At 39.4% G+C, this 57,671-nt stretch carries 52 protein-coding genes (1 of these 52 running past the window's edge); 30 read left to right on the top strand and 22 right to left on the bottom strand.

The features are described from left to right. Positions 1-901: the end of a TonB-dependent receptor gene (locus tag ACWITO_RS08140; protein WP_448529499.1), read on the top strand. 1,529 nt of this gene lie to the left of the window's left edge; only the last 901 of its 2,430 coding nucleotides appear in the window; its start codon lies beyond the left edge, outside the window; it ends in the stop codon at positions 899-901. A gap of 60 nt (positions 902-961) precedes the next feature. Here the strand turns inward: ACWITO_RS08140 and ACWITO_RS08135 are convergent, their stop codons facing one another. Then, complete coding sequence (locus ACWITO_RS08135) at positions 962-2,059, bottom strand: tetratricopeptide repeat protein (RefSeq protein WP_448529498.1); 1,098 nt, start codon at positions 2,057-2,059, stop codon at positions 962-964. Positions 2,060-2,370: 311 nt separating this feature from the next. Between ACWITO_RS08135 and ACWITO_RS08130 the strand changes: the two genes are divergently transcribed. From ACWITO_RS08130 to ACWITO_RS08115, 4 genes are read left to right on the top strand one after another with little or no spacing between them, the layout of a single operon-like run. Continuing rightward, a complete protein-coding gene (locus ACWITO_RS08130) occupies positions 2,371-2,679 on the top strand; it encodes a YtxH domain-containing protein (protein WP_448529497.1) in 309 nt (102 codons plus the stop codon). Beyond that, positions 2,676-3,677, top strand: a complete 1,002-nt coding sequence (locus tag ACWITO_RS08125; RefSeq protein WP_448529496.1) for an isocitrate/isopropylmalate dehydrogenase family protein — start codon at positions 2,676-2,678, stop codon at positions 3,675-3,677. Before ACWITO_RS08130 ends, ACWITO_RS08125 begins: the two co-directional genes overlap by 4 nt. A gap of 12 nt (positions 3,678-3,689) precedes the next feature. Beyond that, a complete protein-coding gene (locus tag ACWITO_RS08120) occupies positions 3,690-4,178 on the top strand; it encodes a peroxiredoxin family protein (protein WP_448529495.1) in 489 nt (162 codons plus the stop codon). Between the two features lie 35 nt (positions 4,179-4,213). Next, a complete protein-coding gene (locus ACWITO_RS08115) occupies positions 4,214-5,356 on the top strand; it encodes a methionine aminotransferase (protein ID WP_448529494.1) in 1,143 nt (380 codons plus the stop codon). Here ACWITO_RS08115 and ACWITO_RS08110 read toward each other — a convergent pair. Both ACWITO_RS08110 and ACWITO_RS08105 read right to left on the bottom strand, forming a co-directional pair. After that, positions 5,346-6,203: an SGNH/GDSL hydrolase family protein gene (locus tag ACWITO_RS08110; RefSeq protein WP_448529493.1), complete on the bottom strand. Its 858-nt coding sequence runs from the start codon at positions 6,201-6,203 to the stop codon at positions 5,346-5,348. The genes ACWITO_RS08115 and ACWITO_RS08110 overlap by 11 nt on opposite strands. Before the next feature lie 45 nt (positions 6,204-6,248). After that, positions 6,249-7,772: an Ig-like domain-containing protein gene (locus tag ACWITO_RS08105; protein ID WP_448529492.1), complete on the bottom strand. Its 1,524-nt coding sequence runs from the start codon at positions 7,770-7,772 to the stop codon at positions 6,249-6,251. Between the two features lie 206 nt (positions 7,773-7,978). Here ACWITO_RS08105 and ACWITO_RS08100 point away from each other — a divergent pair, with 206 nt between their 5' ends. From ACWITO_RS08100 to ACWITO_RS08070, 7 genes are all read left to right on the top strand, one after another. After that, the gene (locus ACWITO_RS08100) at positions 7,979-8,860 is read left to right on the top strand and encodes an Rpn family recombination-promoting nuclease/putative transposase (RefSeq protein ID WP_448529491.1); all 882 of its coding nucleotides are present in this window, start codon (positions 7,979-7,981) and stop codon (positions 8,858-8,860) included. Further along, on the top strand, positions 8,853-9,557 hold the full coding sequence (locus ACWITO_RS08095) for an ABC transporter ATP-binding protein (protein WP_448529490.1): 705 nt from the start codon (positions 8,853-8,855) through the stop codon (positions 9,555-9,557). Before ACWITO_RS08100 ends, ACWITO_RS08095 begins: the two co-directional genes overlap by 8 nt. A 127-nt stretch (positions 9,558-9,684) precedes the next feature. Beyond that, a complete protein-coding gene (locus tag ACWITO_RS08090) occupies positions 9,685-10,515 on the top strand; it encodes a glycogen/starch synthase (protein ID WP_448529489.1) in 831 nt (276 codons plus the stop codon). Further along, positions 10,415-11,920 carry a DUF4270 family protein gene (locus ACWITO_RS08085; RefSeq protein WP_448529488.1) on the top strand — a complete coding sequence of 502 codons (1,506 nt, stop codon included), beginning with the start codon at positions 10,415-10,417 and terminating at the stop codon, positions 11,918-11,920. The genes ACWITO_RS08090 and ACWITO_RS08085 overlap by 101 nt, the downstream gene beginning before the upstream one ends. A gap of 18 nt (positions 11,921-11,938) precedes the next feature. Next, positions 11,939-13,783: a glutamine--fructose-6-phosphate transaminase (isomerizing) gene (gene glmS, locus ACWITO_RS08080; protein WP_448529487.1), complete on the top strand. Its 1,845-nt coding sequence runs from the start codon at positions 11,939-11,941 to the stop codon at positions 13,781-13,783. An 82-nt stretch (positions 13,784-13,865) separates the two neighbouring features. After that, positions 13,866-14,483 carry a hypothetical protein gene (locus tag ACWITO_RS08075; RefSeq protein ID WP_448529486.1) on the top strand — a complete coding sequence of 206 codons (618 nt, stop codon included), beginning with the start codon at positions 13,866-13,868 and terminating at the stop codon, positions 14,481-14,483. 236 nt (positions 14,484-14,719) lie between these two features. Further along, a complete protein-coding gene (locus ACWITO_RS08070) occupies positions 14,720-15,997 on the top strand; it encodes a DEAD/DEAH box helicase (RefSeq protein WP_448529485.1) in 1,278 nt (425 codons plus the stop codon). Between the two features lie 2 nt (positions 15,998-15,999). Here ACWITO_RS08070 and ACWITO_RS08065 read toward each other — a convergent pair whose 3' ends face one another. Continuing rightward, positions 16,000-17,145: an ABC transporter substrate-binding protein gene (locus tag ACWITO_RS08065; RefSeq protein ID WP_448529484.1), complete on the bottom strand. Its 1,146-nt coding sequence runs from the start codon at positions 17,143-17,145 to the stop codon at positions 16,000-16,002. A gap of 106 nt (positions 17,146-17,251) precedes the next feature. Here ACWITO_RS08065 and ACWITO_RS08060 point away from each other — a divergent pair, with 106 nt between their 5' ends. Beyond that, positions 17,252-17,749 carry a hypothetical protein gene (locus ACWITO_RS08060; protein WP_448529483.1) on the top strand — a complete coding sequence of 166 codons (498 nt, stop codon included), beginning with the start codon at positions 17,252-17,254 and terminating at the stop codon, positions 17,747-17,749. Here ACWITO_RS08060 and ACWITO_RS08055 read toward each other — a convergent pair whose 3' ends face one another. Beyond that, a complete protein-coding gene (locus tag ACWITO_RS08055) occupies positions 17,750-18,403 on the bottom strand; it encodes a DUF6048 family protein (protein WP_448529482.1) in 654 nt (217 codons plus the stop codon). It lies immediately after the preceding gene. A gap of 22 nt (positions 18,404-18,425) precedes the next feature. Continuing rightward, positions 18,426-18,971, bottom strand: a complete 546-nt coding sequence (locus tag ACWITO_RS08050) for a DUF6452 family protein (protein WP_448529481.1) — start codon at positions 18,969-18,971, stop codon at positions 18,426-18,428. A gap of 143 nt (positions 18,972-19,114) precedes the next feature. On the opposite strand from ACWITO_RS08050, the gene tyrS reads away from it, so the two are divergent. Genes tyrS through ACWITO_RS08035 form a run of 3 tightly spaced genes read left to right on the top strand, consistent with a single transcriptional unit; the run spans position 19,115 to position 22,267 of the window. Further along, positions 19,115-20,389, top strand: coding sequence for a tyrosine--tRNA ligase (gene tyrS, locus ACWITO_RS08045; RefSeq protein ID WP_448529500.1), 1,275 nt, complete (start codon positions 19,115-19,117; stop codon positions 20,387-20,389). A 29-nt stretch (positions 20,390-20,418) separates the two neighbouring features. Beyond that, the gene (gene fabD, locus ACWITO_RS08040; protein WP_448529480.1) at positions 20,419-21,303 is read left to right on the top strand and encodes an ACP S-malonyltransferase; all 885 of its coding nucleotides are present in this window, start codon (positions 20,419-20,421) and stop codon (positions 21,301-21,303) included. Between the two features lie 28 nt (positions 21,304-21,331). After that, positions 21,332-22,267, top strand: a complete 936-nt coding sequence (locus tag ACWITO_RS08035) for a DUF2027 domain-containing protein (protein ID WP_448529479.1) — start codon at positions 21,332-21,334, stop codon at positions 22,265-22,267. A 48-nt stretch (positions 22,268-22,315) separates the two neighbouring features. Here ACWITO_RS08035 and dnaN read toward each other — a convergent pair whose 3' ends face one another. From dnaN to lnt, 6 genes are all read right to left on the bottom strand, one after another. After that, a complete protein-coding gene (gene dnaN, locus ACWITO_RS08030; protein ID WP_448529478.1) occupies positions 22,316-23,440 on the bottom strand; it encodes a DNA polymerase III subunit beta in 1,125 nt (374 codons plus the stop codon). Between the two features lie 81 nt (positions 23,441-23,521). Continuing rightward, entirely contained in the window at positions 23,522-24,250 is a 729-nt protein-coding gene (locus ACWITO_RS08025; RefSeq protein WP_448529477.1) for a lysophospholipid acyltransferase family protein, read from the bottom strand. A 65-nt stretch (positions 24,251-24,315) separates the two neighbouring features. Beyond that, on the bottom strand, positions 24,316-25,344 hold the full coding sequence (pdhA, locus tag ACWITO_RS08020; RefSeq protein ID WP_448529476.1) for a pyruvate dehydrogenase (acetyl-transferring) E1 component subunit alpha: 1,029 nt from the start codon (positions 25,342-25,344) through the stop codon (positions 24,316-24,318). An 83-nt stretch (positions 25,345-25,427) separates the two neighbouring features. After that, on the bottom strand, positions 25,428-25,922 hold the full coding sequence (locus ACWITO_RS08015; RefSeq protein WP_448529475.1) for a DUF6702 family protein: 495 nt from the start codon (positions 25,920-25,922) through the stop codon (positions 25,428-25,430). A 12-nt stretch (positions 25,923-25,934) separates the two neighbouring features. After that, complete coding sequence (purH, locus tag ACWITO_RS08010) at positions 25,935-27,458, bottom strand: bifunctional phosphoribosylaminoimidazolecarboxamide formyltransferase/IMP cyclohydrolase (protein WP_448529474.1); 1,524 nt, start codon at positions 27,456-27,458, stop codon at positions 25,935-25,937. Between the two features lies 1 nt (position 27,459). Then, positions 27,460-29,073, bottom strand: coding sequence for an apolipoprotein N-acyltransferase (lnt, locus tag ACWITO_RS08005; protein ID WP_448529473.1), 1,614 nt, complete (start codon positions 29,071-29,073; stop codon positions 27,460-27,462). Between the two features lie 126 nt (positions 29,074-29,199). Between lnt and ACWITO_RS08000 the strand changes: the two genes are divergently transcribed. The 5 genes from ACWITO_RS08000 to ACWITO_RS07980 all read left to right on the top strand — a co-directional run bounded on the left by ACWITO_RS08000 (position 29,200) and on the right by ACWITO_RS07980 (position 33,138). Continuing rightward, positions 29,200-30,024 (top strand): hypothetical protein, encoded by an 825-nt coding sequence (locus ACWITO_RS08000; RefSeq protein WP_448529472.1) that lies wholly within the window; start codon positions 29,200-29,202, stop codon positions 30,022-30,024. Between the two features lie 55 nt (positions 30,025-30,079). Further along, positions 30,080-30,292, top strand: coding sequence for a DUF3098 domain-containing protein (locus ACWITO_RS07995; RefSeq protein ID WP_448529471.1), 213 nt, complete (start codon positions 30,080-30,082; stop codon positions 30,290-30,292). Next, positions 30,289-31,086, top strand: a complete 798-nt coding sequence (locus tag ACWITO_RS07990) for an undecaprenyl-diphosphate phosphatase (protein WP_448529470.1) — start codon at positions 30,289-30,291, stop codon at positions 31,084-31,086. Before ACWITO_RS07995 ends, ACWITO_RS07990 begins: the two co-directional genes overlap by 4 nt. Before the next feature lie 68 nt (positions 31,087-31,154). Next, on the top strand, positions 31,155-31,622 hold the full coding sequence (locus tag ACWITO_RS07985) for a DUF1036 domain-containing protein (RefSeq protein ID WP_448529469.1): 468 nt from the start codon (positions 31,155-31,157) through the stop codon (positions 31,620-31,622). A 1-nt stretch (position 31,623) separates the two neighbouring features. Next, positions 31,624-33,138 (top strand): NAD(P)H-hydrate dehydratase, encoded by a 1,515-nt coding sequence (locus ACWITO_RS07980; protein WP_448529468.1) that lies wholly within the window; start codon positions 31,624-31,626, stop codon positions 33,136-33,138. A 26-nt stretch (positions 33,139-33,164) separates the two neighbouring features. On the opposite strand, the gene carB is transcribed toward ACWITO_RS07980, so the two are convergent. Beyond that, positions 33,165-36,026 (bottom strand): carbamoyl-phosphate synthase large subunit, encoded by a 2,862-nt coding sequence (gene carB / locus ACWITO_RS07975; RefSeq protein ID WP_448529467.1) that lies wholly within the window; start codon positions 36,024-36,026, stop codon positions 33,165-33,167. 246 nt (positions 36,027-36,272) lie between these two features. Between carB and ACWITO_RS07970 the strand changes: the two genes are divergently transcribed. Genes ACWITO_RS07970 through ACWITO_RS07960 form a run of 3 tightly spaced genes read left to right on the top strand, consistent with a single transcriptional unit; the run spans position 36,273 to position 41,285 of the window. Next, complete coding sequence (locus ACWITO_RS07970) at positions 36,273-38,288, top strand: urocanate hydratase (RefSeq protein ID WP_448529466.1); 2,016 nt, start codon at positions 36,273-36,275, stop codon at positions 38,286-38,288. A 10-nt stretch (positions 38,289-38,298) separates the two neighbouring features. Further along, entirely contained in the window at positions 38,299-40,116 is a 1,818-nt protein-coding gene (locus tag ACWITO_RS07965; RefSeq protein ID WP_448529465.1) for a PAS domain-containing protein, read from the top strand. A gap of 5 nt (positions 40,117-40,121) precedes the next feature. Beyond that, positions 40,122-41,285 (top strand): glycosyltransferase family 4 protein, encoded by a 1,164-nt coding sequence (locus ACWITO_RS07960; RefSeq protein WP_448529464.1) that lies wholly within the window; start codon positions 40,122-40,124, stop codon positions 41,283-41,285. On the opposite strand, the gene cobT is transcribed toward ACWITO_RS07960, so the two are convergent. Beyond that, positions 41,282-42,289 carry a nicotinate-nucleotide--dimethylbenzimidazole phosphoribosyltransferase gene (gene cobT, locus ACWITO_RS07955; RefSeq protein ID WP_448529463.1) on the bottom strand — a complete coding sequence of 336 codons (1,008 nt, stop codon included), beginning with the start codon at positions 42,287-42,289 and terminating at the stop codon, positions 41,282-41,284. The two genes, ACWITO_RS07960 and cobT, sit on opposite strands and share 4 nt — an antisense overlap. 257 nt (positions 42,290-42,546) lie before the next feature. Here cobT and ACWITO_RS07950 point away from each other — a divergent pair, with 257 nt between their 5' ends. The 3 genes from ACWITO_RS07950 to ACWITO_RS07940 all read left to right on the top strand — a co-directional run bounded on the left by ACWITO_RS07950 (position 42,547) and on the right by ACWITO_RS07940 (position 45,969). Then, positions 42,547-43,299, top strand: coding sequence for a cell division protein FtsQ/DivIB (locus ACWITO_RS07950; RefSeq protein ID WP_448529462.1), 753 nt, complete (start codon positions 42,547-42,549; stop codon positions 43,297-43,299). Beyond that, positions 43,286-44,623: a cell division protein FtsA gene (ftsA, locus tag ACWITO_RS07945; RefSeq protein ID WP_448529461.1), complete on the top strand. Its 1,338-nt coding sequence runs from the start codon at positions 43,286-43,288 to the stop codon at positions 44,621-44,623. The genes ACWITO_RS07950 and ftsA overlap by 14 nt, the downstream gene beginning before the upstream one ends. A gap of 74 nt (positions 44,624-44,697) precedes the next feature. Beyond that, complete coding sequence (locus ACWITO_RS07940) at positions 44,698-45,969, top strand: hypothetical protein (protein ID WP_448529460.1); 1,272 nt, start codon at positions 44,698-44,700, stop codon at positions 45,967-45,969. A gap of 1 nt (position 45,970) precedes the next feature. On the opposite strand, the gene pfkA is transcribed toward ACWITO_RS07940, so the two are convergent. The 6 genes from pfkA to ACWITO_RS07910 form a co-directional block, all read right to left on the bottom strand. After that, positions 45,971-46,945, bottom strand: coding sequence for a 6-phosphofructokinase (gene pfkA, locus ACWITO_RS07935; protein WP_448529459.1), 975 nt, complete (start codon positions 46,943-46,945; stop codon positions 45,971-45,973). A 160-nt stretch (positions 46,946-47,105) separates the two neighbouring features. Next, positions 47,106-49,232 carry an ion channel gene (locus ACWITO_RS07930; protein WP_448529458.1) on the bottom strand — a complete coding sequence of 709 codons (2,127 nt, stop codon included), beginning with the start codon at positions 49,230-49,232 and terminating at the stop codon, positions 47,106-47,108. Positions 49,233-49,339: 107 nt separating this feature from the next. Beyond that, entirely contained in the window at positions 49,340-51,484 is a 2,145-nt protein-coding gene (locus tag ACWITO_RS07925; protein WP_448529457.1) for a GAF domain-containing protein, read from the bottom strand. 178 nt (positions 51,485-51,662) lie between these two features. After that, entirely contained in the window at positions 51,663-52,202 is a 540-nt protein-coding gene (locus ACWITO_RS07920) for a hypothetical protein (RefSeq protein WP_448529456.1), read from the bottom strand. Between the two features lie 103 nt (positions 52,203-52,305). Continuing rightward, on the bottom strand, positions 52,306-53,460 hold the full coding sequence (locus tag ACWITO_RS07915; RefSeq protein WP_448529455.1) for a DUF4476 domain-containing protein: 1,155 nt from the start codon (positions 53,458-53,460) through the stop codon (positions 52,306-52,308). Between the two features lie 81 nt (positions 53,461-53,541). Continuing rightward, complete coding sequence (locus ACWITO_RS07910) at positions 53,542-54,234, bottom strand: RNA-binding domain-containing protein (RefSeq protein WP_448529454.1); 693 nt, start codon at positions 54,232-54,234, stop codon at positions 53,542-53,544. Between the two features lie 138 nt (positions 54,235-54,372). Here ACWITO_RS07910 and ACWITO_RS07905 point away from each other — a divergent pair, with 138 nt between their 5' ends. Genes ACWITO_RS07905 through ACWITO_RS07895 form a run of 3 tightly spaced genes read left to right on the top strand, consistent with a single transcriptional unit; the run spans position 54,373 to position 55,793 of the window. After that, positions 54,373-54,669, top strand: coding sequence for a nucleotidyltransferase family protein (locus ACWITO_RS07905; RefSeq protein ID WP_448529453.1), 297 nt, complete (start codon positions 54,373-54,375; stop codon positions 54,667-54,669). Positions 54,670-54,688: 19 nt separating this feature from the next. Continuing rightward, positions 54,689-55,165: a 6,7-dimethyl-8-ribityllumazine synthase gene (gene ribH / locus ACWITO_RS07900; protein WP_448529452.1), complete on the top strand. Its 477-nt coding sequence runs from the start codon at positions 54,689-54,691 to the stop codon at positions 55,163-55,165. A 13-nt stretch (positions 55,166-55,178) separates the two neighbouring features. Then, positions 55,179-55,793 carry a histidine phosphatase family protein gene (locus tag ACWITO_RS07895; RefSeq protein ID WP_448529451.1) on the top strand — a complete coding sequence of 205 codons (615 nt, stop codon included), beginning with the start codon at positions 55,179-55,181 and terminating at the stop codon, positions 55,791-55,793. 20 nt (positions 55,794-55,813) lie between these two features. On the opposite strand, the gene surE is transcribed toward ACWITO_RS07895, so the two are convergent. Both surE and trpA read right to left on the bottom strand, forming a co-directional pair. Beyond that, positions 55,814-56,590, bottom strand: a complete 777-nt coding sequence (gene surE / locus ACWITO_RS07890) for a 5'/3'-nucleotidase SurE (protein ID WP_448529450.1) — start codon at positions 56,588-56,590, stop codon at positions 55,814-55,816. Positions 56,591-56,682: 92 nt separating this feature from the next. Next, positions 56,683-57,591, bottom strand: a complete 909-nt coding sequence (gene trpA, locus ACWITO_RS07885) for a tryptophan synthase subunit alpha (RefSeq protein WP_448529449.1) — start codon at positions 57,589-57,591, stop codon at positions 56,683-56,685. Between the last annotated feature and the right edge of the window lie 80 nt (positions 57,592-57,671).

The raw sequence follows: 57,671 nt of genomic DNA, 5'->3' as shown, positions 1-57,671 counted from the left end.
TCTCTCGTATCAAATCAATGAACAATGGTTTGCCTCGGCTTCAGTGGGGCGTTATTACAAAATACCCATTTACACGGTATTGGGTTTTAGAGATGAGCAGGGCAACTTTGCCAATAGAAATTCGCCTTATATTGCTAACAATCATTTTACGGCAGGTGTTGAATTTATGCCCAAGCCGAGCTTGCGTTTTACATTGGAAGGTTTTTACAAAACTTACGAAAACTATCCTATTTCTTTGCGTGAAGGCGTTTCTTTGGCAAATCAGGGAGGTAATTTTGGAGCAATCGGCAATGAGCCTGTAAGCCCTACGGGCAAAGGCAGAACCTACGGAATAGAGCTTTTTGCACAGCAAAAACTAGTAAAAAATTTGTTTTTTACGGCTTCTTACACGCTTTTTTGGTCTGAATACACCGACCTCAATGGTAAGTACATTGTTTCGGCTTGGGATACAAGACATTTATTTTCAGGGATTTTGGGTAAAAAATTTGGAAAAGGTTGGGAAATGGGCTTAAAATATCGCTATCAGGGTGGGGCACCCTTTACGCCTTTCGATTTGGAAGCCTCACGCCGAAATTATTTAAGTATAGGCGAAGGTATTTTAGATCTTTCGCAATATAACACACAACGCTTAGGAGCGTTTCAGTCTTTTGATTTCCGTTTGGATAAGAAAATCAATTTCCGCCGTTGGACTTTGGATTTGTACCTTGATGTAGTCAATGCTTTTGTACTTCCCAGCCCCGCTTTCCCACAATATACCTTTCAGAGAACCGCTGATAACTCGGGCTTTGCTACTACCGATGGGCAACCCATACGCATAGACGGCTCTAATGCAATTCCTGTGATTTTAGAAAACAACGACCCTACGGTACTTCCTACAATTGGGTTTATTGTGGAGTTTTAGATACGGCGAAGCCTTCGCTTGAAGCGAAGGCTTCGCCGTAAAAAGTAAAAATCAAATTGCTTACTCTCTGCCTATGGCTTTGATTTTCTTATCCATTTCTGCTTTTTTATCTTTCATTCCGAGTGTTTCGTAGCAGGCACGAAGCAAATCCATTATATCAAAGTCGTTGGGTTTAAGCTGGTCTGCTTTTTCAAGCGGTGGAATAGCCTTTTTGATTTCATTATCCACAATGGTATTGTATTCACGAGCTTTTTGCTGTTTTTTGGGGTCTTTCAGTTCTCCTGTAAGTCCTTCGGCTTCTTTTTTCTTACGAATTTCCTTTTCAACCTCAACAGCTTTGTTCCAATAAGCATAGCCTAAAAGTTTCCAGAAATCAACGTCATTGGGAAATTGCTTGACTGCTCTTTCGTAAAACTCAATCAAATTGTTTTGTCCTCCATTTTTGATTTGCTGTTCGTACAATTCTGCCGCAAGCCCCCAGATTTGCTTATCGTTAGGATATTGCTTGATAGCTCCCTCCAAAATTTCAATCGCTTTGGCAGTATTTTTTCTTTCAGCGTGCAGGTATGCCATTTGCAATTTGGTAACTTTCTTGGTAGAAGGGTGAAAGTTCATTTTTTCAATTTTTTCGGCATAGGCTAAAAATTTGTCGTAGTTTTTGGTTTCCCAAGCCAGAGCCGAAACATACGTAACAGCCACAGTATCCATAGGGTTCGCCTCGTGAGCTACTTCAAAAGCTATCAGGGCATTTGCCAAGTCTTTTTCTTTGGAATTGTACAAATTTGCTCCCTGATTGATAGCACAAGCGTACAACTTGGTTTTGATAGCATTTTCAGCATCTTTGTAATATCCTTTTTGGTTGGGTTCAAGTTCCATTGCTTTCCGATAGGCTTGCAGAGCAGTACGAGCCGCATTTTTATCTAAATTAGCAAAATTGGGAATAGGGCTTTGGGCAATGGCACTATACACCTCTCCTTTCACAAACCAAGTTTTAGATTTTTGAGCGTCTTTTTCGTTCTGCAAGGCTTTATCTATGGCTTCTTTGGCTTTATCCAATTTTCCCTGCTCCAAATTGACCATCGCAGAACCTACCTGTGCCTGAATTTGATACACAATCACCAAACTCAAAAAGCTGACTATCCAAAACATTTTTCTCATAAAACAACAAATTTTGAAGTAATACACAACGCTTGCAAAGCTAACAAAACATTCCTCAAAAAACAAACGAAAAAATTTTACAAATATTTTTGCAATTTTGTTGCAAATTAAAATTTTATTATGCAACTTTGTTGCACAATAATTCCTTCCCTGCACATCACAAAGCAAGGAAGCGATGATGTTGTTTTATTAAGACGCAAAGAAGTTTCCTGTTTGGGAAACTTTTTTGTTTTAAGGCGAAAAAATTTTTTTTCTTTCCAAAAATCTTTCCTAAAATATGTAAATTGCAAGCCAAACTAAAAATTTGTTGTATGGAAGACAATTCAAAAAAAGACCATTTTTGGGTAGGCTTACTCGTAGGTGCGAGTGTAGGGGCTATTTTGGGTGTTCTTTTTGCCCCCAACGAAGGCAAAGTAACACGCAAAAAACTCACGTATCAGCTCAAAAAAATGCGTGAGCAACTTTTAGAGTTTCTCAAAAAGCTCAAAGAAGGCAAAGAAGAGCATATCAGTATGGCAAAAACCAAAGGCGAACAAGTAGTAAATGAAGCTAAAAATAAAGCAGAAACCCTTTTGAAAGACGTAGAAAACTTAATGGAACAAATCAAGCATAAAGAATGAAAACCGTAACCCTCATACCCGGTGATGGGATAGGAACAGAAATTGTAGAAGCCGTTCAGGAAGTATTTCAGGCGGCAAATGCCCCTATCCAATGGGAAGTACAAATCGCAGGCAAAACTGCCTACGAAAAATATGGCGAACTAATGCCAAGTAGCCTTTTAGAATCTATTGAACGCAACAAAGTAGCCCTCAAAGGTCCCGTAGAAACCCCTGTAGGTGGTGGATTTAAGAGCATCAATGTTTCTTTGCGTCAGAAATATGATTTATACCAAAATGTGCGTCCTTGCAAAAATACAGTAGGCATCAATACGCGTTTTACAGATGTAGATTTAGTGCTTTTTCGTGAAAATACCGAAGGTTTGTATTCAGGCTTAATTTTGTATGATGAACGCCTGCAAATTGTAGATTCTATCAGCCGTATTTCAATGAAAGGCTGTTTGCGTATCGTGAAAGCGGCTTTTGAGTATGCCAAAAAGTACAAACGCAAAAAGGTAACCGTAGTTCATAAAGCCAACATTCTCAAAAAATCGGGTGGAATGATGCTGGAAGCGGCACAAATCGTTTCCAAAGACTACCCTGATGTAGAATGGAACGATAAAATTATTGATAATATGTGTATGCAGTTGGTTACCAAACCCGAACAATTTGATGTAATTGTTACTTCTAACCTTTTCGGCGATATACTATCCGATTTGTGTGCGGGTTTGGTAGGCGGCTTGGGGGTTGTACCCGGTGCAAATATTGGTGATGAAGTCGCTATTTTTGAAGCCGTGCACGGCACTGCTCCTGATATTGCTGGCAAAGGTATTGCCAATCCTACGGCTATTTTGCGTTCTGCTATTATGATGTTGGAATATTTGGGCGAAAATGAAGTGGCTAAACGCATTGATACGGCTTTGGATAAAACACTTGCCGTAAAAGATCTATGCACAGGTGATTTGGGCGGAAAAGCCAATACCAAAACTTTTACCCAAAATGTAATTGCAAATCTTGCATAATGAACGTTTTTTATGAAAAAAGCAACTTTATTTTTTCTTTTCTTTTGGGCAATTACCACAAGCGGGATTGCCCAAAAAATTACCGATTTTGAAGCTACCACCATCACAGGCGAAAAAATTAAGTTCAGCGAACTGAAAGGTAAAATCGTTGTCTTAAATTTTTGGTTCAAGGCGTGCAAACCTTGTTTGATGGAAATTCCTTATCTGCAAAAACTTACAGAAAAGTACAAGGATAAAAATGTAGTTTTTCTTGCACTCTGCACCGATAGCGAAGAAACACTGAAAAATTTTCTGACTACCGAAAAATTTGAGTACAAACACATTGCCAATGCCCGCTCCATTGCCCAACAATGGGGCGTACAAGGCTATCCGACCAATATCGTAATAGACGAAAAAGGCAATATCGTACTCAATGAAAAAGGACTGATGATTGTTAATGGTGCCCCTAAAACTCCACAAGTGATTGATGCCAAAATTGAGGAGTTACTGCAAAACAAGTAAATCTTTTTTGAGAAGTATCCTGCAACTTGAAAACTATGCAACTATTTTCCAAATTGCCCGAAGTAAAAACAACCATTTTTACGCAAATGAGTGCTTTGGCAAAAGAGTATGGGGCTATCAATCTTTCGCAAGGCTTTCCCGACTTCTCGCCGCACCCCAAACTCATTGAAGCCAAAAGCAAAGCAATGAAAAAAGGATTTAATCAGTATGCTCCTATGCAAGGCTATGAGCCTCTACGAGAAAAAATCGCTGAAAAAATCCAAGAAACCTACCATTTCACTTGTAACCCTGCTACAGAAATAACCATTACTGCGGGTGCTACCCAAGCTATTTTTACAGCTATTATGGCTCTGCTCAATCCTGATGAGGAAGCTATTCTCATAGAGCCTGTCTATGATAGCTATTTGCCCGCCATACGTCTTTGCAAAGGTGTTCCTAAATTTGTGGAGCTTAACCCACAAGATTTTTCCATTCCTTGGGGACAGGTCAAAAAACTGATTTCCAAAAAAACCAAACTCATTCTCATCAACTCCCCACACAACCCCACAGGTAGCACGCTCAAAAAGAAAGATTTGCAAGAATTAGAAAAACTCACCAAAGACACAGATATTCTCATCATCAGCGACGAGGTGTATGAACATATCATTTTTGACAACCAACCTCACGAGAGCGTTTTACGCTATCCCGAACTTGCCAAACGTAGCTTGGTAGTATCTTCTTTTGGCAAAACCTATCACGTTACAGGCTGGAAAGTAGGCTACGTAGTTGCCCCCGAAAATTTAATGAACGAATTTCGCAAAGTTCATCAGTACAATGTTTTTTGTGTAAATCTGCCTGCACAAGTAGCTTTTTACGAAATTCTGAAAGAAAAGAGCCTTTACCAAGAACTTGGTGCCTTTTACCAAGAAAAACGCGATTTTTTTCAAAATCTTTTGCAGAATACACGCTTTGAACTAAAAAAAGTGGAAGGCACATACTTTCAGCTTGTTTCTTATGCCAAAATTTCGGAAGAAAAAGATACAGATTTTGCTATCCGTATGACCAAAGAGTTTGGAGTAGCCCCTATTCCGCTGTCAGTTTTTTACAACAAACAAAACGACCATAAACTTCTGCGTTTTTGCTTTGCCAAAGAAAATGAAACGCTGGAAAAAGCGGTAGAAAAATTGGCTAAAATTTAGTTGTAGTCTCAATCCACTCACAAACTAATTCAGCAAGTATTTTTGCCCCTACACTATTGAGGTGAATGAAGTCTGTAACTGTATGAAAGCCGTGTGTTTGAGCAATTTCGTCCCAGGTTCTACCTAAAATGTATCGCTGAAACATTGCAAGTTCAATAAGTTTGTGGTTTGGGTGATATTGCTTGCGAGTAGCAGGCTTTTGCTCCAAAAATGCTACGTGTTTTTCATAAAAAGGCAAATAAGCTACCTGATACTTTTGGGCAGTTTTTTTCACTACTTCTACATATTCTCTGATGTGTGTGTGGGCTTTATGATGCAGGTTTTCGCCTAAAACAGGCATTGAAATAAGTGCTATTTGGGCAGAAGTTTCATTTTGCAGACGTTCTACGATTTTGCAAAGATTTTCTTCATACCAAAAAATTGTAGCAGGTTGTGGAAGTTTTTTCAGTTTCTGATAAACCGCCTGATTTTCTTTGAAAAGCGTAGCATTGGCATCATTTGTACCAATAAGTATGCTCACAAATTGTGGCTTGCAAGCAATAATTTCATCAAGTCTTTGCAATAGATTGTAAGCCAAATCCGCATTTACTCCTGCATTGATATACTCATAATGCTCGCCAAGTTGTTTAGCTACCATTTCGGTATAATTGGCACTCATATTGCCACAAGTGAGGCTATCTCCTGCAAAAAGAATACGCTTTTTTTCTGTAAATTCTTTCTTTTGTAAAAAGTTTTGAGGACTATTAGGGGCTGTTTTGAACAAAAAACGATACAAATAAGCATAGACCACAGCACCCGCTACAAGCAAAACGAGCAAAATTACAGCAAGCAAAAGTAAAGCATTCATTAGATTTTTATTTTGCAAAACGCTTTTAGAACAGAAAAAGTTGTGCTAACGCAAAAGAAGTACATTGCCCGCTTTTTGAGGAAGTGGTGAGCCATCTGAAAATTTCCCCTGAATAGTCCAGATGTACATTTCTTGGGGCTGAGGAACACCCTGAAAAGTGCCGTCCCAACCTGTATTCATAGCTTCTGATACATTGCGAGTCCGATACAGCAGTTTTCCGTTTCTATCATAGATGCTCCACTCTATTTCAGCAATATTTTTTCCCATAACCCTCAAATAGTCGTGTATGCCGTCATTATTAGGGCTAAAAAGTGTGGGTAAGAAGAAATCCTTTTCGCTATCATCAACAACCACCCGCACGGTTCTCACTACGCTACACCCTTCGGCATTGGTGATAGTTACCTGAAAAGCCGTATTTTCTGTTACGATAGCTTGCGTAATAGCTGAATTGGGCGAGGAAAGCCCTTCCGAAGGTTGCCACTGATACAATACGCCACCATTGGCTTCTAATGTAAATGGAACATTTCTGCCTATACGAATTTCAGCAGGAGGCAAGGTGGGGTTAGGTAATGGATTTGCAATAATTTCAATAGCCGTTTTTTCGCTTTCGCAACCCGCTTGCCAAGCACTCACATACAAAATAGTACTCTGCGTAATCTGGATACGAACCGTGTCTGTACTGATGACCTGCCCTATGGCATTGGTAATAGGATTAGGATTGCTACCTCTGTACCAACGAAATTGCGTAGCAGTAGGGTGAGTAACCCTCAACAAAACAGAACTACTTGCACAGACCGATAAATTTGCTTGGGTGCTTTGCGGCTTTGCCAGAGTGGTACGAAATTGCCATACAGAACTATCGTAGATACCTTCATACACTGCCCCTGCCGAGGTTTTGAAACTTCCAGGGTCAATGGTTATGTAATATTCCCGAAAAGGCTGTAAGGGCTGATTTATCAAAAAAGAAACTGCCTGCCCACTAATAAGTACCCGAGAACTTTGCACAGGAATTAGCTCGTGTAGCGTATTTGTCGCTTTTTCATAAATTCTGATTTTTCCCGAAGGACTTGCCATTACAGGAGCAGAAAGCGTAATTTGAAAGGTGTTTTGTTGTAAAGAAAGGCACTGCGTATTGGGAGCAGGGTTAAAACTTTGATGCGTAACAAGCCCATTGGCAATAGAAAAACGCCAATCGAAGGCATCATCAAAGCCTGCAAAATCCTGATTGAGCATATTTTTGAAAGCACCTGAGGAAATCAGAACATAAACCACCTGATTGAAAGAAAGCGAAGCAGGCATTACTATTTCTGCCGAATTTCCCGAAACCGTAATACAACTGCAAGTAATTGGAATGAAAAAAATTTGATTGTTACTCGTAGCATCAAAAATTCTCACACTACCCGCAGTGCCTTTTTGGATATTTTCGTTGAAATAAATTTTCAGGCGAACATTACTGGGAACTGATGTAGCATTCCGAGCAGGAAATAACAGCGTATCCGTAGGTAAAGCATTTGCCACAAACCCTTCAAATAAAAACAGACACAAATATAGTAGCCAAAATTTTTTCATTTTGTAGTGGGATTTTTAAGCCTTTTCCATTGATACTTCCAAAGTCCAAAAGGTAAATGAATTATGATGAACTCAAAGCAATTTCCCAAAAGCAAACACTTTAAGTTGTTGAAAGCCAATTTTTTTTTCAGATTCAATAAACCTTGCAAAGATGGATAAGTTTTTTAGAAAGCGAAATTTTAGTATTTTTGTGGAAAAAAACAAGTATGCCCGGGCGTTATATCAATCCTTTTACTGATTTTGGTTTCAAAAAAATTTTTGGAACAGAAGAAAACAAAGACTTACTCATTGATTTTCTGGAAAGTCTATTACCTGAAAAGGGTAAAATCAAAACGCTAAATTTTCTTAAAACCGAAAACTTGGGCAATACCACCGAAGACCGCAAAGCCATTTTTGACCTTTATTGCGAAAATGATAAGGGTGAAAAGTATATCGTAGAACTACAAAAAGCAAGACAACTTTATTTCAAAGACAGAAGTCTTTATTATGCCACTTTTCCTCTGCAAGAGCAAGCCACCACTGGCGACTGGAACTTCAAACTCAATGCAGTTTATACCATTGCTCTAATGGATTTCACCTTTGACGATACCCACCCCACACAATACATTCACGATGTGCAACTGATAGAAAAGCATACAGGAAAAGTTTTTAATGAGAAATTGCGATTTATTTATATTGAAATGCCCAAATTTGAAAAGCAGGAAAAAGAGCTGAAAAATCATTTGGATAAATGGCTTTACGTGTTAAAAAATCTCACCAAATTAGACCAGATGCCTCCCAAAGTGAAAGAAAGGGTGTTTTCAAAGTTATTCCGTACCGCTGAAATTGCCAATTACTCGCCCAAAGAAAGAGCCGCATATATACAAAGCGAAAAATATGCTCGCGATTGGAAAAATGTTTTGGAAACAACGCTTTTAGAAGGTATGGAAAAAGGATTTCAGGAAGGGATTGAAAAAGGCATTGAAAAAGCCAAAGAAGAGGTTGTTCAAAAAGCTATCCAAAAGGGTTTTGATGATGAAACTATTGCAGAGCTAACTGGAATTTCCAAAAAAGAAATTGCTACAATCAGAAAAAAACTCAATGGTTGAGATTCAAAATGTATCGCTTTCGTTTGGGCAGAAAAAAATTCTTGAAAATATCAACTTTCAATGCCTGCAAGGCGAGCTAGTTTGTATTTTAGGTAGAAACGGAACAGGGAAATCTTCTTTGCTTCAATGTATAAGCGGTTTTCTGAAATTTGAAGGCACAATCAAGATTTTTCAAAAAAATATTCAGGAACTTTCTGCAAAAGAAATCTCCCGAACCATCAGTATTGTACTCCCCAATACGCCTGTTTCTGCTTATGCTCTCAATGTCTATGAAACTATACTGCTGGGCAGAACCCCCCACCTGAACTGGCTCGCCCAAATGCAAGAAAAAGATACCCAAGCCATACAAGAAGCTATCCAAAAAACGGAAGTACAAGCCTTGTTAAACAAAAATCTGCAAAATCTCAGTGATGGCGAAAGACAAAGGGTAATGATTGCCCGAGCCATTGCCCAAGATACCCCTGTAGTAGTGGCTGATGAACCTACTGCTTTTCTCGACGTATATTTTAGGAAGCAAATTTTACAACTATTCCAAAGAATTGCCCAAGAAGAGCGTAAATGTGTACTGCTTTCCACACACGAAATTGACCTTGCTCTTGAATACGCAGATAAACTTTTGCTTCTTAACAACGAAAAAAAGTATCTTTTTTTAAGCTATTGGCAAGCAGAGCAAGTTTGGGAGTTTCTTGAAAGGTAAAAAGCCTTTTAGTTTGTAAAAATCTGCAAGTATGAAAAGATTTTTTTGAAAAAAGAATAATTTTTGAAAAAATTTTCGTAACTTGCACCCGAATTTGTGCTTCGTATCTATTCTAATCTTTTCGTCTATGTCAAAACTTCGTATTTTGTACGTTGCCAGTGAAATAGCCCCTTTTCTCCAAACCAGCAAAGTAGCCGATTTCGTCAGACACATTCCACAAGCTATGCAAGAAAGGGGAATGGAAATCAGAATTTTGGTGCCTCGCTTTGGTACAATCAATGAACGTAAAAATCGCCTCCACGAAGTTGTCAGACTATCGGGTATCAATATCTCGGTAGGTGATGAAGAAAAACCGCTCACTATCAAGGTTGCCTCTGTACCCAATGCTAAAATGCAAGTCTATTTTATTGATAACGAAGACTATTTCCACCGAAAATCTGTTTTTGTTGATAAAGACAATCGCTTTTTTGAAGATAATGACGAAAGAGCAATATTTTTCTGCAAAGGTGTTTTAGAAACTATCAAAAAATTAGGCTGGGCTCCCGATATTATCCACTGCAACGACTGGATGACTAGCTTTATCCCAATGTATCTGAAAACTACCTATCGCAAAGACCCCATTTTCCAAAATACCAAATCTATTTTCAGCATTTTTGATAACCATTTCAACCACCAGTTTGGTAAAGATTTGGCAGAAAAAGTAAAAATGTTGGATATTGATGATGCCGCCGTAGAGCATCTTTCTCAAGCTACTTTTGAAAGCATCATCAAAACTGGCATAAAATATGCTGATATGGTGATAAGTGCCGAAGAAGAATACAGCGAAAAACTACAAAACTTACTCAATGAAATTAAAAATGAGTGTATCATCAACCACTTGCCTTTTGGAAGCTCAGAACAAAGCCAAGCACTATCAGACTCATACTTCAACCTTTACAATGAACTTAGTAGCCGTTAGAAAATTATTATTTTTGTGTTGCTTTGCTCTACTATGGAGTGCCTGCAACAAATCCACCACTATCGGAAGTGAATTACAACCCCAAAATCTTGGGGTTATTTTTACGGATACCGTAAGCATTGAAACTTCTACCATATTTTTAGACAGCATCGCCACTACCAATAGAGAAATTATTTTGGCAGGCGAATACACCGACCCTGTACTGGGGCACATCAAGGCGGCAAGTTTTTTTAATGTTCAGCCTTTTAATAAAACTTTTACCTTCGGAGCAAATCCACAATTTGTTTCAGCAGTTTTTTCGCTTCCTATCAATTTTGTTTATGGCGATAGCTCACAAGTGCAAACTCTTTCGGTGCATCGTCTTACAGAAAGAATTAACCCAGGCCGCGTCTATTACAATTATGATATGCTCAACTACGAAGCTACTCCTGTGGGTTCATATACTTTTTCAGGAACACAGGCTTCGGTTTTCGGAAAAATTGAAATACCTCTTTCCGATACTTTTCGTGATGAAATTGTAAATTTAGTAAATCTGAACGCCAACGACGAACTTACCCAAGCCGAGCTTGATGCTTTTGTCAAAGGTTTTGCTTTGGTGTCGCAAGGCGGAAATGCCATTTGGGGTTTTCGTGTAACAGACGAAATTCCTGCCGCCATTGAAATCAAGTTTATCGGCGATAGCGGTAGCGAACAAATTTACCGAATAGTAATTCGTAATGCAGTTTCAGCGGAAGATGTGAGTAATGAACGCTATAATTCACAGCGTTTCAACCACGTTTCTGCCAACCGCACCAGCACGCCACTGCAAACACTCACAACTGCTTACCAAACATTACCTTCATCTGCAACCAACGAACAAACTTTTATCCAAGAATCTTTGGGTATTCGTACAAAAGTTACTTTTCCCTACCTCAAAGAACTTGTAAAAGATAGAACCATCGCAATCAATAAGGCAGATTTAGTGGTATATCCCGTAGAAAATTCACATAATCAGCTTTACAAGCTACCCCGCCGTTTGGATATGCTTCGTCTTGATGAAAATGGCAAACTTATCAAATATTTCTTGCGTTTTGCTGAAACTCGTTTGGGGCAAGGCGTTATCATTCAGGATACCTTAGATGCACGGATTCAAGCAGAAGGGAATAACCCTTTTGGGTTTGATAAGCCTTTTGCCGCCACCTTCAATAGCATCAGCAATAGCTATAATATGGAAATTACCACATACCTGCAATATGTACTCAATGGCTTAAACCCTCGTTACAAAGGAGTGAATAAATTTGCTAATTCAGGTTTTATTCTTTCTTCTGATTTGAGCAATACAGCCGTTTACCGAATGATTGTGAGCAGTCCGAAACGAGCAAACCGAAAAATGCAGTTAAGAATATTTTATACCATTGTCAAATAAAACCAAAATTTTTAGTGTATGTGTGGCATTGTTGCGTATGTAGGCGAAAGAGAGGCATATCCGATTATTATTAGCGGATTGCAAAAACTGGAATATCGTGGTTACGATAGTGCTGGAATAGCTCTGCTTAATGGCGGATTGAATATTTACAAGAAAAAAGGTAAAGTAAAAGAACTTGCCGAACTGCTTGAAAAAGAAAAAGAACATTTGCACAGCAATATAGGTATAGGACACACTCGCTGGGCTACTCACGGCGAACCCAATGATACCAATGCTCACCCGCATTATTCTGCCAATAAAAATATGGCAATGATACATAATGGTATCATTGAAAACTATGCGGCTCTCAAACAAGATTTGATGAGCAAAGGCTATGAGTTTCGTAGCGATACTGATTCAGAGGTTTTTATCAACCTTATAGAGCATATCAAAAACCACGAACAATGCTCTTTGGACGAAGCCGTAAGACTCGCTATGACACAAGTGGTAGGAGCTTATGCCATTGTTATCATTTCCAAAGAAGATAGTACACAACTTGTTGCGGCACGCAAAGGTAGCCCTTTGGTGGTGGGTGTGGGCGAAGGTGAATACTTTTTGGCTTCTGATGCTACTCCTATTGTAGAGCATACCAAAAAAGTAATCTATCTCAACGACCAAGAAATTGTGGTAATTCGCAATGGCAAATTGCAAATCCGTACTATTGAGGATTTACCCATTACTCCCTACATTCAAACGCTGGATTTGGAGCTTTCACAAATTGAAAAAGGTGGCTTTCCGCATTTTACACTCAAAGAAATTTTTGAGCAACCCAAATCGCTACGCGATGCTATGCGTGGGCGTATCAATGCCGAAAAAAATCATTTGGTTTTGGGGGGCTTGATAGAATATCAGCAAAAACTTATCAATGCCGATAGAATTATTATCTTGGGTTGTGGAACTTCTTGGCACGCAGGGCTGGTAGGCGAATATCTTTTTGAAGAGTTTGCACGTATTCCTGTGGAAGTAGAGTATGCTTCAGAGTTTCGCTATCGCAACCCAATTATTCGCGAAGGTGATGTGGTAATTGCTATTTCCCAATCAGGCGAAACTGCCGACACCCTTGCGGCAGTGGAACTTGCCAAAAGTAAAGGAGCTATTATTTTCGGTGTTTGTAATGTAGTAGGTTCTTCTATTCCGAGAGCTACCCACGCAGGAGCATACATACACGCAGGTCCCGAGATAGGTGTAGCCAGTACCAAAGCCTTTACAGGGCAAATTACAGTGCTTACAATGATGGCTCTTATCATAGGCAGAGCCAAAGGTACTATCACAGAGTCAAAATTTCAGGAACTTATCGCCGAACTTACAACTATCCCTGATAAAGTTGAATACATACTGCACAAAGTAGATAGCCAAATCAAATATATCGCCGAAGAGTTCAAAGGGGCAAGAAATTTCTTGTATTTGGGCAGAGGCTTCAATTTCCCTGTGGCTTTGGAAGGAGCTTTGAAACTAAAAGAAATCTCTTACATTCACGCCGAAGGCTACCCCGCCGCCGAAATGAAGCACGGACCCATAGCCCTGATAGATGAAAATATGCCTGTTGTTTTCATTGCTCCCAAGGATAGCACCTACGAAAAAATTGTAAGCAATGTGCAAGAAATTAAAGCCCGCAAGGGTAGAATTATTGCTGTTGTCAATGAAGGTGATGAGGAAATCAAAGATTTAGCCGAATTTACCATTGAAATTCCGCAAACCCACGAGGCATTCTCGCCTATTCTTACCGTGATACCTTTGCAGTTGCTTTCGTATTATATTGCCACGCATTTGGTTGAAGATGTAGATAAACCCCGCAATCTTGCCAAATCGGTAACGGTAGAGTAATGACAATAATATAGTAATCGTTTTTAGCATAAAAGCATATTCACTATCACCTTTTAATTGTAAGCCAAAAATATAATAAAAAATGTCACTTTTTAACGAACTTTTGAATTTATCTCAGGAGTTATCTGAAAAAATCAAGATACTCAAATCAAAAGCGGCAAATTTGGGGAATGAAATTATTAAACCAATGAGTTATTATAAGGGAGAACTTTTTGAAAATTATGTTGAAGAAAAATTATTCCCCGCTGAAATGTATGACCTAATTAGAAGAACTGATACATATGAAAGAAATAAAAAACGCTTTGCCAAAAGCACTCTTGAACCTGATAGAATTTTTGAAACTAAAATAGATGACAAATTAGATGACCAATTAACCATAAACAATAAACCATTAGTATTTGGTGTGGAGTGCAAGTATAGAAGTAAACTTAATAATAAAGGGAGATTGGAGTGGGCAAAAAACATAGAACAATTAAACACTTACAAAATGTTTGATAAATCATACCCTGTATTTATCATAATTGGATTTGGCGGTACATCTGATAACCCTGACAAACTGTATTTTTTTCGTGTAACAAATGAAAAATACATCCATATAGACATAAATAGACTAGAAAAATATTTTATACGCAAAGAAGCGATAACATATAAACTTCTAAAAGAACATCTCAAGGATGGTGAATCTGGTAATAATGTATAGTAGCAAAGAATATAGTGATTTAGCTTATACCACTGAATTTCTTGAAATACGTTTTTGAATAAAATAAAAGACTTATTAAACATTTAGATTTTTCTCTTTCAACTTAAAGTGTCAAAATTCAATATTCACTTATACTCAAAAGTAAAATCTATATTTGAGTCACAACAATCATAAACAAACAACCACATCTACTTGCTTGATGTGGTTATCTTTTTATCCAAAATATTCTTAAACTTATGCCCACTTTTGAAGACCTAAAACTCAATCGCCAACTGCTCAATGCCATTGCAGAGGCAGGCTACCAAGAACCTACCGAAATTCAGGAAAAGGCTATTCCTCTGATACTTGCAGGACACGACATTTTGGGTATAGCCCAAACAGGTACAGGTAAAACTGCCGCTTATACTTTGCCTCTGCTGATGAAACTCAAATATGCCCAAGGTTTCGCTCCCCGAGCCTTGATACTTGCCCCTACTCGTGAGCTTTGCTTGCAAATTAAGGAAAATGTGCAAACGCTTGCCAAATACACAGATTTGCGTGTGGTAGCTATATTTGGAGGCAAGGGTATAAAACCTCAATTAGAGGAAGTAAAACAAGGCGTAGATATTCTCATCGCAACGCCGGGCAGATTTATGGATATTTACTTCACCAACGAGCTTGCTACCAAAGAAATCCGAACACTTGTGCTTGATGAAGCCGATAGAATGATGGATATGGGCTTTATGCCACAAATTCGTAAAATTTTAGAAATTATTCCTGCCAAAAAACGTCAAAACCTACTTTTTTCGGCTACAATGCCCGAAAAAGTTATTAAACTTTCAGAGGAGTTTTTAGAGTTTCCGATGCGAGTAGAAATTACTCCACAAGCCACTCCTGCCGAAACCGTAGAACAATTTTTGTACGAAATCCCTAATTTCCGAACCAAAATTGAACTTTTGCAGTATTTTCTTATGCAAGAAAATTGTCAGAAAGTAATCGTTTTCACCAAAACCAAAGAAAATGCCAATAATATTTACAAATTTGTAGCCCGCAAACTGGGCGAGGAAAATGTAAAAGTTATCCACGCCAATAAAGACCAAAATGCCCGCCTCAATGCTATTGAATCTTTCAAAAATGATAATATTCGGATTTTAGTAGCTACTGATGTCGCCGCCCGTGGCATAGATGTAAGCCACGTGAGCCACGTTATCAATTTTGATGTGCCTATTTTGTACGAGGAATACGTACATAGAATAGGACGCACAGGCAGAGCCAAACATACAGGCGTAGCCATTACATTTGCCAACGAAGCTGAAATGTATCATATCGGCAAAATTGAGCAAATTATCAAAATGAGCATTCCGAGAGCTAAAATTCCTGCGGAAGTAACTATCTACGAAACTCCTTTTGAAGAAAAGCAAGCCATAGCCCGACAAATTGATGCCCAAAAACGCAAAGAAAATCCTGATTTTCAGGGGGCTTTTCACGAAAAAAAACGCAGGAAAAAGCCTAAAAATAAAAAACGAACAAAGTGATTTCAAGGGCAAGCAGCCCCTATTTTGCGATAATACACGAGTTCTCTTTGTGGCAAAAGTTCAGGATAGGCGATTTGGATAAGGTCTCCGAGTACCTCTTCGGGGTGAATAACAGCTCGCTCCCAATAATCATTGCCTCCTTGTGCAGAAAGTCTTTTTTGTCTATCGTAAATTTCGCCTTTACGTACTGCTTCTATCTGTTTGTATTCACAAAAGGTTTGGGCATTGAGCTGGGCAGGAATTTCTGCATTGAGCCAAAGCGAAGCATCGGTAAATTTACTAAAAACCAATTCCCTGCTAAGTTGCAAACTGCCTTTGCCCGTATCAGAAGCAAAAGCATAGTCTAAATTTGCATCTTTGAGAAAAACTGCTCCAAAACTCTTGCCCGCAGGTACATACCAAGTTTCTTTTTGAGGTACGCCCAAAGCTACTTTACGAGGCTTTTCTACCTTTTGAGCCAAGTTTTTCAGTTTGTTATACTCTTTTTCAATGTTTTCAAAAAAACTATTCGCTTCCGTTTCTTTTTCCAAAAGCAATCCAAACATTTTTATCCATTCGGCTTTGCCCAGAGGGTGTTCTTCTAGCCACTCGGCATTGGGCAAAATGGCAACACCCGCCTCCTGAATTTTTTGATATACCCCCATTTTGGTTGCAGGCATAGCCGAAACCATTAGCAGATTGGGTTGTAAGGCTATGATTTTTTCAAACTCCAAACTTTCCTCGTTCAGGGCAGTTATTTTGCCTTGCTCAACCAATTTTTGTACCGCTTCTGAATATACATATTGCAAACTATTGCTTGCCACCAAACAATCCAAACTACCCAAAGCCTCCAAAGCAGGAATATGCGTAGTAGAAGTGCTTACAAGGCGTTTAAGCGGTATTTGAACAAAACTCAAACGCTGTAAATCTTGGGGAATATCTTGCTTGCTTTTTGCCAAAACATATCTTAAAGTATCTGTTTTATCGTTGAAAGGACGCGTAACGTACAAAATCACATATTTTTCGCCTTTCTCCCAAAAAAAGCCTTTGGCGTATTGAGGAACAATCTTTCCAAGTTTTTTCTTGCTTTGCGTTTCGCCTTCTTGTATTTTGCAAGAAGTAAGCAAGTAAAAAACAAACACAATTATCCAAAATTGCCGAAAAATCATAACAAAGCGGTTTGAAGTAAAAGATTTCCGCAAAAATAGCATTTCGGATAATTTTTTTTGCATTTTCTCAAAATTCTTGTATGTTTGTACATAAAGCCCTTTTGTTATGCTCAAAGGAGAATCTATTGGTATTCGCAAATATGCTTTGCTTGATGAAACAGGCGAAAAGTTATTTACTTTGGAATACGAAGGTTTGCTTTCGTTCAAAGCTCACGCCTACTTGGAGCAAGAAAAGCAGATAGATTTTGAGCCACAAGGTTTCTGGGGACACGAGGTGCTGATGCTGAAAAACAACGAACAAATTGCCTCTTACAAACTCAATTGGCTTGGCAATATCAGTCTTGACTATCAGGGCAAAAACTTTTCAGTTCGCTACAAGGGTTTTTGGAAGCCTAAAATTCAGGTGCAAAACGAGCAGAAAAAAACTTTATTAGAAGTTTCGCCTCGCTTCAAATGGGGCAAACTTTCTTATGAATACGATTTTGAGATTTTGGATAAAACAATGCAAGCAGATGCGGAATGGCTGGCTTGTATGTTTTATGCGGTTTTGTACCTTTCCAGTTTTATGAATGGTGTTTCGGGGGGTAGCGGAGTGTATGGATAACTACTTTTGCCACAAAATCCACCAAATACCATACTGAAAGCCCCAATTATTGCGTCCTGTACGTCCTACGCTGGGTATGCTATAACTGGCAAATATCTGCTCGCCCCGAATAGCAGGTTTGAACTGATAACGCAAACAATACCCCATCAGAAGTTTTTTCCATATTCTTGCTTTGAGTTCCATATTCAGCTCTATCCAAGTAGCTTGCAAATTTTGCCGAAAGGCAATCGGCTCGTTGCCAAAAATAGAACTTTGCAAAGTTGTTTGCATTTCTTCTTTGTACCAAGCATTTCCAAACCGCAAGCCTACCGCAAAAACATCTACTTTGCTTTGCTTATGCAAAAAATTGTGCATCCAGCCCAAACGTAAAATACTTGCTTCTGTGAGATATGTAGCTTTTTGAGCCTCTTTCCGACTTGCCCAAGTAAATTCGGCAACGAGAAGGTTTTTGTTCCGAAAGGCAAAATCAGTATTGAAGTGCAAGGCAAACTTACTCGTAGCAAGTCTTTGTCCTACTCCTATCAAATCCAGCCCCGCTCTCAACGAGAGTGTATCAAGAATTTTTGCATTTTTTTTCTTTACAGAAAATTTTTTTTCATTAAAAAGCACTTTTTTGGAGCTATCGCTCTGCAAAAGTGTATCTTTTTGTGCCAAAGTTTGCAAGGAGAGAAGCAAGCTAATTGAAAAAATAAAAAATTTCCAAAGAAACATTGTTCTGTTCGTTTTTGAGCGTGAGCGAATCAAAGGTGTGGTATAAAACACGGGTATTCTGATATTCGGTACGGACACCGCATTGTGGCGAAGTCAGCAAAATTCGGCGTAAGTAGCCTAAAAGTAAAGTATCTTTTCGTAAAGTATCGCCCCTACGATAATGAAAAATATAACTTATGGTATCTTGTAAGGGGTTGTAAGGCAGACGAACAGCCCGTAAAGAATCGCCTGCTCTTTGAGGTACAAATAAAGCAGTATCAAAGCCTTGCGGTTTGATAAATTTCAGAAATATAAACGTATCTCTCAGCACAACCGAATCCCGATTGAACCTATCTTTGAATTTTATTTTTTGCTTAAAATTTACAACAGCAGGAACTTCTATGGCATCGGCACAAATGGTTTCCAATCGCACACAAGCACACATAGCAAGCCCGAAAAGCCCTATCCCAAACATCAGACGGAGTATTTTCATAGTTTTATCGCTTTTCTGCAAATTTACAAGGATTTTCACAATACGCTTTTGTTTAGCATAAAAGATTTTTGACTAAATTGCCACGCTAAAATTATACCAAGACCGAAAAGTTCATAACTTTTTAGATATTTCAAAGCATTTTGCATTAGAAAAATGAACTTCAAACCTACAAGTTTATGCGTATAAATTTCATTGAAGAACTGCGTTGGCGAGGAATGTTGCACGACTTTATGCCAGGCACCGAAAAACTTTTAGAAAATCCTACTTCGGGCTATATCGGTTTTGACCCCACAGCCAGCTCTCTGCATATTGGCAATTTGGCAACCATTATGCTTCTCGTACATTTTCAGCGGGCAGGGCACAAGCCTTTTGCTTTGGTAGGCGGTGCAACAGGTATGATTGGCGACCCTTCGGGCAAAAGCGAGGAAAGAAAGTTTTTAGATGAAGAAACGCTACAAAAAAACCAAGATGGCATCAAAAAGCAATTGCAAAAGTTTTTGGATTTTCAAGGCTCTAATGCCGCTGAAATGGTCAATAATTATGATTGGTTCAAAGAAATGGGCTTCTTGGAATTTTTGAGAAAAGTAGGCAAGCACATCACCGTGAATTATATGATGGCAAAAGACTCCGTAAAAAATCGTTTGGGCGAAGGTGGTGGCATTTCTTTTACCGAATTTAGCTACCAACTTCTGCAAGGCTACGATTTTTATTGGCTTTACAAAAACAAAAATGTCAAACTTCAAATGGGCGGCTCCGACCAATGGGGCAATATTACCACAGGCACCGAACTTATCCGCCGAATAGAGGGTGGCGAGGCTTTTGCCCTTACCACTCCCTTGCTCACCAAAGCCGATGGCTCTAAATTTGGCAAATCGGAAAGCGGAAACGTTTGGCTTGATGCCTCAATGACCAGCCCCTACAAGTTTTATCAGTTTTTTATCAATCAAGCCGATGCCGATATGCCTCGCCTGATGAGGGTTTTCTCGCTCAAAACTCAAAACGAAATAGAGATTTTAGAAAATGAACATTCTCAAAGCCCTGAAAAGCGTATCTTGCAAAAGGCTCTTGCCCAAGAACTCACAGAACGTATCCATAGCACACAAGATTTGCAAAATGCAATGAGAGCCTCCAATATACTTTTCGGCAAAGATGTAGTAGAAGACTTGAAAAAACTTGACGAAAAAACGCTTTTGGAAGTATTTGAGGGTGTTCCGCAGGTGCAAATCAGTAAAGATAAACTTTCTGAGTGTAAGAATGTGGTTGATTTTCTTGCGGAAGCAGGCGTATTCAGCTCAAAAGGAGAAACTCGCAAGGCGATACAAAACAATGCCGTGGGTATCAATAAAATCAAAATTACCTCCCCCGAAGCTATCCCCACAGATTTTGAACTATTACAAGGAAAATATATTTTAGCACAAAAAGGTAAAACCAATTACGTGCTTATTCAGGTTATTTAAGCATTTTTTCACTATCAAACCTTTAAGCAATGAAAGCATACGTTTTTCCCGGACAAGGCTCGCAATTCAGCGGAATGGGCAAAGATTTATACGAAAACAACGCTACTGCCCAACAAATTTTCAGGCAAGCCAATGAGATTTTAGGTTTCAGCATTACGGACATTATGTTTGCTGGCACGGAAGAGGAACTCAAACAAACCAAAGTTACCCAACCTGCTATTTTCATACATTCAGTAGCTCTTGCCATAGCTCACAACATTCAGCCCGATATGGTGGCAGGACATTCGCTCGGCGAATTTTCGGCACTGGTTGCCAACAAAACCCTTTCTTTTGAAAACGGCTTACAACTCGTTGCCAAGCGTGCCGAAGCTATGCAAAAAGCCTGTGAAATTACGCCTTCTACTATGGCGGCAGTTTTGGGCTTGGAAGATGAAAAAGTTGAAAAGATTTGCGAGGAAATCCGAAATGAAAACCCTAATCATATCGTTGTACCTGCCAATTACAATTGCCCTGGTCAGCTTGTTATTTCGGGTTCGGTGCAAGCCGTAGAAATTGCTTGTGAACGACTGAAACAAGCAGGTGCTAAAAGAGCCTTAATTTTACAGGTAGGTGGTGCATTTCATTCACCGCTAATGCTTCCTGCCCAAGAAGAGTTGCAGAAAGCCATAGAAAATACCCCTTTTGCCAAACCTATTTGCCCTGTGTATCAGAATGCTGTGGCAAAAGCAGTAAGCGACCCTGATGAAATTAAGAAAAACCTAATAGCTCAACTCACTGCCCCTGTCAAATGGACACAATCGGTGCTGGCTATGAGCCAAGACGGAGCTACCGAATTTATTGAGTGCGGACCAGGCAAAGTTTTGCAAGGTTTGGTGAAAAAAATTGCCCCACAAGCAGGTGCAATGTCTTTGTAAAAATTAAAGTTTTAAGCTACCCAAAACTATGAACATAGGCGATAAAGTTCGGCTGCTGCACGGCAAAGAGTCGGGAGTGATTGTGGCTATCAAAGGCGATATAGTAGAGGTTGAAATTGAAGATGGCTTCACCATTCCTGTTCAGAAACGTGAAGTAGTGCTTATTTCCAGCGAAGAGAGCAAGCGTTTTTCTTCACAAGAAAAAGATAGCAAAATCCTTGTTCGTGAAGTGCAATCTGCCATTGGTATTTACTTGGCTTTTTTGCCTCTCAACGACCAGAAATTTGCCTTATATTGCCTCAATAACAGCGATTGGGCTTTACCTTTTGCTATTCACAAAGAGCAAAATGAAAAAGTTTTTACAATCAGCAAGGGAGTTTTAGAGCCTCAAAGTTCACAAAAAATTGAAGAGGTAAGCATTTCGCATTTAGAAAATTGGGGTATCTACCACGTACAAATGATTTATGCTTCCGCCAAGCCCTTTGCAGAGCCTCTAATCTTGCAGAAAAAGCAGAAGTTTAGAGCCAATCAGTTCAAAAACCTGCAAGAAGTACCTGTTTTAGGCAAAAAGGGCTATCTTTTTCAGTTGGATAAGGAGAGTATCAGTCCAGAAACTACGCAAAAATTAGCAGAAAACTTGCAGGCACAAAGCATTTACGCTTGCCACGAAAAAATTTCTCCTACGGATTCAGTGGTTGATTTACACATTGAAACACTCCTGAAAGAGCATCAATCGCTTTCGGCAAATGAAATACTCGCCTACCAACTGGAAATTTTTGAAAAGTGCTTGGACAGAGCCATTGCCAACGGACTTTCTGAAATTACATTTATTCACGGCGTAGGAAATGGCACTTTACGACAAGAAATTCACAAAAAAATCAGCAAACACCCACAAGTGGCTTTTTACAAAGATGCTCAAAAAGAAAAGTTTGGCTACGGAGCAACTTTTATCAAACTCAAATAAAACAAGAAAGGCAGACCTTGAAGTCTGCCTTTTCTGTTATCAAATCCTTTACACATAACTATTCAACATCAGTGGCATTAGGAGCATCAAAATATCTTCGCCGTCTTGCTTTTCGGTAGGAAGTATGATACCTGCTCGGTTAGGCGAAGAAAGCTCAAAAACCACTTCTTTACTTTCTAAACTGGAAAGCATTTCAATCAAAAATTTAGCATTGAAACCGATTTCCATTTCTTCGCCTTCGTAGTTGCAAGTTAGATTTTCGTTGGCTTCGTTAGAAAAATCTAAATCTTCGGCAGAAATGAAAAGATTATCACTGCTAATTTTGAAGCGAACAAGATGTGTATTTCTGTTGGCGTAAATAACAATTCTTTTGAGCGAAGCAAGTAATTCGGTACGAGAAACGGTCAGGTGGTTAGGATTGCTCGCAGGAATAGCATTTTCGTAATCGGGGAAACGCTCATCTATCAAGCGGCAAATTACTTGTGTATCTGCAAATTGGAAAAAGGCATTGGATTTATTAAAGGCTATACTAACAGGGGTTTCATCGTTAGGCAAAGCCGATTTCATCAGATTGAGAGCTTTTTTAGGAACAATCGCTCCCAATTTTTGAGAATTTTTGAGGTCGGTGCGGCGATAACGGATAAGCCTATTGCCATCAGTTGCTACAAAATTGCTTGCATCTTCTCTTAAATCAAAGAAAACGCCATTCATAGCAGGACGCAACTCGTCGGTGCTGGTAGCAAACAGCGTTCCTGTAATAGCCGAAGCCAATATTTTGGCAGGCATTTGCATTTTGAAATTGGTTTCCGCATTGGGTACGCGTGGGAAATCATCAGCATTTTCGCCTGCAAGTTTGTATCTACCATTTTCGGAATGAATTTCCACAACGAAAGTTTCGTTATCTATTTCAAAAGTTACAGGCTGGTCGGGAAGGCTTTTGAGCGTATCGGTAAGAATTTTTGCAGGGATTGCCACATTGATATCTGCCCCTGCCGCTACGGGCAAGCGAGTAATCATTGTTGTTTGCAAATCGGAAGCGGTAATGGTAAGTGTCCCCTCTTTGAGCTCAAACAAAAAATTTTCCAAAATCGGCACAATGGGATTATTGCTAATAACACCATTGATGATAGCAAGTTGTTTTTGTAAAGCAGAGACAGAAATGGTGAATTTCATATTCGTTTCTTGTTTGGCAATCATACACTACACGTTTTAAGTTTGCAAATCTACGAAATTTCTGCAAAAATGTAAGTTTCTTCACAGATTTTTTTCCAAACCCGACTGAATAACCTCAAATACGGCTCTTTTTAGTTCATCAAGATTTTGCAGACTTAAAGTGTGCGTTTCTATGGCAGGGTGAATGATATTTTCCAAGAAATGAGGATAAGCCCTTCGGCTATTATCATCAGGAAGCACTTTCCAAGCCCATTTGAGCGTAATTGGTACAATAGGTGTTTGCGTTTCTATTGCCAAGCGAAATGCCCCGTCTTTGAATTCAACCATTTCAGGCGGATTTTGTGTAAGAATACCTCCTTCGGGGAAAATGATTAAACTTTTACCATTTTGCAAAGCCTTTTTCATTTGCAAGAAAGCCTTTGCCGAAGCGACTTTGCTTTCTCTATCTACGGGAATGTGCATTTTTCGGAACATCAAGCCAAAAAGTGGCACGTGAATAATATCACTTTTTCCTACAAAAGCATAATTGCCTTTCATCAGCCCTGCCATAGTGGCTATATCCAAAAAAGAAGTATGATTGGCACAAAAAATATAAGTTTTACGAGCCGAAAAATGAGCCTTGTACTTGTTTTTTACCCAAACTCCCAAAGTAATGTAAAAACACCAATGCCATATTTTGCAAATCCAGGTGTTGAGCAAAGGCACTTTTGCATAATGCGAAAGCATTAGCCAAGGGAAAACCAACAAAAAACCTATTGTAAAATTGGTAGCAAGGTAGAACCAATATACTCTACCCAAAAAAAATTTCAAGCGGTTTTTCAAGGTTGATTTCATTTTTCAAAGCCCTGCAAAATCAAATTGCAGGGCTTTATTTGCTAATCCATTACGAAAGGATAATCTGTCTGAACATACACATCTTTGAAAGCCTCGCTGGGGTCGGGATAAGGCGAATTTTCTGCAAATTCCACAGAGGCTTCTACTTCAGCAATAATTCTTGCCTCTATAGCTTCCAAATCGGCTTCGGTAGCAAACTTGTTTTCTAAAATAGTTTTACGAACTTGCTCAATGGGGTCTAATGCTTTGTAGGCTTCCAATTCTTCTTTGGTGCGGTACTTGGCGGGGTCCGACATAGAATGCCCACGATAGCGATAAGTTCTAAATTCCAGCAAAGTAGGACCACCTCCGCTTCTTGCTCTTTCGGCGGCACGAGCCACTGCCAGATGCACTTCTTCTACTTTCATTGCATCAACAGGCTCCGAAGGCATATCGTAGCTTTCGCCCAACTGATACAATTCTGTTACGTTGGAAGTACGTTTTACCGAAGTACCCATAGCGTAACCATTGTTTTCAATCACAAAAATTACAGGCAGTTGCCATAGCATAGCCATATTGAAAGTTTCGTGCAAAGCCCCTTGCCGAGTTGCCCCATCACCCATATAGCAAATGCAAAGGTTTTTGGTTTTGTTATATTTTTCGGCAAAAGCGATACCTGCTCCCAAAGGAATTTGCCCCCCTACAATACCGTGCCCTCCTGCAAAATTTACAGATTTATCAAAAATGTGCATAGAGCCTCCTTTTCCTTTGGAACAGCCCGTAGCTTTGGCAAAAAGTTCAGCCATTACGGCATTGGCAGAAGTACCCAGAGCCAAAGGATGCCCGTGGTCGCGGTAGGCAGTTATCCATTTATCGTCTTTGGTAAGAGCCGTAACAGCCCCCACAGCACAAGCCTCTTGCCCGATATACAAATGGCAAAAGCCTTTAATTTTTTGCCTTCCGTAGAGTTGCCCTGCTTTTTCTTCAAAACGGCGTATGAGGAGCATTTTTTCAAACCAAAACAAGTAGGTTTCTTTGGAAAAATGGTAGCTCTCTTGCTTTTGCTTTGCAGAATTTTTTGTTTTAGCCATATTTATACAGATTTTCTTTGCTTCCTGTGTCTTGCGAAATTAGCGAAAAGTTTTGGGTGAGCAAGTTTTTTGTAAAAAACTTTTCACCAAAAATTCAAAAGTACGGCAGATTTATCTTTGTTCAACTCAAAAGATTTGCGTTTTCCGTCTTTTTGAAGCAGAACGATATTGCTTTGGTCATCAAAAAGTTCCAGCATAATGGTATTTTGAAGTTCGTAATGCGAAAGTTTTTCGTCAAAGGGCATTTCAAAGTAAGCGGTTACGCTTTCTACGCCTATTTCCTTGCCTATGTAGCGAATAGGAATGAGCTTGTTTTTCTTTTTATGCACCAACCGAAATTTTTGCTCCAAATATTTAACTAAAACTTCATCGGGCGAGCGGTCTTTGCCCAAAGCTCCCAAAAGATATTTTTTCCCAGAAAACTTCGTAAGAGCATTTTCAAGGTCATCTGCAAAAAGTTTTAGCGAAACTTGAAAGGCTTTCTCTTGCGGATTGTAGTACATTTCGGCGAAACTGCTATGAAAATCGTGAAAAGCACCACAATTTAGCCAAATCCAAAAAAACCAGTAATGTAACATTGGCAGATACGTTTAGTGCCTGAAATGCCTGATACCTGTAAAAACCATTGCTAAGCCATTTTGGTTGCAGTAATCAATACTTTCTTGGTCGCGAATAGAACCTCCGGGCTGAATGACAGCTGTAATTCCTGCTTTATGAGCAATCTCAACGCTATCGGCAAAAGGGAAAAATGCGTCAGAAGCCATAACTGCCCCTTGGAGCGAAAAACCAAAACTTTCGGCTTTTGCTATTGCCTGCCGCAGAGCATCAACTCGTGAGGTTTGCCCTGTACCACTTGCTAATAGTTGCGTTTCACTGGCGAGTACAATTGTATTTGATTTGGTGTGTTTGGCAACTTTGGAAGCAAAAAGCAAGGCTCTAATTTCACTCTGCGAAGGTGCTTTTTCAGTAACTACCTGCAAATCGGCTTCGGTTTCGGTTTTAAGGTCTTTTTCTTGCATTACTACTCCATTGAGCAAAGTCCTAAACTGCCAAGTAGGCAAATCTGTATGCTTCCTTTGCAGAATAATGCGATTTTTCTTGGCTTTTAGCTTTTCCAAAGCCTCACTTTCATAGTCAGGAGCGATGAGTACCTCAAAGAACAACTTATCTAACTCCTCTGCCGCTTGGGTATTTACTTTTTGGTTAAACACAATAATTCCTCCAAAAGCCGAAACAGGGTCAGCGGCAAGGGCTTTCTGATAAGCCTCTAATACACTTTCGCCCAAGGCACAACCACAAGCGTTGGTATGCTTGATAATAGCACAGGCAGGTGTGTGAGGCTCAAATTCATCTATCAAGCCTATGGCGGCATCAATATCTACTAAATTGTTGTAGCTCAATTCTTTGCCATTGAGTTGCTCAAACATTTTTTCTAAATCACCAAAGAAATAGCCTTTTTGATGAGGATTTTCGCCGTAACGCAACTGGCGGCTTTCTAAAATACTTTCTTTGAAAGCCATTTGGGCACGGGTTTGGTCATTGAAATACTTAAAAATAGCCGTATCGTAATGCGAACTAATGGCAAAGGCTTGTGTAGCGAAATATTTGCGTTGCTCTAACGTAAATTCACCTTTTTGCTCTTGCAACAACTGCAAAAAATAAGAGTATTGGTTTTTGGAAGCAACAATTAGCACATCTTGAAAGTTTTTGGCGGCGGCACGAATAAGCGAAATACCTCCAATATCAATTTTTTCAATGATTTCGCTTTCTGTTGCTCCTTTTTGCAGGGTTTCTTCAAAAGGATACAAATCTACAATCACAAGGTCTATGGTAGGAATTTCGTATTGAGCAAGTTCGGCTTGGTCTTGACTATGGGAACGCCTTGCCAAAATTCCTCCAAAAACTTTGGGGTGTAAAGTTTTTACACGCCCCCCTAAAATAGAAGGATAAGCAGTGAGATTTTCTACCGCCGTTACGGGTATGCCCAAACTTTCAATGAATTGTTGAGTACCACCTGTGGAATACAATTGTACGCCTTGGGCGTGTAGGGTGCGGATAATTTCTTCTAATCCGTCTTTGTAAAATACCGAAATTAAAGCCGATTGAATTTTCATCTTATACCAAGTTTTGCAATGAATGTCTTTTTTTATGCCAAAATTTCATCATTATAGCCCAAGAAAGAAAGGCAAGTGAAACCCAAGAGGCTATTTTGCCGAGCCAATCGCCCCATAGTACATACAAGGTGCTTTTGGTATTTGCTTGCAAAATTTGCCTACGAACATCACGTACCCAAAAGGGAGTTTGCTCTATCACATCTCCTCGCTGATTGAAAAAACCAGAAATTCCTGTATTTGCAGAACGAGCAACCGCTCTACGCGTTTCTATTGCCCGAAGTCGTGCCATTTGCCAATGCTGTTGGTAGCCCGGTGTATCGCCCCACCAACCATCGTTAGTAATGATACACAAAATAGTAGCTCCTTTGCGTACATAGCTTGCTACATATTCACCAAAAATGGATTCATAACAAATAATTGGGGCGAAAGAAAATTGATTGTCCGAAAAAATTTCTGCTTCTTTCTGAAAGCCTAATCCTCCCGAAGTTCCGCCTAATTCAATCACCAAACTACCCAAAACTTTCTCAATTACTTCGGCATAGGGCATTGATTCTACAAGCGGCACCAGCTTGGATTTATGATAAAAAGCAATACTATCTACCTCATTTCGCAGAAACATTGCCGTATTAAACACGTCATAAAAGCCCACTTGCTCATTTTGGCGAGCCGTAGCTGTACGTTTTTCTTTGCCATAAATAAGCCAAGAGGTAGTACCACCAAGCACCGAAATTTGCGGATTTTCTTTCAAAAAACTTCTGATTTTCTGAATAGGTGCATACTGAAAAATACTTTTTTCGTCATACCCTTCATCAAAAGCCGTTTCGGGGAAAAGCAGTAACTTGGTTTGTGGGGAAATTTTTTCTTTTGCCAATTGCAACAGTATTTCGGCTTGCTTATCGTAAGGGATAAACTTTTCTGTACCAATAAATTTTTCGGTGTAAGGGTCTATATTTGGCTGAACAACCGCTATTTCAATATTTTTGCCTTGCTCCTGATAAGAAAAGTACAAAACCAAAGATAGCAATATGGGCAAAAAAACAACAATAGCTAGAACAACCATTTGCTTTTGCAAAAAACCATTTTGCGAGGCTTGCCAAAGCAAAATACTTCCCCCCCACACCCAAAGTGTTCCGCCAAGTGTGCCTGTATATTCGTACCATTGCACTGCCCAATGCGAATAGGCAAATCCGTTGCCCAAATTTAGCCAAGTCCAACTCAATTCCCAATTCAAATGAGCATACTCAAAGGTTATCCAAAAAAATGCCAAAGCCCATAAAGCCCAAGCATTGGGCAGATGTTTTTTTACAAAATAAAAAGCTACAAAGGGAAGAGTCATTAAGAGTGTGTTGGCAACCATCATTGCGATAGCCCCTTCCCAAGTAGCATTTTTTACCCACCAAGTACAAAATAAGTTCCACAGAAATAGTATCAGATATACACCGCCCCAAAATCGTATAAAACGAAACTTGCTTTGGGATAGATTTTTTTCAAATTGCAAAAGCAACGCAAAGCCTATCCACAAACCCACAAAACCCATTGGTACATACCAAGCCAAGCTCAAAAAAATGGGAATAATGAAAAAGAGGATACGATTATTTTGAAGTATTCTTTGCATAGCTACCAAATTGCGAGCCAAAAATAGTAAGAAAACAGCAGTATCATCGCCGAAAAAGAAAGTTTTTTATTAAAAAATTGTTAAGCAAATGTTAATTTTGTATCTTTGCTAAAAAGCACTATTGCAATGAAATTGTTTAGAAGCCTTTGGAACATTATCAATTACAAGACGTTCATTATCACAACGCTTTCTGTGGTAGCAACCTACTACTGCAAAGAAATGAATTTTGTAGGGGATTTGCCTATTACTTTGGTAGGTACAGCTATCATCTTTCCTGTGGTTTTTTCTATCAATAGTGCCTATCGGCGAAGAGAGGAAGCTATTATGAGCTATGCTTCTCTCAAATCCAATTTTATGGGTTTATTTTATGCAAGCAAAAATTGGGTTGGTGGAGAACACGAAAGTTTTTGCAAAAAAAGTGCCACCTTACTTTTGAAAACAATGAATTACATTATTCTTTTTTTTACCAATACTCAAGCTGAAAAACAAAGCGAATTGGAAAAACCTATTTATCGCAGTTTTGATGAAATTTCTTTGTTCATTCAGTCTTTTCGCAAAGCTAATGTAACGCCAAGCGAACTTTCTCGTGCCGACCAGTATTTTACGCGTGCCGTAGCCGATTTTGAAAAAATGAAAAAAATTCTTTACTATCGCACTCCTTATGCTTTGCGTGTATATGCAATTTTTTTCTTGTATAGTTTTCCCGTTTTATATGCTCCTTATTTTGCTTATCACCTCAAAGATAGCACCTATCCTGTGATTGGCTATCTTTCAGCAGTATTGTATAGCTTTGTCTTTGTAAGTCTTATCAATATCCAAGAGCAATTAGAAAATCCCTTTGACCAATATGGCGAAGACGATATACACTTAGATTTAGAAGAAATGCGAACAATGATTGAAAATGTAAATATTAGAGATGTGGCAAATTTCAAGGCAGAGCAGAATATTTGATTGCATTTCTTTTGTCTTTTTACAAAAAAAACTTTTTCTTTGCCAAAAACTTGCTATGACCAACAAACAACCTGTCTTTCCTTTTGATAGAGCCAATTATTTCATAATGATACTCGGGCTTTTACTCATTGTATTGGGCTTTATCATTATGGCTTCGGATAAAGAACCTTATGGATTTGGCTTTTTAGGTATCACACTGGGACCTATTGTACTGCTTTTGGGTTTTTTGGTACAATTTGTAGCAATCTTTTACAAGTCTAAAAAATGAGCCTTTGGGAAGCGATTTTGCTGGCTATTGTGGAAGGTATTACTGAGTTTTTGCCTATTTCTTCCACAGGGCATATGATACTCACTGCCGCCATAGCCCAAATGAAAGCTGATGATTTCTTCAAAACCTACATTGTAGCTATTCAGCTTGGGGCAATTTTTTCGGTAGTAGTGCTTTATTGGAAACGCTTTTTTCAAAGCATAGATTTTTATATTAAACTTTTCGTTGGATTTATTCCCGCTTTGGTAGTGGGTGCTTTACTCAAAAAGCATATTGACGCTCTCTTGGAAAGGGTTGATGTAGTAGCCTTTGCCTTGCTTGCAGGTGGTATTGTTCTGCTTTTTGTAGATAAGTGGTTCGCTAAAAACGAGAAAAATACTGAACTCCAAGAAATTTCCTACCCTACTGCCTTTTGGATAGGTTGTTTTCAATGTTTGGCGATGGTGCCAGGGGTAAGCCGTTCGGCGGCAACCATTGTAGGCGGTCTGACACAAGGGCTTAATCGCCGTACTTCTGCCGAATTTTCATTTTTCTTGGCTCTGCCCACAATGTTTGCGGCTACTGCCAAAAGCATTTGGGATACCAAAGAGATTTTCATTGAGCAAGCACAACAATCTTGGTTTGTTTTGCTGGTAGGTAATGCAGTTGCCTTTGTAGTGGCTATGCTTGCTATTAGGTTTTTTATCAGTTATCTTACCAAATACGGCTTTCGTCTTTTCGGTTGGTATAGAATTATAGTTGGCTTACTTATCCTAATTTTGCTTTGGTCAGGGGTAAAGTTGGAGATGTTGTAAAGTTTCAAAATAACTTTGCTCTTCCCAAATTTTCTGTATCTTTGCCTAAAATCCAAATCGTTTGGCTTATGAAAATTTGGGCTTTTTCATTGTTTTTTGTATTTGCAGGGATTTCTGCTTTTTCGCAAGATAGCGTAAGGGTTTCGTTTTTCAACAGAAGTCAGAAAAATGTGTATGTAGCACTGGCTTATTACAAACGTATGCCCGAAGGAGATGTAGCTCTTTGTACTTATGGTTGGTTTGAAGTGAAAAAAGAGAAAAGCAAAACTTTGTGGCTCAAAAATATTCAACGCGAAAAAGGGGTATTTTATCACGCTCACAATGTTGTAAATCGTAACGATAACTGGGGCGGAAGTCTTTTTTATATGGTACATCCCACTTCGCCTTTTCATATTGCCTATGCCAACAATTCGGCACTTGCAAGTGCTTTGGATAACGAACTCAATTCCCAAGAACTGCAACAACTGGAAGCATATCCGTTCCGAGAAATGAAATGGAATCCCAAAGGTTTTTTTCAGGTCAATCTTTTAGAATGATATGAAAATACTTTCGGCTTCACAGATTCGTGAATTAGATAGGCTCACCATTTTGCACAAACCCATTGCTTCCATTGATTTGATGGAAACTGCCGCCAATGAATGTGTAAAATGGATCTTACAGAACCTTTCTGCTCAAAAATTTACCATTTTGGCAGGTAGGGGCAATAATGGCGGCGATGGTTTGGCAATCGCTCGGCTTTTGCATAATCAAGGTAAAGAAGTAGAAGTGTTTTGGCTTGAAAATAGCCCACAAGTTTCTACCGATTGCCAAATCAATTACGAAAGATTGCCCAAAGAAATTCCACTCTCGCTTATCAATGCTCAAAATACCCAACTGCATATTCCTGCCGAAAGTATCTGCATAGATGCCATTTTTGGTGCAGGGCTTTCTCGTCCTTTGGAAGGCTGGCTTGCCGATTTGATTGCCCAAATAAATACCTTACCCAATCTCAAAATTGCCATAGATATTCCTTCGGGAATGTACGCCGACCAAATACAAAAAACTGAAAGCACAATTTTCAAAGCAAACTACACCCTCACCTTTCATCAGGCAAAGCTCAATATGCTTTTGCCACAAACCGGAAATTTTGCAGGGAAAATTGTAGTGCTGGATATTGGTTTGCTCAAAGATTATGAACAAGAAATGTCCAGCAACTACTTTATGCTTTCAGAAAAAACTATCAGAAATGGGTATCAGGAGCGACTACCACGTCCTATTTTTGCTCATAAAGGCACATTGGGGCATAGTTTGCTTGTAGCGGGCAGTTTGGGCAAAGGAGGAGCGTCTATTCTTGCGGCAAGAGCTTGCCTGCTGGCGGGGACAGGCTTGCTTACACTGCTTGTACCACCCTGCAATTATTCGCCACTGCAAACGGCTGTTCCCGAAGCTATGCTTTTGCTATCTTCTACAAAGCATTATATTTGTAATGATAAGCACGATTTTTCCATTTTCAAAGCCATTGGTGTTGGCTGTGGAATAGGTTTGCACGAAGAAACACAAACTTTCTTGAAAAACCTTTTGCAAAATGTCCAAATTCCGCTGGTGCTTGATGCCGATGCCTTAAATATAATGGCTCAAAACCCCGATTGGCTTTCATTTTTGCCCAAACATTCAATCCTTACCCCACACCCCAAGGAATTTGAACGTTTGGCTGGCTCTTGGCAAAACGACTACGAAGCATTAGAAAAACAGGTTTCTTTTGCTCAAAAATATCAATGTTTTGTGCTATTCAAAGGGGCTTACTCACGAATAGCTACCCCCGAAGGAAAAGTTTTTTTCAATTCCACAGGCAACCCCGCTATGGCAACAGGCGGTATGGGCGATGTACTTACAGGCATTATTACGGCACTTTTGGCACAAGGCTACCCACCTGAACAAGCCCTTTGCATAGGCGTTTATGCACACGGACTTGCAGGCGATTTGGCACAACAAAAACGCAACGCCATTGCCATTACGCCTACTATGCTTTTAGAAGAACTCACATCTGCCTTTGCCCAACTTGCTTCATTTTGAAGCAAAACTCTATTTTTCTCTCAAAATTACCTGCTCAAATACAAATTGCGTTCCTCGTAAAGTTTTTGGAAGGTATCGTCCATAAGGTTTTCAATAAAGAGAATTGCCTCGCCTGTGGATTTCATCTCTGGACCCAGTTCTTTATTCACATTCGGGAATTTTTCAAAAGAAAACACAGGTTGTTTGATAGCATAACCTTTGCGTTTGGGATTGAAGCTAAAATCTTTGAGCTTATTTTCTCCAAGCATAATCTTTACCGCATAATTGATATACGGCTCCTGATAGGCTTTACAGATAAAAGGAACGGTTCGGCTGGCACGAGGGTTTGCCTCAATTACATACACTTTGTTATCTTTGATAGCAAATTGAATGTTGATAAGCCCAATAGTATTGAGAGCCAAAGCTATTTTTTGGGTATAAATTTCAATTTGCTCAATCATCATTGGGTTGAGCGAAAAATGAGGTAAAACAGCATTGCTATCGCCTGAATGAATACCTGCAGGCTCAATGTGTTCCATTATGCCAATGATATACACATCTTTTCCATCACAAATAGCATCGGCTTCGGCTTCAATCGCCCCTTCCAGAAAGTGGTCAAGCAAAATTTTATTATCAGGATTTTCGTTCAAAATCTTGACAACGTGTTCTTCCAATTCTTGCTCGTTGATAACGATTTTCATACTTTGCCCTCCCAAAACATAACTGGGACGCACCAGCAAAGGAAAGCCCAAATCTCTTGCCAATTCTACGGCACTATCGGCGTCTTCAATAACGCCAAATTGTGGATAAGGAATTCCCAAGTCTTTGAGCAAGTTAGAAAACTTACCTCTATCTTCGGCAATATCCAAAGATTCATAACTTGTACCAATAATTTTTATGCCATAACGATTGAGCTTTTCGGCAAGTTTCAGAGCCGTCTGACCGCCCAATTGCACAATGACCCCTTCGGGCTGTTCTTTTTGAATAATATCGTAGATGTGTTCCCAAAAAACAGGCTCAAAGTAAAGTTTATCGGCAATATCAAAGTCTGTAGAAACGGTTTCAGGGTTGCAGTTTATCATTATGGTTTCGTAGCCACACTCTTTCGCCGCCAAAACACCGTGTACGCAAGAGTAGTCAAATTCTATCCCTTGCCCTATCCTATTGGGTCCCGAACCTAATATTACAACTTTTTTAGGCTTTGTTTTTTCTTGATAAGCAAGGGCTATATCGGCTGGTTTATTCTCCACTTCTGAAAAGCTGGGGGGTGAGGTAAAAGTAGAATAATAATAGGGCGTAACTGCTTCAAATTCAGCGGCACAAGTATCTACCATATTGTAAGTACGCTCAATGCCTAACTCTTTGCGTTTTTTATAGACTTCGCTTTCTAAGCAACGCAATAAATGGGCTATTTGCCTATCGGCATAACCTTTACGTTTTGCCTCCCAAAGCAATTGAGCAGGAATATCTTGCAAAGTGTATTTTTGAATTTCTTTTTCCAAAAGAACCAACTCTTCTATTTGGTGTAAAAACCAAGGGTCAATTTGGGTGAGTTTCTGAATGGTTTTGAAAGAAATGCCCATCTTGAAGGCATCGTAAATATGAAAAAGTCGGTTGGCGGAAGGATTTTCTAAACTTTTCAGTAAAATTTGCTGGTCAGTAACTTCTCTGCCATCAGCCCCTAATCCATTTCTTTTGATTTCCAAACTCTGGCAAGCTTTCTGCAATGCTTCTTGGAAATTTCTGCCAATACCCATTACTTCACCAACAGATTTCATCTGCAAGCCGAGCCTATCATCGGCACCACGGAACTTATCAAAATTCCAACGAGGAATTTTTACAATCACATAATCCAAAGCAGGTTCAAAGTAAGCAGAAGTAGTTTTCGTAATTTGGTTGGGGAGTTCATCAAGATTATAGCCAATAGCAAGTTTTGCGGCAATTTTAGCAATGGGGTATCCCGTAGCTTTGCTTGCCAGAGCCGAAGAACGCGAAACTCTTGGATTGACTTCAATGACAATGATTTCATCTTCATTTTTGGGATTTACAGCAAACTGAATGTTACAGCCTCCTGCAAAATTTCCAATGCCATTCATTACCTTGATAGCCCAATCTCGCATTTTTTGGTAGGTAGTATCGGAAAGTGTAAGAGCAGGAGCAACCGTAATGCTATCGCCTGTATGTATGCCCATAGGGTCAAAGTTTTCTATGGAGCAAATAATAATGACATTTCCCTTGCTATCGCGAAGCAGTTCCAGTTCAAATTCTTTCCAACCAAAAATAGATTGTTCTACAAGTACTTCGTGTACAGGCGAAGCCTGCAAACCCCTACGTAGAGCCTCGTCAAAATCTTTTTCTTCATTCACAAAACCTCCGCCTGTTCCGCCCAATGTAAAAGAAGGACGAATCACCAGCGGGAATCCAATTTGCTGAGCAATTTCTTTGCCTCGCAAAAAAGATGTAGCCGTTTCGCCTTTACAAACCCCTGCTCCAAGTTCCAACATTCGCAAACGAAATTTCTCGCGGTCTTCGGTGGTTTCAATGGCATTTACATCTACCCCTATCATCTGCACACCATACTTTTCCCAAAGCCCTGCTTTGTGGCATTTGATAGCTAAATTTAATGCCGTTTGTCCTCCCATTGTCGGCAAAACGGCATCAATTTGGTGGCGTTGCAAAATGTATTCAATAGATTTTCGTTCCAGCGGCAAGAGATAGATATGGTCGGCGGTGAGCGGGTCTGTCATTATCGTGGCAGGGTTAGAATTGATAAGAATAACCTCAATACCTTCCTCACGCAAAGAACGAGCCGCCTGTGAGCCCGAGTAATCAAACTCACAAGCCTGACCAATAACAATAGGACCTGAACCAATAATAAGAACCGAACGAATAGCAGGATTTTTGGGCATTGTAGTAAAAATTTCGGCAAAAATACAATTTTTAAGAAATTGCCACCGCTTGCAAGCAGTAAAATATTTTTGGAAAGAAAACTTGCAAAATTCCTACAAACCACCGAAATTAGGCAATCTTTTAGCAAATACATAATACCCCGATAAAAATGACTTTCAGAATTTGCAGGGTTCTATTGGATTTTGAAAGATTTAGAAGGGGAAAATACTTAAAACCGATTTTTTCAGTACAAAATAAAGTTGTCTATGCTTACTGCCGAAAAAAGTTTCCAAGAGGCTATTCTGCAAGGTATTCCTGATGAGTTGCCTCCTATGCCTACGTATGATGAAAGCATCAATCACGCCCCCAAACGCAAAGATATTTTAAGCAAAGACGAAAAAAGACTTGCTATTCGCAATGCTTTGCGATATTTTCCGAAGAAACATCACGCTTTGCTTGCCAAAGAATTTGCCGAAGAGCTGGAAAAATACGGCAGAATTTATATGTATCGCTTTCGCCCTACCTATCCGATGTATGCTCGCCCTATACACGAATACCCGCACAAAAGCATACAAGCGGCGGCAATTATGGCAATGATACAAAACAATTTAGACCCTGCCGTAGCCCAACACCCTCACGAACTCATTACCTATGGCGGTAATGGAGCTGTTTTTCAGAATTGGGCTCAATATCTGCTCACAATGCAGTATTTGGCTACAATGACAGACGAGCAAACCCTTGTAATGTATTCAGGACACCCTCTTGGGCTCTTCCCTTCGCACCCGGACGCCCCACGCGTAGTGGTTACCAACGGAATGATGATTCCCAACTATTCTAAACCTGACGATTGGGAACGCTTCAATGCTTTGGGCGTAACACAATACGGACAAATGACTGCTGGTTCGTATATGTACATAGGCTCGCAAGGCATTGTACACGGCACTACCATTACCATTCTGAACGCAGGTAGAATGATAGATAAAACAGGCTTGGGACTTGCAGGGAAGCTATTTGTTACCGCAGGTTTAGGAGGAATGAGCGGTGCACAACCCAAAGCCGCTAAAATTGCAGGTTGCGTTTCCGTTACTGCCGAAGTAAATTGGAAAGTGCTTGAAAAAAGACACCAGCAGGGCTGGGTTGATGAAATTGTTACCGATTTGAATGAACTTGTGCAAAAAGTTCGCAAGGCTCAAAAAGAAAAAGCCAATACTTCTTTTGCTTATTTTGGTAATGTGGTAGATGTTTGGGAAAAATTTTTGCAAGAAAATATTTTCGTGGATTTAGGCTCTGACCAAACCTCTCTGCACAATCCTTTTGCAGGTGGGTACTATCCTGCGGGACTTTCTTTTGAAGAAGCCAATACGCTAATGGCTGAAAACCCCACTCTTTTCAAGGAAAAAGTTTATGAATCTTTGCGTAAGCAAGTGGCTCTTATCAATGCCCACACCGCCCAAGGAACCTATTTCTTTGATTACGGCAATGCCTTTTTGCTGGAAGCCTCACGGGCAGGTGCTGATATTTGGGCAAAAGACGGCAAAACTTTCAAATATCCCTCTTACGTGCAAGATATAATGGGACCAATGTGTTTTGACTACGGCTTCGGTCCTTTCCGTTGGGTATGTATGAGCCAAAATCCCAACGATTTACAAAAAACAGATGAAATTGCTTTGCAAGTGCTGGAAAAACAATACCAAAATGCTCCTGCCGAAATACGACAGCAAATTGCCGACAATATTCTTTGGATAAAAGACGCTATGAAAAACAATTTGGTAGTGGGTTCGCAAGCACGTATTCTCTATGCCGATGCCGAAGGCAGAATAAATATTGCCAAAGCCTTTAATGAAGCCATTGCCAAAGGAGAAATTTCTGCCCCTGTGGTACTGGGCAGAGACCACCACGACGTTTCGGGCACCGATTCGCCCTTCCGTGAAACCTCTAACATTTACGATGGTTCAAGTTTTACAGCAGATATGGCAGTACAAAATTTTGTAGGCGATGCCTTCCGAGGAGCTACGTGGGTGAGCTTGCACAATGGCGGTGGCGTAGGCTGGGGCGAGGTCATCAATGGAGGTTTTGGAATGGTACTGGACGGCTCGGCAGATAGTGATAGAAGGCTCAAAATGATGCTTCACTGGGACGTAAATAATGGCATTGCTCGCCGTAGTTGGGCAAGAAATAAAGAAGCCATTTTCGCCATTCAGCGGGCTATGCAAGAAGAACCTCGCCTCAAAGTTACTTTACCCAATTTGGTAGAGGATACGCTTTTGGAAAATTTGTTCTGAAATCTTAGCTATGAACCCTTTACCTCATTTTGATTTAGACAACCTCTCGGAAATAGAACTGAAAAATTTGGTCAGGTTGCTTGCTGAACAAAAAGCCGAAAGAGATTTTCTTTTGAGTAAGCAAGAAGAAATTTTTCAGTTCTACGACCGCTACAAGGTAATTTCGCAGATGTCGCGTGAAGGCTTATGGGAATTTGTTATTCCTGAAAGTTTTAACGAGGAAGCCTCTATTTGGTATTCTGATGAATTTATCCGCCTTTTAGGCTACGAAAAGGAGCATTTCCCGCCACTTGTCAAAACTTTTCTCAACCTTATTGAGCCTTCGCAAAAAGAAAAATTTTTACAAGATAGAGCCAAGTTTTTCCGTGGAGAGCTAAACAACGATATTTTTGAAACCGATTTGCTTTTGCTTACAGGTGCAGGCGAGTACAGGTGGTATCAGCTACGTTCTAAAATAAAGCGAAAAAAACAAGGAAGAGCCTTTCTGGAAGTAGGAGTATTGCGTTCTATACATAGCCGAAAGCTCGCCGAGCAAAAAATCATAGAACGAGAAAAAACACTACGATTTGTTTCGTATGCCAGCAAAGACGGCATCTATGATGTAGATTTAATCAATCAAGAGGCTCATTTTAGCGAAAATTTTTATTTTATTTTAGGCTATTCGCCCCAAGAAACCCAAATCACTTGGGATAATTGGCTCAGCTACATTCACCCCGAAGAGAGAGAAACATTCACGGAAGCCTACAACAAATTTTTACTCAAAAAGCTCAATTCCTTCAAGCGAGAGTGCCGTATGCTTTGCAAAGACGGGAGCTATCGTTGGGTGCTGAATCGTGCTAAAATGGTTGAATTTGATGAATTTGGTGTGCCTATTCGTCTGGTAGGTACAATCGCCAACATTCAGAAAATAAAAGAATCGGAGGATAAATTGAAAGCGGCTTATGCCGAACTGAAAGTTTCGCAAGAAAGCCTCAAACAATACAACGAAGAGCTTAAAACTACTTTGGAACAACTGCAAAAAATGCAAGAACAACTGGTGCAAGCCGAAAAAATGGCTTCTTTGGGTACTTTGGTGGCGGGCATTGCTCACGAACTTAATAATCCGATTGCCTACATTTTGGGCAGTGCCGAAGGCTTAAAAGCCAACATCAACGACCTTTTGGAAATCATCAGCGAATACGAAAAACTTAGCAAAGAAAATTTTGATTCACACAAAAAAAATATTCAAAACCTTCAGCAACAGCTCTCTTTTGAAGAAATTTTGCAAGAAACCCAAGACCTTATCAAGAATATTCGTACAGGAGCCAACCAAGCTGCTGAAATTGTCAGGGGCTTGCGTAGCTTTACCAAAAGCAATGATTCGGTATTAGAAAAAACGAACTTACACGAGATTTTGGATAATTCTCTTGCCCTGCTATACAACCAAATCAAAAATGGCATTGAGGTTGAAAAAAAATACTCCCCACAAATACCCCTGATAGACGCCTACCCTACCAAGCTCAGCCAAGTTTTTATGAATTTGCTCATCAATGCCATTCACGCCATTGAAGAAAAAAAAGCCGAAAAAGGCAAAATTACCCTTGAAACCAAACTTCAAAACGGCAAGGTAAGTGTAAGTATAAGCGATAGCGGCACAGGCATTGATAGTGAAAAGCTCAAACATATTTTTGAGCCCTTTTACACAACCAAAGAAATAGGCAAAGGTACGGGTTTAGGGCTTTCTATTAGTTTGGGCATTGTAGAAAGTTTGCACGGGAAAATCAATGTCTTTTCAGAACTTGGAGCAGGTAGCACCTTTGAAGTTGTTTTACCCCTTACCCAATCCTAATCTTAATGCAAGACTTTCGCTCTTTATATGCCGCCTATGATGTTTTCCCTTCGGCAAAAGGGGCGGCTACGCATATACATCATTTTGCAGGTTCACTGCTCACCCACTACCCTGATGGTTTGTTGTGGGTTTTGGGAGATGAGGAGCTACCTGAAAAGGAAATTTGGCAAAATGGCTTTATTCAGCGAGTTTTTTTGCAAGAAAAGGAATTTTTGCATCGTACCGAAAGGTACAGCGAAGAACTTGCCTTTGCCTTGAAAAAAATGCCACATTTGCAGATTGTTCATTTTCGGGATATTTGGTCGGGAGTACCAATACTAGCTAACCCGAACAAAAATTACAAAACTATTTTTGAGGTAAATGCCTTACCCTCCATAGAACTTTCGTACCGCTACGAAGTATCGGGGAAAGTTTTAACCCAAATCCAGCATTTGGAAAATTTTTGCTTGGAGCAGTGTGATAAAATTGTTGCCCCTTCTGAGGTCATAAGAGGCTTTTTGCTCAAAAAAGGTGTTGCGTCCGAAAAAATATGTGTTATCAGTAACGGGGCAGAAATTCCCCTGCCCCAAGAACGCCCCCAAGAAGCCCCCGAAAGGTATGTTATTTATTTTGGAGCTTTGCAAAGTTGGCAAGGAGTAGATACATTGCTACGTGCTTTTCGGCTCTTGCAAGATTTAGATATTTTTTTGGTGATTTGTGCTTCGCACAAACCTCGTTTTTGTAAGAGGTATCACAAATTTGCTGAAAAGTTGGGTTTGCAAGAAAAAATTATTTGGCGATACCGCTTGCCCAAAAATGAGCTTTCGGCTTGGGTACAACACGCCTTATGTTCGGTTGCCCCTCTGAAAGAATGTAGCCGAAATTTGGAGCAGGGTTGTTCGCCACTAAAAATTTTGGAGTCTATGGCAGTAGGTACGCCTGTGATAGCTTCTGATATGCCTGTGGTACGTGAAATTATTGAAAATGAAAGTTTGGGCAAGCTCATTCGTGCCGATAGACCAATGGAACTGGCTCGTGCCATTCGTATATGGAATGCCTATCCGTACAAAGCCCAAGAAATTGGCAGAAATGCCCAAAAATACATTCGGGAACATTTTACTTGGGAACAGAAAAAGATAGCCCTTCTGAAATTGTATCAGGAATTACTGACGAGTAAGGTTTATCATTAGCTTTTTTCGCTCACGCCTGCACTTTCAAAACTTGCCATTTCGTTCAGAAAAGCCACCGCACTTTGTATGACTGGGAACGCCACCGCACAGCCCGTTCCTTCACCCAAACGCATATCCAATTGGAGCAAAGGTTCTGCTTGTAAAAATTCCAGCATACGCCGATGTCCCATTTCGTTGCTTTGGTGGCAAAAAATAGCATTTTGCTTGATGGCAGGTTCTATGGCTTGGGCTACCAAAAAAACACTGCTGGCAATAAAGCCGTCTATCAAAATGAGCATCTCTTGCCGAAAAGCCTCCAGCATTGCCCCACACATCTGAGCCATTTCAAAACCTGCAAAAGTCTGTAAAATTTGCAAAGGATTGCTTATTTTTCCGTGAAAACTTTGTGCTTTTTTCAAAACTTCAATTTTATGCAAAAGCCCTTTATCATCAACCCCAGTGCCTTTGCCTACACATTGCTCAATGGGCAAATCGCACAGATAACTCATCAGCATACTTGCGGCAGAAGTATTGGCAATGCCCATTTCGCCAAAACCTATCGTATTACAGCCTGTTTCCAACAATTTTCTGACAATTTGGCTTCCTTCTTGCAAGCAAAATTGTAGCTCACTTTCGTTCATTGCAGTAGCTTGCAAGAAATTCTTTGTGCCCCAGCCTGCTTTGGCTGAAACTAAATCGGGGTGAGGCTCAAAATGATATTTTACACCCGCATCTACTACTTTCAGAGCCAGTTGATGCTGTCTGCAAAAAACATTGATAGCCGCACCTCCACGCAAAAAGTTTAGTACCATTTGGTAGGTAACTTCTTGCGGATACGCACTAACCCCTTCTTGGGCAATGCCGTGGTCACCTGCAAAAACCACTATTGTTGGATTTTGCAAGGAAGGTGTTAGCGTTTTTTGTAGAATACCTATCTGTAAAGCCAATTTTTCAAGTTTTCCCAAAGCTCCCAAAGGTTTGGTTTTTTGGTTTATTTTTTGTTGCAGTTGCTCGGCAAGGTTCATTTTGGCAAAAAATTTTGCAATTATTTACGTTCAAAAGGTTAAGGTTCAAGAGTTTGAAGTAAAAGTTTTATTCCGTCTAAATATTCAAATGTTCTAAATCCTGTTTCCTGCATCTTGTTTCCTGTTTCTACACTACAAATTAGACTTGAACAATTCCCAAAGTTTTTGTTTAGCTATCGCACAAAAATAAAAAATAACTGAAAAGTTTGTTTATTTAGACAAAATTGTAAATTTGCAAATGTTGCAAAGCAAAATCAATGAAATTTCGTATCAGAAGAGAAGTCCGTTGGCTCTTGGGGTTATTGGGCATAGTATTTTTGTTGGGTGCTTCGGGAAGCTATTACGAAAATCAGTATTGCCAAAAGCTATCCATAGAAATTGATGACAACGGAGGTAATTTTTTTTTAGATGAAAAAGATATTCAAAGTCTTTTGGATAGCAACAGCCGTGAATTTTTGCTAAATACACCCTACAAGTTTATCAATACCAGACATTTAGAAAAAAGGCTCAAAGCCAATGCTTTTGTAGAAGATTGTATCATCAGCAAAAAGCTGAATGGAGAGCTTGCTGTATGGGTGCGTTTGGTAAAGCCTATTGTAAGAATTTGGAACAAACAAGAAAGTTTTTATTTGGATAGCAAAGGCAGAAGTATTCCTTTTTCTAAAAAATTTACGCCTCATTGTTTGGTTTTGAGTACCGATGAAGTAAATTTTGACTTTGAAAACAACGAAAATGATAAAAAATTGTTAGCTTTGCTTCAAAAAATTACATCAAATTCTTTTTTTCGCTCACATATCGCACAGATTGCCAAGTTTCGTCAGGGTTTTAAGATATATTTACAGCTGTCGGAGTCAGAAATTGATTTTGGAAGTTTAGAAGAGTGGGAAAATAAATTACGAAAGTTAGAAATTCTTTGCCGTTATATTTTGCCTCGCAAGGGCTGGAACGCTTACGAAAAAATTAGCTTAAAATATCATCAACAGGTTGTTTGTGAATATGCAAAACGATAGAATTGTTGTCGGTTTAGACATTGGTAGCACTAAAATTTGTGCTGTGGTAGCTCGTCAGGACGCACTGGATAGAGATAGAATTGAAATATTAGGTTTTGGTAGAGCCGAATCGGAAGGGGTAAATCGTGGTGTGATTTCTAATATAGAAAAAACCGTAGAGGCAATCAAAAGTGCCATAGCCAAAGCCTCACAAATGTCTAATATTCGCATAGAAGTTGTAAATGTAGGTATTGCAGGGCAACATATACGTACTTTTACCCAAAAAGGTGGCATTACCCGTCATTCTACCGAAGACGAAATTTCCAATGCTGATGTAATGCGGCTCATTAACGATATGTACAAAACGCCCATTGCCGCAGGCTCGCAGATACTTCACGTGATGCCCCAAGATTTTATTGTAGATAACGAAACCGACATCAACGACCCCGTAGGTATGGCAGGCGTGAAATTGGAAGCCAACTTTCATATCATCACCGCCCAAACTACCTCACTGGATAACATCAAGAAATGTATCAAGAAAGCAGGGCTTACCATTCAAGACCTTATTTTAGAACCCATAGCTTCCAGTTTGGCTTGCCTTACCCCCGAAGAGCGTAAAGAAGGCGTTGCCTTGGTTGATATTGGCGGGGGTACTACCGATTTAGCTGTTTTTTACGACAATATCCTTCGCCATACGGCGGTTATTCCTTTCGGCGGAAAGGTAATCACTTCCGACATCAAAAATGGCTGTATGCTTATGGAAAACCAAGCCGAATTGCTAAAAGTGCGTTTTGGCAAAGCCATTGCCGAACAAGCCAGCAGTATGGAAGTGGTATCCATTCCCGGCTTACGCAACCGCCCTGCTCGTGAAATTTCTCTTAAAAATTTAGCCCGCATCATTGAAGCCCGAATGACTGAAATCATTGAAGAAGTCTATAAAGAAATTTTGCGTTCAGGTTGCCACGATAATCTTTCGCAAGGCATTGTACTAACTGGCGGTGGCTCACTTTTAGAGGGCATTAAAGAATTGTTTGAACTGCATACAGGTTTGCCTGTACGCATCGGGCACCCTACCGAATACCTTACACCTACGAATATCAATCTTGTCAATCAACCTTCTTATGCTACGGCTATTGGCTTGGCACTGGCAGGTTTCCGCTCCTTGGACGATAGAGATTTATTACCTCAAAGCAATAACACTCCCTCAGCCCAAACTACTTCTACTGAAGTCCCTAAAAAAGAAAAAAACACCAAAGGACAATCTTTCTCTGGATTTTTGAATAAACTCATTGACCGCACCAAGAGCTTTTTGCTTGATGATGTTGATGACAAAGATGATTACTAAAAATATGGTAACCTCTTGTGTATTTTTTTTCTAAAAATAGCATAAGCAAAGTAATTTGTGTTAAACCATAAACTATGAAAAGACTACTTTTCTTTGTGCTTTTTTTGTGCTTTACCAATGCCTTTGCACAAAAAGCCGATAGCGTAGAACGCTTAAAACTTTTCTTGAATTGCACCTCTTGGTGCTTTGAGGATTATGTACGTACCGAGCTTTCTTTTTTTGATTTTGTTCGGGACAGGTTTCAAGCAGATATTCAAGTGCTTATTATTAGCCAAGATAACGGAGCAGGTGGCAGTAACTATACGCTCACTTTCATTGGGCAAAATCAGTTCAAAAACCATAACGATACGCTCAAATTTTCTACCAAGCAAGCCGATACCGAAGATATGATGAGAGGACAACTTGTCAGAACGCTCAAATTGGGCTTGGTAGCATACCTAAAACATACCGAATGGGCAAATCAGATAAGCGTAGATTTACCTAAAAGAGCTACCGAAAAAGCTCTTATCCAAAAAGATAAGTGGGATTATTGGGTTTTTACTCTGGGCGGCTGGGGTAACTTGAATGCAGAAAGTAACTTTCTAAATTATGGATTAGACCTCTATTTTGATATAAACCGAATAAAACCAGAACTAAAAGTACAAAGCTCTTTTGGCTACAATGTAAATTTCAATAAGTTTATTTTTGAAACGCTTGATAGCGATGGCAATGTGTATTCAGAAACTATCAAAGCTAAAAATGAAGGACATTATGCAAATGCTTTGGTAGTAAAAAGCCTTTCGGAACATTGGGCAATAGGGGGCTATGCCCAAAATGGTTCTTCGGTACGTAGTAATTTACGTCTGTCCAGTACCATAGCCCCTGCGATAGAATACAATATTTTTCCAAATTCTGTAAATACACAAAAGCAATTTCGCCTAATCGCTCAGGCAGGCTATCGTTTATGGCACTTGCGAAACATCAACGAAAGAGATAGATTACTGGAACTGGAGCCTTATTATCGTTTTGATGCCATTATCAGTTTGGTTCAACCTTGGGGAAGCGTAGGCGGTCAGATTGGTGGTCATCATTTTTTCAGAGATAAAGATACTTATCGCTTTTCGGGTAGAGTAAATATCAGTTGGAGAGCCTTTGAAGGCTTTAATCTGAATCTCAATCTTGGGGCTTCGTATGTACAAGACCAAATTTTCTTTTTGCCCAAAGATATCAATCGCGACAATGTACTGCTGGGAGCAGGTATTTTAGGCACTAACTTCACCATTTGGGGTTTGGGCGGTATCAGTTATACTTTTGGCTCTATCAATAATTCGGTGGTGAATCCACGTTTTGGAGGAATTTATTTTTAGGCTAAATGCTTAAAATTTTCACAAGTTCCATCATCTCTTGGCTAATGGGTTTTACTTTTTGGAAAGTATCTTCGAAGGGGGTATAAACCACTTGGTCGTTGATGATACCTGCCATTACATTTTTATATCCTGCTAGCAAGCCTTCTACGGCGGCATAGCCCAATCGGCTGGCAAGCAAGCGGTCGCGTGCCGTAGGCGAGCCTCCTCGTTGTATATGCCCAAGCGTACTTACGCGTATATCAAACTGATTGGGTAGCATTTGCTTGATTTTCTCTGCTACTTCTTGTGCCCCTCCTTCCTCATCGCCTTCGGCAACAATTACAATGGAAGAGGTTTTAGACCTATTCCAGCCTGCTTGTAAAATTTGAGCTACTTCGGCACTGCTCATCAAGGTTTCGGGTACCATTACAATTTCAGCCCCTCCTGCAATACCGCAAGCTATCGCAATATAACCCGAATCTCTACCCATTACTTCAATAAAGAAGACCCTATCGTGAGAATCGGCAGTATCCCGAATTTTATCTATTGCTTCCAAAGCCGTATTGATAGCCGTGTCGTAGCCAATGGTATAATCGGTGCCGTACAAGTCGTTATCAATCGTTCCCGGACAGCCTACTGTGGGAATGGCATATTCGTTGTAAAACTCCACTGCCCCCCGAAAAGTACCATCGCCTCCTATGGCAACCAAGCCCTCTATGCCTAATTTTTGCAGATTTTCGCAAGCCTTTTTTCTGCCTTCGGCAGTCATAAACTCCTTGCTACGAGCCGATTTGAGTATTGTCCCACCTTTCTGAATAATATTACTCACCGAACTGGATTTCATTGGTACAATATCGCCCTGAATCATTCCATTGTAGCCTCGCATTATGCCAAAAACTTCCATTCCTCTATAAATAGCCGTTCTGACCACAGCCCTCACACAGGCATTCATACCTGGGGCATCGCCTCCTGATGTAAAAACAGCAATTTTTTTCATAAAAAATGAATTTTCGGTAAGTTATGAAAAAACCTCTAAATATGCGAAAAATAAAAGAAAATTAGACGCTATTGACTTATAGCGATGATGCCGCTTTGAGCAACATCATCGCTTGCTACATAAATTCGGTTATATAGCCCAAAGCAAAACCCTCTCGTTATTACCCCATCAGTTGAGCAATAAGGCTGGCACTAAATATGGTGAGCATTGTCCAACCGATTACCCCTTCTATCACTACCAAATACCTTGCGATGCCTTTCGCCTTGATTTCCCCATAACCCAGCGTTACAAAGCAGTTCATACTGAGTGCCATTGAATTGACTATCCGCATTATCAAGCCCCAAATCAGCAAAAATATTATCGCAAAAAATATCCTTGTGCTTACCCATAGCTTTCGCTTGCGGCTCATTTCGTGCCAATTGCCTTGCGTAAAATCCATTTTCCTCAAAAACCACCTCTGCAAATAGTAGTATAGCTTTGCCGTAACGAGCAAAGGCTTCAAGAAAAATGCCAATACACTCGGTATGTTGCCCTCTGTGATTTCCAAGCTCTTGCGAAATGCCTCTAAATCATCTAATTTCTTTTGAATTTCGGCACTTCTAATTTCTGTGTAGCCCCCTTCTTTTTGCAGTGCCAAGCCCCATTTCTGCAAGGCTTCCCGAAATACCGAAGGCATCAGATAGTCCCTTACGGAAGGAAATACGGACAACAACACTGCAAATGCTATGATAAAAATCCAAGAGCGTTTGAGTGCCAAAAAGGGATTGGTGCCATACTCGGAAACATAATCCAAAAACTCATAAAATTTCCACTCTAACCATAAATCCAAATCGCCTGTTTTGTGGTAGCGGTATCGGAGGTAGCGGGTTTCTAAACGTTTCAAATCTATAAAACAGGCATTGGCAGAGGCTCTATCGTTTTGGTCTTTGTACATTTTATGAAACTTGTAGTAGTAGAGAAGCAAATGTTCAAACTCGGTGCTATCGGCAAGTTCTTTATCGGTATTGCCGTGATAGACGGTGGTTTTAGCATTACTAATTTCTGTGCTCAAACCTTTCTTAAATTGTCTGTAAGGTATATAGGCTGTTTCGAAGTTGATAAGATTTCGTTCATAGCCACTTTTGGCACTGCCACTGCCGAGTGAGAAATCATTGTTGAAGCGGTTATTTTCCAAGAAAATCTCATCGGTGATTTTTGAACCTATCAGAGAGAAATGTGAATTGAAAGTACAGTTGGTAATACTTAATTTTTCGCAAGTTACATCTCTAAAATAAAAACCATTCAATGATTCGGAATTTTCTTTTTTCAACTCATCTGTCATTTTTTCAAAAGTACAGCTATCTATTTGAATTTTTTGGAAAACTCCACTAATACTTGACTCATTAAATACAGACTTTTTTGTTTCCTTAAAAAACCTATTGGAAAATACAGATTTTTTGATAGATAGCTCCTCACCACCATCAAGAAGTAAGATATTTTTGAACTTACAATTTTCAATAGTAACTTTACAACGTATCGCTCCAAGACCAAAGTCTTGAATGATACTTTCCTCTAAATTAAGATTAAAGTTTTTAATTATTATCGGGGCAGGATAAGTAATTCCATTGAAAGTTATTTTAGGATATTGACCTAATACAAAAGATTCTATATTACATTTCCATATATGCGATCTTATATCGTTATCATTCATATTGCTTGTTAAGTACACACTAATATCACGAAAAATATCACTTTTTTCAAAATTTGGCATAAAAGAAAAAATCTCGCCAACATCCTTAAGAGTGCCTCCAAGAATTTTGATATTACTAGACTTTTTTAACATTGAAATTTCTTTCTCAGTAAATTCAAATGTTATCCCCTTTTTGAATTTCATTCTTCTGATAGATATGGGGTAATTAAGCCTTAGCTCGGAGCTAAGACTAATAGAATTTTGCCAATAAATATTTTTAAACTCAAGTTTTTTATCAATTGTGATTACTGGCAAAAGATTATCTAAATATTGCTCGTCTGTTTGCAGGTAGCCAGAAAGAAGGAATTGGTTTCCAAATATCCAATTATACTCTTTAACAACTTTTTTATTGGAGGTCACCAGTAGCCCAAACCTCAAACTATCGGTTTGGTGGTTGTAGTAGATTTCGGCATTTTCAAGTCGGTAGGTGCTATCGGGGTGCTTTTGTATTTCAGCAAAAAGCTCGCTGTACGAAAGACGGCGACGAGGCTTCTTTTGGGCTTCTACCTCAGAGGCACACAAAACTGCCAAAACGAGAAAAAGGGCTATTTTTTTCATAAATGTACAAGGTTAAGAATTTTCCTTTGAAAAAAATAAAAAAACAGCTCAAAAGCAAATAAACCTCACTTTTGAGCTGTTAAATGTCTTTTTACCCTTTTTTTTACTCAATTTTGAGAAAGGAAACTATCTCCTTTATTGAACATAGCCACATCTTCTTGCGAAAGTTCGTTGAATAAGAAAACATAAAAGATTTTGCGTTCTACTTCCAGTTTTCCTGCTACCATTTGCACCAAAATTTGGTTTCCGAATTGGTCAATGATTTTGCCTGTGGTACGCTTGTTGAGAACCTTGTAGTTGAGTTGGAATTTGCGGTCTTTGAGGTCAATGATATTTTTGTAGTCGGCTTCTACGAGTACATCTACCGATTGCCCTTCTAATTGGCTTCGCTTGTAGCGAAACTTTCGCAAAATAAAGGTATTTACTTTCAGAATAGTAAATTTCTCGTCAGTAACAATAATGCCGTCATAAATTTTGCTCAAAATCATTTGGAATATAGCCGATTCTTCCGAAACATTGTTTAGCTTGGCTTCAAACTCTTGCATCCAAGTATCGTATTCTTTCACGCGTCTTTGCAATTCTAACTCTTTTTCTTCAATTTGCTTATTGAAATCTTGGGCTTCTGCAAGGAGTTTGAGGTTTTTCTCGTTGGCTTTTACAGCGGCAATGTTGGTAGCAATACGGCGAGAAAGACGTTCAATAAAATCAATTACATACTGCTCATATACTTGCATAGAAGCAAGTTCCAAAACACCTTCAATTTTTTCATCGGTTTTGATAGGAACAATCAGAATAGAGGTAGGTTTCAAGATACCTGTACCCGATTTGATAAAAGTGTAATCTTCGGGAATATCGGTAATAAGTTTGGTATCGCCTTCACGCCAAGTTTCGCCGATAAGTCCTTCGCCGAAATTGATACGTTTTTTCAAATATTTTTGTCTTTCGTAGGCGTAAGCGGCGGCAAGCTCCAAATAAGGGGCATCGTCGGTACCGCTTACAATAAACAAACCACCTTGTACCGAACCTGTACGTTTGGTAAGTTCTGTGATAATTTCATAAGACTGCTTGACGATATTGTCGCTGTTGTTTTTCAAAATTTCGCCAAACACTGCAAAACCTTCATTTTCCCAACTGCGTTGTTTTTCTTGACTAATGAACTCTTGGAGTTGCTCGTTGCGTTGCTCAGCTTCTTGGATACTGGCTCTTAGCTTTTGAAGCATAATTTTGAAGTTTTTGGCAAGGTCGCCTACTTCGTCATCAGTGGTTACTCTGTCCAAAAATTCGTCTTGGCTACGCAAACCTTTTACAACGGATTTAGCAACTCTATCCAGCACAATAATAGGTTGCGAAATGCTGAAAGAGAAATACACCGCAAAGAATCCGCCTGTAACGAGCATAATGATAAGAGCGGCAATCACAATGAGGCGAGCTCTGAAAATCAGCCCTTCAATGTAAAAAGAAATTACCTCAAAAAGCGATTGCACTTCGGTATTGATTTGTTCATAAATTTTAGCAAGTTCTCCACGCAAGCCTTTTTTGCTATCAAAGCCAATTTCTTGCTCTATTTCCACAATCATATCAAACATTCTTTCATAGTCGGCAACATATTCCATAAAGGTTTCCTTGCGTTTTTCGTCCAGTGGGCTATCTACGATTTTACGTTTGAGCTTATCGGCAGTTTGGTGAAGTTTGGTTTTGTAATCCAAGTCTTTACGCAAGAAAAAGTCTTTTTCGTGTCTGCGAAGTTGCAAAACAAGCTCCTTATCTACGTCTACTTTTTCTAAGAAATGCACATAATCCCTCATTCTACCCTCCATACCAAAACTTTTGAAGCCTCTTTCTTTAATTCTTTTGCGAAGCAATTCAAAAAGGCGATTGTATTTTTCACGGGCTTCGGTAAGGGCTTCAATTTTTTGATTGAGGTTAAATTCTTTGGTAGTTGGGTTTTCGTTGAGGCGGGCGAGCAGTTTTTTACTTTCTCTGACATTTGTTTCAATGAGTGTGATATTTTTACTTTTGCCACTTCCCATAAAAACTTCGTCGCGGGCATCTACTACAATAAAATCTTTCTGCAAAACGTCTATTTGAGCCATAAGGTGTCTTAGCTCATTCAAATCGTCTTTGTAGGCTTGGTAACGATTGATACTTCCCTGATACAAAAAGGCAATCCCTCCAATTACCCCTGCCAGCGTGATAAGAAGCAAAAAGGAAAGCAAAATTTTCGTTTGAACTCTGCGAAAAGATATTTTCATAATTCCTGCTTTTTAGTCCAACAAAATATTGTAGGTTCAAGAGTTTGAAGTTTAAGGTTTAATGCTCAAATTTTCTAACCTTTTTTGACCTCATCCACCCCAAAGGAGATGATATACATATGAAAATCAAAATTTTGGGCTAAAAATTCATTTATTGGCTAAGTCATTTTGCAATGCTTTATTCCTCTTCCTCCAAGCTAAACGCATACAAATTATTATCTAACTGAAATGTACCTTCTTGGTAGCTTCTGACAAAATTTTCAATTTCAGTTTTATCAATTTTATCTCGGTTCAGAGCTACGGTCATTAGTACGAAAGCATCATCGTCTTGGTAGTCTTCATCATCATATTCAACGAATTCTTGCACTTTTAGTTCGCCTTCGGCTTCTAATTCTGCGATAATTTCTGCTTTGTATTCCCAAATCTCCTCCCAACGTTTTTCTGATAGTTTGCTTTCGTAGCCTTTGTAGTCAGGGAAAATTTTTTGAGCCTCTTCATCTGCTTTTTCTTCCAGAACAGCCATATAATGCAGGTGCAAAGGCATCAGAGCTGTATCAAACAAAACTTCCTTGTCTTTATATTTTCCTACGAAAAAAAAGTAAGCGGTTTCCTCGTCTTGGTCTTCATTGGGGTTATAGACCCAACGCAAGTTGTTTTCTTTCAAATATTTTTTGATGCTCAAAGCATCGTTAGCATCAAAAGGGACTTTGTGTTTCATTTTTCAAAGATAAGTTTTTACAAACAAAAAACAAACTTTATTTTCCTAAAAGTTCAAAAAACAAACTGCTTACCATTTCTGATAAGCAGTTTATGTATCTTTTTTACCTTCCCCCTTGCGAGCTGATAAACTCTTGTAGCTCTTGGCGGGTGCCGCTGAACGAAAACTCATTGCCTACCATAAAATACTGACGACGCTCTTCAATAGAAGTGTATTCGTATAGAAATTTAGCGATTTCAAGACGTTGGTCGTCAAAATTAAAAAGTTTAACAATGCCTCTTACTTGTTCTACCGAAAAGCAGTTGTAGTTGCGAGTAATATTTTTGGCTACTCTCATTCGGTTATCGGATATATTTTCTCGGCGAATAGATTGTACTATATTGGCGTAATCGTTGTTGCTTACAGCACAAACGGTACCGGGCAAGGTATTGTTGTTGGGGTTACTTAACTGATTTTGTTGTAAAAATGCTTCCCATTGCTGATAATTGACACGATTTTGGAAAACTTGTGAGGCGGTAAGCAAATTGCCAGCATCATAAATATTGGGATAAGAAAGACGCATAGCATCTAAGCGGTTGTTTTCGTTATTGAGCAAAGAAACCAGTCGCATCAGTTGCGAAACCGCCAAGCAATTGGTTTGTACTGCCTGCCGAACAGCATTAAAACGCATATTTTCATTTTGCAAGCTACGAATACGAATCGCAATGCTTTGGAATACGCTTTCGGAAATGGGAGCAGAGCAATTTTTAGCTCCCCAATAATTCTGATAGTCAGGATAATTGTAAAGTGGATAACCTGTAAAATCGGGTGCATTGGGGTTGGTAGGATTTACAGGATTGGTAGGATTGTTGGGATTTGTGGGGTTAGTAGGGTTATTGGGATAGATATTGATTGGTGTTCCCCCTTTGTTGATGAAGTCGTATAACATTACTACCGAAGAAAATTTGGTAAAGCCGTCATATACTACGTAATAGTTTTCGGGGTCAAAGACGGTGGCGTAAGCATTTTCGGCAAGGGCAAGGCGGTTTTGCTCTTCACGAAACAAAGACATCAGCTCGCGAATTTGCTCGGCAGAAAGGCAGTTGTCTTGTGCAAAACGTACTGCATCTTGCAATTTGCGGGCTTCGTTACCCATAGCACTTATTTGCTGTTTGCGTTGCTGAAACAAACTATTTGCCAGCGGGCGAGAGCAACGATTTTGAGCTTGTACAACAATAATGCTCAGAAATAGCATTGAAACAAGTAAAAACTTTTTCATACAATTGCAGGGTTAAGGTTAGAAAACGAAACACAATTGGCGTGTATGCAAAGGTATAACACGCTTACATTTCAAAGACAATTAGCTTGCCAAAGTGGTATTTTTTTGGGTAATTTTTTCAAAATCATCACTTAAAGAAAACTCGTCCTCACATTCTTTTGCACTGATTTTCAGAACTTTGGCAAGAGAAAGCAGTACCAAAGTACGAGAGGCAGTTTGAGGAGAAATCCCTGCAATTTTTGAAAACTGCTTTACGGTGATAATGGGGTGCGAAGCCAAATATTGCATTAGTTTGTGTTCTTTTTCGCCATAATGAAAGCGATAATTTTTATTTTTTTTGCGTTCTTTCAGATAATTACGCATTTCTTTGCTGGCTTGTATACTTTGTTCGCCCACGCGTACATATACTTTGCCTTTGTCTTCGCCCTTGATAATCTGGTGGGGTAGGCTTTCGCTTTTAGGAATATGAAACAATAAAACTTCGCGTTCGGAGTCTTCATCAAGAGGTAAGCGTTCTATTTGATAAGAAATTTCAGGAAAGCAGTATTCGGCAATGGCTTTTTTCAAGATGTACTCATCTTCTTCGGGGAATTTTGCACCGATAATTTGCCTATCATCACTTACGCCAATAATGAGCATACCTCCATCGGTATTGGCAAAGGCAACTACCTCACGAACAATTTTTTCGGGGTGTTTGGTTTTGAGTTTGAACTCTACGTTCAATCCTTCACCTTGCTTGACAATTTTGCGGAGTGTTGCTAAATCCGTTTGCATTTCCGCTGTATTTAGCTACCTGCAAATAAAACATTTTTTTCCGAAAAAACGTTATCAAAATCTAAAATTATTGTTGAATTACCTTGAAAAATGCTCAATTATTAGCAAGAATGATTATTTTTGCAACAAAACTTATTTATGAAACTGAAAGAAGAAAAAATAAAACAGATACAAAAACTTTGTGAGCAAAATAACGTAAAGTCTTTGTATGTGTTTGGTTCTGTTTTGAGAGAAGACTTCAATGATACTTCTGATATTGATTTTTTGATTGATTTTAGTGAAAACGACCCTTTCCGTTACACAGACCTTTATTTTTCTTTCAAACAAATGCTTGAAGAGATTTTACAACGAAAGATAGATTTATTGGAAGAAAGAGCCATTAGAAACCCACTTCTAAAAAATCATATTGATAGCAACAAGCAGAAACTCTACTAAAAAATAGTCAAGGATAATTATGGCAACTCACCTAAAAAATTTAAGCGAATATTCACCAGTAAATGTGGCAGATGTAAGCCACAAGCGTTTTGGGATAGTTGTAGCAGAGTGGAATAGCGAAGTTACAGAGGCACTTTTAAGCGGTGCTACCAAAACTTTACAAAATTATGGTGCAAAAACAGAAAACATCGTCATCAAAAGAGTAGCAGGAAGTTTTGAATTGCCATTGGCTTCGCAGTGGCTTGCTCAAAGAGCCGATATTGATGCTGTCATTGCGATGGGGTGCATTATACAAGGCGAAACAAGGCATTTTGATTTTATTGCTCAGGCTGTTGCCGAAGGCATTATGCAAGTGGGTTTGAAATACAATAAGCCCGTCATTTTTGGGGTGCTTACGACCAACAATTTGGAGCAAGCCCTTGAAAGGGCAGGAGGCAAACACGGCAACAAAGGCGAAGAAGCCGCCATTACGGCTATCAAGATGATAAATTTTTAAGGTTTCAGCAGTTATGATAAAAAATATTTATCTTATTCGGCACGGAGAAACAGACTACAACCGCCAAGGAATGGTACAGGGCAGAGGCATAGATGCCGATTTGAATGATACAGGTAGAAAGCAAGCCCAAGATTTTTTTCAAAAATATCAGCATTTACCACTTGAAAAGATTTACTATTCTACACTCAAAAGGAGCTATCAGACCGTTCTACCTTTTATAGAAAAGGGTATTGCTCACGCAAGCCACGAAGGTTTAGATGAAATCAGTTGGGGCATACACGAGGGCAAACCCTTTACCAAAGAAGCACACGCAGAGTATCTGCACTATATACACGAATGGCGAGCAGGCAATACCAATGTAGCTATTGCACAAGCCGAAACTCCCGAAGAAGTACGCCAAAGACAAGAAAAATTTACAGAAATCTTGCTTCAAAGCCCTGAAAAAAATGTGCTTATTTGCTCACACGGTAGAGCTATGCGTATTTTACTGGCTTGGTGGCTTGGATATCCGCTTTCACAAATGGATATGTTTCAGCATTTCAATCTTTCGCTGTATCATTTGCAATATACAGGTTCAATGTTTCGGATTGTCAAGCACAATTGCCTTGAACACTTGAAAGCAAGATGAGTTTTCCATCTCCAAAATTTTCATAAATCCCATTGTGATATAGCAGGAAAGCTCTCGTAGCAGGTCATATCAAAACGGCAGGGAACAATAGAAATGTAGCCATTATCCAAAGCCCATACATCTGTATCGTTTCCTGGGTCTTCATTGATAAAATCACCTACAAGCCAATAGTATAGCCTACCGTGGGGGTCTTTACGTTCATCAAAATTTTCTTGCCAACGAGCCCGAGCTTGGCGACAAATCTTTATTCCTTTGATTTCTCCTTGCATAATAGCAGGGAAATTAACATTCAGGGCTACGTATTTGGGAATTCCATTCCGAAGAGCTTCGGAAGCTATGCGTTTCACATAGCCACGTATATGCGAAAAATCCGCATTATAGGCATAATCGCAAAGCGAAAAACCAATAGCTGGTAGTCCTTCAATAGCGGCTTCTATCGCCGCCGACATTGTGCCCGAATACAAAACATTTACCGAAATATTACTACCGTGATTGATACCACTCACCACTAAATCGGGTTTTCTATCTTTGAGAACGTGATGTTTGGCGAGTTTTACGCAATCGGCGGGTGTGCCCGAACACTCGTAAGCCTCTACGCCTAAATCCTCGAAAACATCTGTTTTGTAGAGGCGTAGGCTTTCATTGACCGTGATGGCGTGTCCCATTCCCGATTGGGGCTTATCAGGGGCTACTACAACTACTTCACCCAGTTCAGCCATTAGTTCTACCAATGTCCTGATACCTTTGGACGTAATGCCGTCGTCATTTGAAATTAAAATCAAGGGTTTGGTTTTCATTAGCTTTTATGTTGAAGGGATACAAATTTCAAAAGATTGTAATTATTTACGTTCAAAAAGTTTATTGTTTGATGTTCAAGCCTTCAGGGGCTTTATCTCTCATTTTCTGTCTGACATTTATTTTCTAAAATCCTGTTTCCTATTTCTTGTTTCTTGCCTTTTGCTTCAAACCCAAAGTCTAAAATTTTTTCTACAAAGGCAGGCACGCTTTTTTCTAAATCAGGGCTTTGTTCAATATGTTTGATAAAAGCACTTCCAATAATGGCACCATTGGCATATTTGCAGGCTTTTTGGAAACTATCTTTATCCGAAATACCAAAACCAACAAGCAAAGGATTTTTGAGGTTCATTGCTTGAATTTTCTTAAAATAATTCTCTTGCTCCTCGCTAATGCCCGTTTTGGTGCCTGTGGTAGTAGCCTGTGAAACCAAATATACAAAGCCTCGGCTTGCCTCATCTATGGCTTGGATACGTTCAGGAGAAGTCTGTGGGGTAATCAAGAAGATTTTATGCAAACCGTACTTTTCAAAGACACTGCGGTATTCGTTCAGATATTCTTGTAAGGGTAAATCGGGGAGTATGATGCCATCTATGCCTATTTGAGCACAACTTTGACAGAACTTTTCTATACCAAATTGAAGAACAGGATTCAAATATCCCATTAGTACTATGGGTATTTGTACTTTGGAGCGTATATCTTGCAATTGCTCAAAAAGCATAGCAATTGACATACCATTTTCCAAGGCTTTCTGACTGCTTTTTTGGATAGTTTCACCATCGGCAAGCGGGTCCGAAAAAGGCATACCAATTTCTACCATATCTACGCCATTTTGAGCAAGAAGTTGTAGAATAGGCACGGTACTATGCAAATCAGGAAAACCTGCTGTAAAATAAAGGGTAAGAATATTGTTTTTTTTCTGCTGAAAAAGCTGGTCTATGCGATTCACAAAATTATATTTAGATGTTATCATCAAAAATCGCTCAAATATACTATTTTTCAAAAATTTTCTTACCAAGAAAAACAATATTTTGAAAAAAGTTTTTAACTTTGTTTTTTAGAATAAAAAGCCAATAATTATTC

The organism is Raineya sp. (assembly GCF_053497555.1).
Note: the sequence above shows the minus strand (reverse complement) of the source record. Positions and strands in the feature narration are given on the sequence as shown.

Bases quoted from the DNA above. Each gene is read 5' to 3' on its own strand.
- ACWITO_RS07930 (WP_448529458.1), bottom strand. From the start codon at position 49,232: ATGAAAAAAATAGCCCTTTTTCTCGTTTTGGCAGTTTTGTGTGCCTCT.
- ACWITO_RS07940 (WP_448529460.1), top strand. From the start codon at position 44,698: ATGAAAAGACTACTTTTCTTTGTGCTTTTTTTGTGCTTTACCAATGCC.
- ACWITO_RS08100 (WP_448529491.1), top strand. From the start codon at position 7,979: ATGCCCGGGCGTTATATCAATCCTTTTACTGATTTTGGTTTCAAAAAA.
- ACWITO_RS07965 (WP_448529465.1), top strand. From the start codon at position 38,299: ATGAACCCTTTACCTCATTTTGATTTAGACAACCTCTCGGAAATAGAA.
- fabD (WP_448529480.1), top strand. From the start codon at position 20,419: ATGAAAGCATACGTTTTTCCCGGACAAGGCTCGCAATTCAGCGGAATG.
- lnt (WP_448529473.1), bottom strand. From the start codon at position 29,073: ATGCAAAGAATACTTCAAAATAATCGTATCCTCTTTTTCATTATTCCC.
- ACWITO_RS08015 (WP_448529475.1), bottom strand. From the start codon at position 25,922: ATGTTACATTACTGGTTTTTTTGGATTTGGCTAAATTGTGGTGCTTTT.
- dnaN (WP_448529478.1), bottom strand. From the start codon at position 23,440: ATGAAATTCACCATTTCTGTCTCTGCTTTACAAAAACAACTTGCTATC.
- ACWITO_RS08090 (WP_448529489.1), top strand. From the start codon at position 9,685: ATGTCAAAACTTCGTATTTTGTACGTTGCCAGTGAAATAGCCCCTTTT.
- ACWITO_RS07910 (WP_448529454.1), bottom strand. From the start codon at position 54,234: ATGCAAACGGATTTAGCAACACTCCGCAAAATTGTCAAGCAAGGTGAA.
- purH (WP_448529474.1), bottom strand. From the start codon at position 27,458: ATGAAAATTCAATCGGCTTTAATTTCGGTATTTTACAAAGACGGATTA.
- ACWITO_RS08105 (WP_448529492.1), bottom strand. From the start codon at position 7,772: ATGAAAAAATTTTGGCTACTATATTTGTGTCTGTTTTTATTTGAAGGG.
- ACWITO_RS07960 (WP_448529464.1), top strand. From the start codon at position 40,122: ATGCAAGACTTTCGCTCTTTATATGCCGCCTATGATGTTTTCCCTTCG.
- ACWITO_RS07920 (WP_448529456.1), bottom strand. From the start codon at position 52,202: ATGAAACACAAAGTCCCTTTTGATGCTAACGATGCTTTGAGCATCAAA.
- ACWITO_RS07915 (WP_448529455.1), bottom strand. From the start codon at position 53,460: ATGAAAAAGTTTTTACTTGTTTCAATGCTATTTCTGAGCATTATTGTT.
- ACWITO_RS08125 (WP_448529496.1), top strand. From the start codon at position 2,676: ATGAAAACCGTAACCCTCATACCCGGTGATGGGATAGGAACAGAAATT.
- glmS (WP_448529487.1), top strand. From the start codon at position 11,939: ATGTGTGGCATTGTTGCGTATGTAGGCGAAAGAGAGGCATATCCGATT.
- pfkA (WP_448529459.1), bottom strand. From the start codon at position 46,945: ATGAAAAAAATTGCTGTTTTTACATCAGGAGGCGATGCCCCAGGTATG.
- ACWITO_RS07995 (WP_448529471.1), top strand. From the start codon at position 30,080: ATGACCAACAAACAACCTGTCTTTCCTTTTGATAGAGCCAATTATTTC.
- ACWITO_RS08095 (WP_448529490.1), top strand. From the start codon at position 8,853: ATGGTTGAGATTCAAAATGTATCGCTTTCGTTTGGGCAGAAAAAAATT.
- ACWITO_RS08110 (WP_448529493.1), bottom strand. From the start codon at position 6,203: ATGAATGCTTTACTTTTGCTTGCTGTAATTTTGCTCGTTTTGCTTGTA.
- ACWITO_RS07895 (WP_448529451.1), top strand. From the start codon at position 55,179: ATGATAAAAAATATTTATCTTATTCGGCACGGAGAAACAGACTACAAC.
- carB (WP_448529467.1), bottom strand. From the start codon at position 36,026: ATGCCCAAAAATCCTGCTATTCGTTCGGTTCTTATTATTGGTTCAGGT.
- ACWITO_RS08075 (WP_448529486.1), top strand. From the start codon at position 13,866: ATGTCACTTTTTAACGAACTTTTGAATTTATCTCAGGAGTTATCTGAA.
- ftsA (WP_448529461.1), top strand. From the start codon at position 43,286: ATGCAAAACGATAGAATTGTTGTCGGTTTAGACATTGGTAGCACTAAA.
- ACWITO_RS07970 (WP_448529466.1), top strand. From the start codon at position 36,273: ATGCTTACTGCCGAAAAAAGTTTCCAAGAGGCTATTCTGCAAGGTATT.
- ACWITO_RS07985 (WP_448529469.1), top strand. From the start codon at position 31,155: ATGAAAATTTGGGCTTTTTCATTGTTTTTTGTATTTGCAGGGATTTCT.
- ACWITO_RS07980 (WP_448529468.1), top strand. From the start codon at position 31,624: ATGAAAATACTTTCGGCTTCACAGATTCGTGAATTAGATAGGCTCACC.
- ACWITO_RS08135 (WP_448529498.1), bottom strand. From the start codon at position 2,059: ATGAGAAAAATGTTTTGGATAGTCAGCTTTTTGAGTTTGGTGATTGTG.
- ACWITO_RS07950 (WP_448529462.1), top strand. From the start codon at position 42,547: ATGAAATTTCGTATCAGAAGAGAAGTCCGTTGGCTCTTGGGGTTATTG.
- ACWITO_RS08065 (WP_448529484.1), bottom strand. From the start codon at position 17,145: ATGATTTTTCGGCAATTTTGGATAATTGTGTTTGTTTTTTACTTGCTT.
- ACWITO_RS08085 (WP_448529488.1), top strand. From the start codon at position 10,415: ATGAGTGTATCATCAACCACTTGCCTTTTGGAAGCTCAGAACAAAGCC.
- pdhA (WP_448529476.1), bottom strand. From the start codon at position 25,344: ATGGCTAAAACAAAAAATTCTGCAAAGCAAAAGCAAGAGAGCTACCAT.
- surE (WP_448529450.1), bottom strand. From the start codon at position 56,590: ATGAAAACCAAACCCTTGATTTTAATTTCAAATGACGACGGCATTACG.
- ACWITO_RS08070 (WP_448529485.1), top strand. From the start codon at position 14,720: ATGCCCACTTTTGAAGACCTAAAACTCAATCGCCAACTGCTCAATGCC.
- cobT (WP_448529463.1), bottom strand. From the start codon at position 42,289: ATGAACCTTGCCGAGCAACTGCAACAAAAAATAAACCAAAAAACCAAA.
- ACWITO_RS08130 (WP_448529497.1), top strand. From the start codon at position 2,371: ATGGAAGACAATTCAAAAAAAGACCATTTTTGGGTAGGCTTACTCGTA.
- ACWITO_RS07925 (WP_448529457.1), bottom strand. From the start codon at position 51,484: ATGAAAATATCTTTTCGCAGAGTTCAAACGAAAATTTTGCTTTCCTTT.
- ACWITO_RS08000 (WP_448529472.1), top strand. From the start codon at position 29,200: ATGAAATTGTTTAGAAGCCTTTGGAACATTATCAATTACAAGACGTTC.
- ribH (WP_448529452.1), top strand. From the start codon at position 54,689: ATGGCAACTCACCTAAAAAATTTAAGCGAATATTCACCAGTAAATGTG.
- ACWITO_RS08035 (WP_448529479.1), top strand. From the start codon at position 21,332: ATGAACATAGGCGATAAAGTTCGGCTGCTGCACGGCAAAGAGTCGGGA.
- ACWITO_RS07905 (WP_448529453.1), top strand. From the start codon at position 54,373: ATGAAACTGAAAGAAGAAAAAATAAAACAGATACAAAAACTTTGTGAG.
- ACWITO_RS08060 (WP_448529483.1), top strand. From the start codon at position 17,252: ATGCTCAAAGGAGAATCTATTGGTATTCGCAAATATGCTTTGCTTGAT.
- ACWITO_RS07990 (WP_448529470.1), top strand. From the start codon at position 30,289: ATGAGCCTTTGGGAAGCGATTTTGCTGGCTATTGTGGAAGGTATTACT.
- ACWITO_RS08115 (WP_448529494.1), top strand. From the start codon at position 4,214: ATGCAACTATTTTCCAAATTGCCCGAAGTAAAAACAACCATTTTTACG.
- ACWITO_RS08120 (WP_448529495.1), top strand. From the start codon at position 3,690: ATGAAAAAAGCAACTTTATTTTTTCTTTTCTTTTGGGCAATTACCACA.